This is a genomic window from Martinezella sp. CNPSo 3732 (assembly GCF_057784515.1).
On sequence record NZ_JBXSOO010000001.1, the window covers coordinates 458,898 to 516,568 of the forward strand.

52 protein-coding genes and 1 pseudogene (2 of these 53 cut by a window edge) are annotated in these 57,671 nt (G+C 59.3%); 30 read left to right on the plus strand and 23 right to left on the minus strand.

Features of this window, described 5'->3' with window-relative positions; genetic code table 11:
* A protein-coding gene (locus tag AC13RM_RS02035; RefSeq protein WP_374816605.1) for an NAD(P)/FAD-dependent oxidoreductase crosses the window boundary here: on the plus strand, window positions 1–814 show its 3' portion. The gene continues 461 nt to the left of window position 1, outside the view; only the last 814 of its 1,275 coding nucleotides appear in the window; its start codon lies beyond the left edge, outside the window; the stop codon is at window positions 812–814.
* Between the two features lie 171 nt (window positions 815–985).
* On the opposite strand, the gene AC13RM_RS02040 is transcribed toward AC13RM_RS02035, so the two are convergent.
* The 6 genes from AC13RM_RS02040 to argE form a co-directional block, all read right to left on the minus strand.
* Entirely contained in the window at window positions 986–2,443 is a 1,458-nt protein-coding gene (locus tag AC13RM_RS02040; RefSeq protein ID WP_374816603.1) for an NAD-dependent succinate-semialdehyde dehydrogenase, read from the minus strand.
* A 14-nt stretch (window positions 2,444–2,457) separates the two neighbouring features.
* Window positions 2,458–3,501: a tartrate dehydrogenase gene (locus AC13RM_RS02045; protein WP_374816602.1), complete on the minus strand. Its 1,044-nt coding sequence runs from the start codon at window positions 3,499–3,501 to the stop codon at window positions 2,458–2,460.
* Between the two features lie 12 nt (window positions 3,502–3,513).
* Window positions 3,514–4,977: an aldehyde dehydrogenase family protein gene (locus AC13RM_RS02050; RefSeq protein WP_488554521.1), complete on the minus strand. Its 1,464-nt coding sequence runs from the start codon at window positions 4,975–4,977 to the stop codon at window positions 3,514–3,516.
* Window positions 4,978–5,116: 139 nt separating this feature from the next.
* On the minus strand, window positions 5,117–5,470 hold the full coding sequence (locus tag AC13RM_RS02055; protein WP_488554522.1) for a cupin domain-containing protein: 354 nt from the start codon (window positions 5,468–5,470) through the stop codon (window positions 5,117–5,119).
* A gap of 24 nt (window positions 5,471–5,494) precedes the next feature.
* The gene (locus AC13RM_RS02060; protein ID WP_488554523.1) at window positions 5,495–6,418 is read right to left on the minus strand and encodes a 2-hydroxyacid dehydrogenase; all 924 of its coding nucleotides are present in this window, start codon (window positions 6,416–6,418) and stop codon (window positions 5,495–5,497) included.
* A gap of 13 nt (window positions 6,419–6,431) precedes the next feature.
* Complete coding sequence (gene argE, locus AC13RM_RS02065) at window positions 6,432–7,559, minus strand: acetylornithine deacetylase (RefSeq protein WP_488554524.1); 1,128 nt, start codon at window positions 7,557–7,559, stop codon at window positions 6,432–6,434.
* 256 nt (window positions 7,560–7,815) lie between these two features.
* Here argE and AC13RM_RS02070 point away from each other — a divergent pair, with 256 nt between their 5' ends.
* Window positions 7,816–8,673 carry a GNAT family N-acetyltransferase gene (locus tag AC13RM_RS02070; RefSeq protein ID WP_374816844.1) on the plus strand — a complete coding sequence of 286 codons (858 nt, stop codon included), beginning with the start codon at window positions 7,816–7,818 and terminating at the stop codon, window positions 8,671–8,673.
* Here the strand turns inward: AC13RM_RS02070 and AC13RM_RS02075 are convergent.
* The 7 genes from AC13RM_RS02075 to AC13RM_RS02105 all read right to left on the minus strand — a co-directional run bounded on the left by AC13RM_RS02075 (window position 8,670) and on the right by AC13RM_RS02105 (window position 17,464).
* Window positions 8,670–9,806, minus strand: coding sequence for a M24 family metallopeptidase (locus AC13RM_RS02075; RefSeq protein WP_488554525.1), 1,137 nt, complete (start codon window positions 9,804–9,806; stop codon window positions 8,670–8,672). The genes AC13RM_RS02070 and AC13RM_RS02075 overlap by 4 nt on opposite strands.
* Before the next feature lie 6 nt (window positions 9,807–9,812).
* Complete coding sequence (locus AC13RM_RS02080; RefSeq protein WP_488554526.1) at window positions 9,813–11,033, minus strand: M20 family metallopeptidase; 1,221 nt, start codon at window positions 11,031–11,033, stop codon at window positions 9,813–9,815.
* A gap of 12 nt (window positions 11,034–11,045) precedes the next feature.
* Entirely contained in the window at window positions 11,046–12,698 is a 1,653-nt protein-coding gene (locus AC13RM_RS02085) for a dipeptide ABC transporter ATP-binding protein (RefSeq protein ID WP_488554527.1), read from the minus strand.
* 1 nt (window position 12,699) lies between these two features.
* Window positions 12,700–13,530: an ABC transporter permease gene (locus AC13RM_RS02090; RefSeq protein WP_285172500.1), complete on the minus strand. Its 831-nt coding sequence runs from the start codon at window positions 13,528–13,530 to the stop codon at window positions 12,700–12,702.
* Window positions 13,523–14,470: an ABC transporter permease gene (locus AC13RM_RS02095; protein WP_285172501.1), complete on the minus strand. Its 948-nt coding sequence runs from the start codon at window positions 14,468–14,470 to the stop codon at window positions 13,523–13,525. Before AC13RM_RS02095 ends, AC13RM_RS02090 begins: the two co-directional genes overlap by 8 nt.
* Before the next feature lie 108 nt (window positions 14,471–14,578).
* Complete coding sequence (locus AC13RM_RS02100) at window positions 14,579–16,129, minus strand: ABC transporter substrate-binding protein (RefSeq protein ID WP_488554528.1); 1,551 nt, start codon at window positions 16,127–16,129, stop codon at window positions 14,579–14,581.
* Window positions 16,130–16,141: 12 nt separating this feature from the next.
* Complete coding sequence (locus AC13RM_RS02105; protein ID WP_488554529.1) at window positions 16,142–17,464, minus strand: M20 family metallopeptidase; 1,323 nt, start codon at window positions 17,462–17,464, stop codon at window positions 16,142–16,144.
* Window positions 17,465–17,595: 131 nt separating this feature from the next.
* Here AC13RM_RS02105 and AC13RM_RS02110 point away from each other — a divergent pair, with 131 nt between their 5' ends.
* From AC13RM_RS02110 to AC13RM_RS02155, 10 genes and pseudogenes are all read left to right on the plus strand, one after another.
* Window positions 17,596–18,351 (plus strand): GntR family transcriptional regulator, encoded by a 756-nt coding sequence (locus tag AC13RM_RS02110; protein WP_488554530.1) that lies wholly within the window; start codon window positions 17,596–17,598, stop codon window positions 18,349–18,351.
* 521 nt (window positions 18,352–18,872) lie between these two features.
* Window positions 18,873–19,073 (plus strand): hypothetical protein, encoded by a 201-nt coding sequence (locus AC13RM_RS02115; RefSeq protein WP_488554531.1) that lies wholly within the window; start codon window positions 18,873–18,875, stop codon window positions 19,071–19,073.
* A gap of 311 nt (window positions 19,074–19,384) precedes the next feature.
* Complete coding sequence (locus AC13RM_RS02120) at window positions 19,385–20,269, plus strand: helix-turn-helix domain-containing protein (RefSeq protein WP_113229182.1); 885 nt, start codon at window positions 19,385–19,387, stop codon at window positions 20,267–20,269.
* 342 nt (window positions 20,270–20,611) lie between these two features.
* Entirely contained in the window at window positions 20,612–21,031 is a 420-nt protein-coding gene (locus tag AC13RM_RS02125) for a hypothetical protein (protein WP_113229183.1), read from the plus strand.
* Between the two features lie 137 nt (window positions 21,032–21,168).
* Window positions 21,169–22,317, plus strand: a pseudogene (locus AC13RM_RS02130) (calcium-binding protein); the annotation flags it as partial.
* Between the two features lie 201 nt (window positions 22,318–22,518).
* Complete coding sequence (locus AC13RM_RS02135) at window positions 22,519–27,036, plus strand: YadA-like family protein (protein ID WP_488554654.1); 4,518 nt, start codon at window positions 22,519–22,521, stop codon at window positions 27,034–27,036.
* A gap of 7 nt (window positions 27,037–27,043) precedes the next feature.
* Window positions 27,044–27,619: an invasion associated locus B family protein gene (locus tag AC13RM_RS02140; RefSeq protein WP_113229185.1), complete on the plus strand. Its 576-nt coding sequence runs from the start codon at window positions 27,044–27,046 to the stop codon at window positions 27,617–27,619.
* A 13-nt stretch (window positions 27,620–27,632) separates the two neighbouring features.
* Window positions 27,633–28,322 carry a hypothetical protein gene (locus AC13RM_RS02145; RefSeq protein WP_488554532.1) on the plus strand — a complete coding sequence of 230 codons (690 nt, stop codon included), beginning with the start codon at window positions 27,633–27,635 and terminating at the stop codon, window positions 28,320–28,322.
* A gap of 2 nt (window positions 28,323–28,324) precedes the next feature.
* On the plus strand, window positions 28,325–28,798 hold the full coding sequence (locus tag AC13RM_RS02150) for a DUF4189 domain-containing protein (RefSeq protein WP_488554533.1): 474 nt from the start codon (window positions 28,325–28,327) through the stop codon (window positions 28,796–28,798).
* 164 nt (window positions 28,799–28,962) lie between these two features.
* On the plus strand, window positions 28,963–29,487 hold the full coding sequence (locus AC13RM_RS02155; protein WP_488554655.1) for an invasion associated locus B family protein: 525 nt from the start codon (window positions 28,963–28,965) through the stop codon (window positions 29,485–29,487).
* Between the two features lie 152 nt (window positions 29,488–29,639).
* Here the strand turns inward: AC13RM_RS02155 and AC13RM_RS02160 are convergent, their stop codons facing one another.
* Window positions 29,640–30,269, minus strand: a complete 630-nt coding sequence (locus AC13RM_RS02160; protein ID WP_374816583.1) for a TetR/AcrR family transcriptional regulator — start codon at window positions 30,267–30,269, stop codon at window positions 29,640–29,642.
* A gap of 106 nt (window positions 30,270–30,375) precedes the next feature.
* Here AC13RM_RS02160 and AC13RM_RS02165 point away from each other — a divergent pair, with 106 nt between their 5' ends.
* Genes AC13RM_RS02165 through AC13RM_RS02180 form a run of 4 tightly spaced genes read left to right on the plus strand, consistent with a single transcriptional unit; the run spans window position 30,376 to window position 36,832 of the window.
* Window positions 30,376–31,452, plus strand: coding sequence for an efflux RND transporter periplasmic adaptor subunit (locus tag AC13RM_RS02165; protein ID WP_440478294.1), 1,077 nt, complete (start codon window positions 30,376–30,378; stop codon window positions 31,450–31,452).
* Window positions 31,449–32,519 (plus strand): efflux RND transporter periplasmic adaptor subunit, encoded by a 1,071-nt coding sequence (locus AC13RM_RS02170; RefSeq protein WP_374816581.1) that lies wholly within the window; start codon window positions 31,449–31,451, stop codon window positions 32,517–32,519. The genes AC13RM_RS02165 and AC13RM_RS02170 overlap by 4 nt, the downstream gene beginning before the upstream one ends.
* Before the next feature lie 12 nt (window positions 32,520–32,531).
* Window positions 32,532–35,591 carry an efflux RND transporter permease subunit gene (locus tag AC13RM_RS02175; protein ID WP_440478293.1) on the plus strand — a complete coding sequence of 1,020 codons (3,060 nt, stop codon included), beginning with the start codon at window positions 32,532–32,534 and terminating at the stop codon, window positions 35,589–35,591.
* Window positions 35,591–36,832: an alpha/beta hydrolase gene (locus tag AC13RM_RS02180; protein WP_440478292.1), complete on the plus strand. Its 1,242-nt coding sequence runs from the start codon at window positions 35,591–35,593 to the stop codon at window positions 36,830–36,832. Before AC13RM_RS02175 ends, AC13RM_RS02180 begins: the two co-directional genes overlap by 1 nt.
* Window positions 36,833–36,981: 149 nt before the next feature.
* Here the strand turns inward: AC13RM_RS02180 and AC13RM_RS02185 are convergent, their stop codons facing one another.
* The 3 genes from AC13RM_RS02185 to AC13RM_RS02195 form a co-directional block, all read right to left on the minus strand.
* The gene (locus AC13RM_RS02185; protein ID WP_208409319.1) at window positions 36,982–37,392 is read right to left on the minus strand and encodes a hypothetical protein; all 411 of its coding nucleotides are present in this window, start codon (window positions 37,390–37,392) and stop codon (window positions 36,982–36,984) included.
* A gap of 106 nt (window positions 37,393–37,498) precedes the next feature.
* Entirely contained in the window at window positions 37,499–38,626 is a 1,128-nt protein-coding gene (locus AC13RM_RS02190; protein WP_440478291.1) for a tetratricopeptide repeat protein, read from the minus strand.
* 4 nt (window positions 38,627–38,630) lie between these two features.
* Window positions 38,631–39,023: a hypothetical protein gene (locus AC13RM_RS02195; protein ID WP_488554534.1), complete on the minus strand. Its 393-nt coding sequence runs from the start codon at window positions 39,021–39,023 to the stop codon at window positions 38,631–38,633.
* A gap of 444 nt (window positions 39,024–39,467) precedes the next feature.
* Here AC13RM_RS02195 and AC13RM_RS02200 point away from each other — a divergent pair, with 444 nt between their 5' ends.
* The 6 genes from AC13RM_RS02200 (at window position 39,468) to AC13RM_RS02225 (ending at window position 45,339) form a co-directional block, all read left to right on the plus strand.
* Window positions 39,468–40,343 (plus strand): hypothetical protein, encoded by an 876-nt coding sequence (locus AC13RM_RS02200; RefSeq protein WP_440478289.1) that lies wholly within the window; start codon window positions 39,468–39,470, stop codon window positions 40,341–40,343.
* Window positions 40,344–40,352: 9 nt separating this feature from the next.
* Window positions 40,353–40,490 carry a hypothetical protein gene (locus AC13RM_RS02205; protein WP_440478288.1) on the plus strand — a complete coding sequence of 46 codons (138 nt, stop codon included), beginning with the start codon at window positions 40,353–40,355 and terminating at the stop codon, window positions 40,488–40,490.
* 16 nt (window positions 40,491–40,506) lie between these two features.
* Window positions 40,507–41,340 (plus strand): lysozyme inhibitor LprI family protein, encoded by an 834-nt coding sequence (locus AC13RM_RS02210; protein ID WP_440478287.1) that lies wholly within the window; start codon window positions 40,507–40,509, stop codon window positions 41,338–41,340.
* A gap of 131 nt (window positions 41,341–41,471) precedes the next feature.
* Window positions 41,472–41,930: a hypothetical protein gene (locus tag AC13RM_RS02215; RefSeq protein ID WP_488554535.1), complete on the plus strand. Its 459-nt coding sequence runs from the start codon at window positions 41,472–41,474 to the stop codon at window positions 41,928–41,930.
* A gap of 413 nt (window positions 41,931–42,343) precedes the next feature.
* The gene (locus AC13RM_RS02220; protein ID WP_488554536.1) at window positions 42,344–43,369 is read left to right on the plus strand and encodes a DUF4424 family protein; all 1,026 of its coding nucleotides are present in this window, start codon (window positions 42,344–42,346) and stop codon (window positions 43,367–43,369) included.
* A gap of 80 nt (window positions 43,370–43,449) precedes the next feature.
* Window positions 43,450–45,339 carry a DUF4344 domain-containing metallopeptidase gene (locus AC13RM_RS02225; protein ID WP_488554537.1) on the plus strand — a complete coding sequence of 630 codons (1,890 nt, stop codon included), beginning with the start codon at window positions 43,450–43,452 and terminating at the stop codon, window positions 45,337–45,339.
* A 65-nt stretch (window positions 45,340–45,404) separates the two neighbouring features.
* On the opposite strand, the gene AC13RM_RS02230 is transcribed toward AC13RM_RS02225, so the two are convergent.
* Complete coding sequence (locus AC13RM_RS02230) at window positions 45,405–46,451, minus strand: helix-turn-helix domain-containing protein (RefSeq protein WP_488554656.1); 1,047 nt, start codon at window positions 46,449–46,451, stop codon at window positions 45,405–45,407.
* 313 nt (window positions 46,452–46,764) lie between these two features.
* Here AC13RM_RS02230 and AC13RM_RS02235 point away from each other — a divergent pair, with 313 nt between their 5' ends.
* Together AC13RM_RS02235 and AC13RM_RS02240 are read left to right on the plus strand one after the other, a co-directional pair.
* Window positions 46,765–47,343: a TetR/AcrR family transcriptional regulator gene (locus AC13RM_RS02235; RefSeq protein WP_488554538.1), complete on the plus strand. Its 579-nt coding sequence runs from the start codon at window positions 46,765–46,767 to the stop codon at window positions 47,341–47,343.
* A 217-nt stretch (window positions 47,344–47,560) separates the two neighbouring features.
* A complete protein-coding gene (locus AC13RM_RS02240) occupies window positions 47,561–47,995 on the plus strand; it encodes a hypothetical protein (RefSeq protein WP_488554539.1) in 435 nt (144 codons plus the stop codon).
* A 163-nt stretch (window positions 47,996–48,158) separates the two neighbouring features.
* Here AC13RM_RS02240 and AC13RM_RS02245 read toward each other — a convergent pair whose 3' ends face one another.
* From AC13RM_RS02245 to AC13RM_RS02265, 5 genes are all read right to left on the minus strand, one after another.
* Complete coding sequence (locus tag AC13RM_RS02245) at window positions 48,159–48,602, minus strand: adenylate/guanylate cyclase domain-containing protein (RefSeq protein WP_488554657.1); 444 nt, start codon at window positions 48,600–48,602, stop codon at window positions 48,159–48,161.
* Window positions 48,506–49,582: a DUF5939 domain-containing protein gene (locus AC13RM_RS02250; RefSeq protein ID WP_488554540.1), complete on the minus strand. Its 1,077-nt coding sequence runs from the start codon at window positions 49,580–49,582 to the stop codon at window positions 48,506–48,508. Before AC13RM_RS02250 ends, AC13RM_RS02245 begins: the two co-directional genes overlap by 97 nt.
* Window positions 49,583–49,729: 147 nt before the next feature.
* Window positions 49,730–50,692, minus strand: coding sequence for a class 1 fructose-bisphosphatase (locus tag AC13RM_RS02255; protein WP_488554541.1), 963 nt, complete (start codon window positions 50,690–50,692; stop codon window positions 49,730–49,732).
* A gap of 177 nt (window positions 50,693–50,869) precedes the next feature.
* On the minus strand, window positions 50,870–51,043 hold the full coding sequence (locus AC13RM_RS02260; RefSeq protein WP_167078144.1) for a hypothetical protein: 174 nt from the start codon (window positions 51,041–51,043) through the stop codon (window positions 50,870–50,872).
* Between the two features lie 238 nt (window positions 51,044–51,281).
* Window positions 51,282–52,496 carry a pyridoxal phosphate-dependent aminotransferase gene (locus tag AC13RM_RS02265; protein WP_374817516.1) on the minus strand — a complete coding sequence of 405 codons (1,215 nt, stop codon included), beginning with the start codon at window positions 52,494–52,496 and terminating at the stop codon, window positions 51,282–51,284.
* A gap of 111 nt (window positions 52,497–52,607) precedes the next feature.
* On the opposite strand from AC13RM_RS02265, the gene AC13RM_RS02270 reads away from it, so the two are divergent.
* From AC13RM_RS02270 to AC13RM_RS02295, 6 genes are all read left to right on the plus strand, one after another.
* Window positions 52,608–53,477: a LysR family transcriptional regulator gene (locus tag AC13RM_RS02270; RefSeq protein WP_374817518.1), complete on the plus strand. Its 870-nt coding sequence runs from the start codon at window positions 52,608–52,610 to the stop codon at window positions 53,475–53,477.
* Between the two features lie 55 nt (window positions 53,478–53,532).
* Window positions 53,533–54,300 (plus strand): aspartate dehydrogenase domain-containing protein, encoded by a 768-nt coding sequence (locus AC13RM_RS02275; RefSeq protein WP_374817520.1) that lies wholly within the window; start codon window positions 53,533–53,535, stop codon window positions 54,298–54,300.
* 204 nt (window positions 54,301–54,504) lie between these two features.
* Window positions 54,505–54,888: a helix-turn-helix domain-containing protein gene (locus AC13RM_RS02280; protein WP_374817522.1), complete on the plus strand. Its 384-nt coding sequence runs from the start codon at window positions 54,505–54,507 to the stop codon at window positions 54,886–54,888.
* 69 nt (window positions 54,889–54,957) lie between these two features.
* A complete protein-coding gene (locus AC13RM_RS02285) occupies window positions 54,958–56,703 on the plus strand; it encodes a hypothetical protein (protein ID WP_285172529.1) in 1,746 nt (581 codons plus the stop codon).
* 12 nt (window positions 56,704–56,715) lie between these two features.
* Window positions 56,716–56,934 (plus strand): hypothetical protein, encoded by a 219-nt coding sequence (locus AC13RM_RS02290; protein ID WP_113229206.1) that lies wholly within the window; start codon window positions 56,716–56,718, stop codon window positions 56,932–56,934.
* Window positions 56,935–56,986: 52 nt separating this feature from the next.
* Window positions 56,987–57,671, plus strand: partial view of a YcaO-like family protein gene (locus AC13RM_RS02295; protein ID WP_374817526.1) — the 5' portion only. 449 nt of this gene lie beyond the right edge of the window; only the first 685 of its 1,134 coding nucleotides appear in the window; its start codon is at window positions 56,987–56,989; the stop codon falls past the right edge of the window.

Here is a 57,671-nt window from a genome sequence, read left to right on the forward strand (position 1 = left end):
AACGCCCGACGATCTCAAACAGGAGATCGGCTCGCCCTTCCACGGCGCGATGCTCTTCAAAAAGAGTGCGATGATGCACATGGGCCGCTATGCGGTCGGTCTTGCGAATGCTGCAGTACGCCACGGTGCTGTCATCCATGAGGCCGCGCCGGTGACGAACAGGGTCCAGGACAATGGCCGGCATCGGTTGGTGACACCGCGCGGCGAAATCACGGCCGATAACGTGCTGGTGGCGACCGGCGCCTACACGACCCCGAATTTTGGGTATTTCCGCCGGCGGATCATCTCGGTCGGCAGCTTCCTGATCGCAACCCGACCGCTGACAGCGGATGAGATCGCATCGGTCATGCCGGGAAATCGCACCTGCGTCACCTCGATGAACATCGGCAACTATTTTCGCCTGTCTCCTGACAACCGGCTGCTGTTCGGTGGTCGGGCGCGATTTTCTGCGACTTCTGACCATCGTTCCGACGCCAAGAGCGGCGCAATTCTGAAGGCAGGTCTGGCCGAGATATTCCCCCAGCTTGCCGGAATCGAAGTCGATTATTGCTGGGGTGGTCTCGTCGACATGACGAAGGATCGTTATCCGCGCGCCGGCTATCATGATGGAAGCTGGTATGCGATGGGCTATTCCGGCCATGGTGCACAACTGTCGACGCATCTCGGCATCATCATGGCCGATGCGATGCTCGGCCGCGAGGATCGCAATCCCATGAAGGATGTCGATTGGCCGGCTGTGCCGGGTCATTTCGGTAAACCATGGTTCCTGCCCTTGGTAGGCCTCTATTACAAGACGCTGGACAGGTTCCAGTAACCACAGCGAACAGCTTTGAAGCGGGGCCGGTCACGAATAGATCGGCGCTGCTGCTATTTTAGCGCTCGATTTAGAGCATTTCCGCTTTTCTTCGAATCGCGAAAACGCTCTATCTTCTTATTTCCCCACGCGTTCCGGACGGAAACCGTAACGCACTTTTTTCGAAATGTTTTAGCTCAGCCCGCCCATGTGAAAGCTCTTCATTTCAAGATATTCCTCGATACCGGCCTGTGCTCCCTCGCGGCCGATCCCGGATTGCTTGACGCCGCCGAAGGGGGCGACCTCCATGGAAACCGAGCCGGTATTGAGCCCGACCATGCCGAATTCCAGAGCCTCGCCGACACGCCAGGCGCGCTTCAGATTGTCGGTATAGAAATAGGAGGCCAGGCCAAAAGGTGTGCCGTTGGCGATCGCGATCGCCTCCTCTTCGGTCTCGAAGCGGAAGAGCGGCGCCACCGGTCCGAAGGTCTCTTCGCCGGCGAGCTCCATCTCCGTCGTCGCCCCGGTCAGGACGATCGGCGCCGTATATTGTCCGCCGTCGGGTAGCTGCCGGGCGGCTGTGATGATCGTTGCGCCCTTCGCCAGCGCGTCGCGGACATGCCGGTCGATCTTTTCGATGGCTGCTTGGTTGATCATCGGGCCGATCGACACGCCGGCCTCGGTGCCCGGCCCGACCTTCATGGCATCGACCTTTGCCTTCAGTTTCGCTGCAAAGGCATCATAGACGCCCGATTGCACGAGAAGCCGGTTGGCGCAGACGCAGGTCTGGCCGCCATTGCGGAACTTGGAGGCAAGCGCGCCTTCAACGGCTAGATCCAGATCGGCGTCGTCGAAGACGATGAAGGGCGCGTTGCCGCCGAGTTCGAGGCTGAGCCGCTTGATGCTGTCGGCAGCACCGCGCATCAGGAGTGCCCCCACCCGGGTCGAGCCGGTGAAGGAAATCTTGCGCACGGTTTCGTTGCCCATGATCTCGTTGCCGATCTCGGCCGGCATGCCGGTGACGATATTGATGACGCCGGCCGGAATGCCGGCGCGCTCGGCGAGGACCCCGAGGGCAAGCGCGGAATAGGGGGTGAATTCCGACGGCTTGATGACGACAGCGCAGCCGGCGGCAAGGGCCGGCGCGACCTTGCGGGTAATCATCGCATTGGGGAAATTCCAGGGCGTGATGATGCCGCAAACACCGACCGGCTCCTTGAGCACGATGATGCGGCGATCGGGTGTGGGAGAGGGTATCGTGTGACCGTTGATGCGGCGGGCTTCCTCCGCGAACCACTTCACGAAGGAGGCGCCATAGCGGATTTCGCCACGCGCTTCATCGAGCGGCTTGCCTTGCTCCGTTGTCAGAATGAGGGCGAGATCGTCGACATTCTCAAGCATGAGATCGTGCCAGGCTTCGAGAAGGGCGGCACGCTCGGCATTTGTCTTGCGCTTCCAGCTGCGCTGCGCGCGCTCGGCAGCCGCGATCGCGTCGCGCGTTTCTGCAGAACCCATGTCGGGCACCGTGCCGATGACAGCCTGTCCGGCCGGGTCTTGAACATCCACCGTCGCGCCTGAGGCGGCCGCGACCCAGGCTCCGTCGATCAATCCCTTGTCACGGAAAAGCTGCTTGTTTTTCAAATCCAACATGAGGTCCTCTGCAATCAGGAGAGTGCGGAAATGATGCCGGCGGTGATGGTTTCCGTCCGATCCTTGCCCGGAAGTGTGCCGATGCCGCGCGCGGTTGCGGCCTCCATGGCAGCGATGATGCGGGCGGCAGCATCCCTCTCGCCCAGATGATCGAGCATCATCGCTCCCGACCAGATGGCGGCGATCGGATTGGCGATGCCGCGCCCGGCAATGTCCGGGGCCGAACCATGAACCGGCTCGAACATCGATGGCGCGTTGCGCTGCGGATTGATATTGGCCGAAGCCGCAAATCCAAGGCCGCCCTGAATGGCGGCGCCAAGATCGGTCAGGATATCGCCGAACAGATTGGAGGCGACGACGACATCAAGACTTTCCGGCGCCATCACCATACGGGCTGCCATGGCGTCGATGTGATAGCTCGTGACTTCGACATCGGGATATTCGGCCGAAAGCCTGGCCGTGATTTCGTCCCAGAACACCATGGAATATTTCTGGGCATTGGATTTGGTGACGGAGGCAAGCTTGCCGCGCCGGGCACGCGCCTGCTCGAAGCCGAAGCGCAGGATGCGCTCGACGCCCGTGCGGGTAAAGATCGACGTCTCCACCGCGACTTCATCGCTCGTACCCTGATGGACGCGGCCGCCGGCGCCCGAATATTCGCCCTCGGTGTTTTCGCGGATGCAGAGAATGTCGAATGTCTCCACCCGCAACGGTCCCTGTACCCCCGGCAGCAGCCGGTGCGGCCGGATATTGGCATATTGCACGAAGGCCTTGCGGATCGGCAGCAACAGGCCATGTAGCGAGACCGAATCCGGCACCTCGGCGGGCCAGCCGACGGCACCGAGCAGGATCGCATCGAACGACCTCAGCGTCTCGATCCCGTCTTCAGGCATCATCCGCCCCGTCTGCTTGTAGAATTGGCAGGACCACGGAAATTCGGTGCTATTCAGTGCAAAGCCGCCAGCCTTGGCGGCAACTTGCAGCACCGACCATGCGGCGTCCGTCACATCCTTGCCGATGCCGTCACCGGGGATCAGAGCGATGGAATAGGTCTTCATGGTGTAGCTCCCCTAGAGGTTGATGAGCACGCTCTTCGTTTTGCGATTGGCAAGATAAGCCTCACGTCCCAGGTCCTTGCCGATGCCGGAGCGCTTGTAGCCGCCGGTCGGCAAGATATGATCCCTCGAGCGGCTGTAGCGATTGACCCAGACCGTACCTGCCTGGATCTGCCGGCTGAGGCGGATGGTACGCGACAGGTCGGATGTAAACAGGCCCGCGGCAAGCCCGTAAGAGGGATGATCGGCAAGCACCATCGCTTCGTCTTCGTCCTCGAAAGTTTGCAGCGTCAGGACCGGCCCGAAGATTTCCTCGAGAATGGCGGGAGAAGAGGGATCGAGATCGGTCAAAAGCGTCGGTTCGTAGAAGTAGCCCGGCCTGTCCATCGGCTTGCCGCCGGCGATACAGCGGCCGCCTTCGTTGATCGCGGCAGCGACGATTGCGTCGATCCGGTCGCGCTGGCGCTCGGAGATGATCGGCGAATAGCGTGTCGTCTCATCCCAGGTAGGGCCGGGGTCGATATCCGCCATCCGCGCGATGAGGGCTTCCGTAAATTGGCCGGCAACGCTTGCTTCCACGATCACGCGCGTCGCGGCGACGCAAGCCTGGCCGGCATTGAAGAGAATGCTGCCGACGATCGCATCGGCCGCTTTCGAAAGATCGGCATCTTTGAAAACGATCTGCGGGCTCTTGCCGCCAAGCTCCAGGGTCACCGGCTTGATGCCGGTGCGAGCGATATTCTCCATGATCGCGGATCCCGCTCGGGTGGAGCCAGTGAAGCTGACCTTGGCGATATCGGGATGGCCGGTGAGCGCCGTACCGGTGGCGGGTCCGTCGCCGAGAACGACGTTGAAGAGGCCGGCGGGCAATCCGGCCCTCACGGCGAGCTCGGCCAGGTAGACAGTCGAAAATGGCGTCATTTCCGAGGGTTTGAGGACGACGGCATTGCCGGCAGCGAGCGCCGGACCGAGCTTCCAGCCGGCCATGGAGACCGGAAAGTTCCAAGGCGTGATCGCGCCGACGACGCCATAGGGTTCGCTGAGGATCATGCCGAAGGTCTTGTCATCGGTCGGGACGACATCGTTGCCTTCCTTGTCGGCGAATTCGGCAAAGAAGCGGATCTGCTCCGCGGTGACCGCTATGTCGCCGGCCGGCAATTGACTGATCAACCGGGTGGAGGACAGAGCCTCTATTCGAGCGAGCGTCTCCGTCTCCGCTTCGATCAGGTCCGCCCAGGCATGCATTACGCGGACACGTTCGCGCGGCCGCAGGCCGCTCCAGTTGCTTCTCTTCAGCGCGGCCTTGGCCGATTCGACGGCGCGGTCCACCATTTCGGGGCCTGCAATCGGGCAGCCTGCATAGGGCTTGCCGTCAGAGGGCCTTTTCATGTCGATCTCGCCGGGAACTTCAATGAGCTCTCCGCCGATGAAATGACCGATCGGCAATGGCAATGTATCGGGATCGAAGCTCAAGCTCATGGGAGGCTCTTTCTTAAGGCTTTGCCAAAGCCTAGCGCCGGCTTACGAGCAGCTTGCTTCGTATGCCCGCGGGCATGCCGACGAATCTTGCGTTTTGGCGAGGGCGAACAGTGATTTCTGTTGCGGCCGCGCGCAGCCTTTATCCCACCGTCACGTAGATCTTGCGAACGGTCTCGACCGTCTTCCACCTGCCCGTGAAGCCGGGCTTCATCACAAAACTGTCGCCGGCCCTGTAGACCACGGGATCGCCGCCATCAGGGGTGATCTCGACGACACCCGAGAGGATGTGGCAGAATTCGAAGGTGTCGCCCTTGATCGACCTGACCTCGCCGGGCGTTGCCTCCCAGACACCAGTGCGTATCGCACCGTCTTTCGCCTCATCCTGCGCCCAGGTCTTGAACGAGGGATCGCCGGCAATCAGTCTTTCCGGCAGGGCCTTGGATTCACGCGGTGACGTCTCAGGATTGGTCATAACGGTCTTGAGGAGTGTCATGGCGAGCCTTTCATTGCTATGGGTTCAATATCCGCGCTGCCGGTCGACGAGCCCGATGGGATCCAGGCCTGCGCGATAACGACGGATGTTGTCGATCACGGCGCGTGCGGCAGTATCGGGCTGCGTCACGCTGGCGATATGCGGCGTGAGCATGATTTTCGGATGCCGCCACAAAGGGTGATCCGAGGGCAGAGGTTCTGGGTCGGTCACATCGATCACCGCCGCTGCCAGACGGCCGGTATCGAGCGCTTCGATCAGCGCATGCGCATCGAGCTGTGGGCCGCGACCGGCGTGCACGAGCATCGACCCGGCCGGAAGGCTGCCAAGCAACGTTTCGTTCAGGAAACCCGTGGTTTCCGGTGTCAGCGGCAACAGGCAAATGAGAATGTCCGTCGCCGCCACCATGGTTCTGAGGCCGGTTTCGCCGTGATGGCATTCGACGCCCTCGATCGTCCGGAGCGATCTGCTCCAGCCGGAGAGCGGGAAGCCGAAAGGCTTCAGCCGCTCGAGCACGGCTGTTCCCAGAACCCCCAATCCCAGAACACCGATCCGTCTTTCATGCGCCTGGCGCTGAGGCAGGCCGCGCCATTCTCCGGCGCGCTGTTGGGCAAGATAGGAAAGGAGGTCGCGATGCAGCGCGAGCACCGCAAGCGTTATATATTCCTGCATCATCCTGACGATGCCATTCTCGACCATGCGGACGATCTTCACATGCTCGGGCACGAGATCCGTCTTGAACTGGTCGACGCCGGCGCCGATCGAAAACAGGATTTCCAGATTGCGATAGCGGGCGAGGTCAGCCGGCACTGTCCAGGTGATCAGGAAGCGAACCTCATCCGGATCGACGCTTGCTGCATCCATCGAAAACGCCAGATCAGGGAGTTCCTCGGCAAAGGCCCGAGCGAAGATCGCACCGCGCTTGGCGTCCGAATTGAAGAGAAATGTCATGGCAACCGCTCCCTCAAGACCGTGTGCACCGCGCAGCCAGAGCCAATATCATTTGGCGGCATTCCTCGAGTTCGCCCTCTAGAATGTATTCATCGGGCTTGTGGGCGCGCTCTATGTCGCCGGGTCCGCAGATGATCGCGTCGATCCCGGCTGCCTGATAGAGGCCAGCCTCGGTCCCGTAGCTGACCGCTGCAAGCGACGGCTTGCCGGTTATTTCTTCCAAGAGGGCTGCAAGTGGCGCGTCCCTCGCAAGCGACAGCGCGGGATAGGCGCTGAGCGGGGTCCAATCCACGGAAAAGCCCTGTCCCTTCAGCATCTCCGCGCTATGCCTGATCGGGGCAAGCAGTTCCTCAGGGGCCACGTCGGCGATAGCGCGTGCCTCGAGGTCGAGCCGGCAGTTGTCGGGGACGATGTTCAGCGCCAGTCCACCGGACACAATGCCTGCCTGAAGCGTCGAGTACGGAGGCTCGAATACGGGGTCGAACGGGCCAAGCGTCAGCCTCCGAGCTTCATCGACCACCGAATTGAGCACCCGCGACATGGCATGAATGGCGTTGAGTGCCAGATCTGGACGAGACGAATGGCCCGCCCGTCCGCCGACGGTGACGCGAGCCGCCGCCTTCCCCTTATGAGCGCGCACGGCCTGCATGCGGCTGGGCTCGCCGATGATAGCGCCTTGCGGGGGTGCGCAGAGTTCCTTCATCCGCGCCAGTAGATGCGGCACACCCCGGCATCCCGCTTCTTCGTCATAGGAGAATGCGAGATGAATGGGGCGGGCAAGATTTGCCCTGGCAAGTTCCGGCGCCGCGGCAAGTGCTGCGGCAAGAAATCCTTTCATGTCGGTCGTACCGCGCCCGTAGAGCCGGTCTGCCTCCTTTCTGAGCGCGAAAGGTTCCGAGGTCCAGCCCGGCTCTCCAGCGGGAACGACATCCATATGTCCGGACAGAATATAACCTGCGACATCCCCGGGACCGATCGTGGCAAAGATATTGGACCTGTCGCCTTCAGGCCCAGGAAGCACGGTAACGTGGATTCCGAGGCCTTGCAGATATGTCCGGATCCAGCCGACGATGCCGTCATTCGGCGTGCCGACGACGCTCGGAAAGGCGACAAGACGGGCGAGGATTTCAACCGTGTCCATATGCTCCTCAGCGGCTGCGGCAAATTGTGGATATTTCCCCCATAGCATGGCGGCTGCTTTCATAATTGCATGCCGAATGTCGAGGTGTTTCAGTCGATTGTTGTGCGGGCACAGGCAATTCGAGCTAATTGTATCGACGGGCGTTGCCTATCCTTATCGGCGGGGAGCGCCTCTGTTTTGGCGTATGACTATGGATAGCAAGTTTTGAGGTGGTCCAGTGAAGGTATCAGACAGTTTGCGGGTCGATGCTTTCTCCATGCATATCGGCGACATCAAGGACGTGGAACTCGATCAGTTGCATGCGCTGTCGATCTCGGTCCGGTGGCCGCATCGCGCCGAGGACTGGGAATTTCTGCGGCAGACGGGTAGCGGTATCGTCGCGCTTGACGAGATCGGTCGCGTCATGGGATCTGCCATGTGGTTTCCTCACGGAGACGAGTTTGCCACCGTCGGCATGGTGATTACCTCTCCACGCTTGCAGACCAATGGCACCGGCCAATGGCTGATGAGCCGGATCCTAGACAAAGTAGCCGGGCGCCGCCTCAGTCTCAGCGCGACCCGGGCGGCACGCCGCCTCTATCTTTCGCTGGATTTCAAGCCGGAAAAGACGGTCTACCAATGTCAAGGGGAAGCGCGGATCGCAAAGGATTTTGCGCCGCTGCCGTCGGAGGGCTCGGTACGGCAGCTTGGCACTGAGGATCTTGTCGCGATCCTGCGGCTCGATGCCATCGCCTTCGGTGCCGATCGCTCGGAGCTGCTCAGGCGTCTCAACGAGCAATCGATCGGGTATGGTCTGTTCCGTGGCGCGGATCTGCAGGCTTTCGCATTGTGCCGACCCTTCGGACGCAGCCATGTCGTCGGCCCGGTCGTTGCATCCAATGACGCCGATGCGATTGCCGTGGTCGCGCCGCATGTGCGCAGCCATGCCGGCCAATTTCTCCGTCTCGATACCCATATGGAGACGGGCGACTTTGCATCTTACGTCTCTCAGAGTGGCATGATCGTCCACGATACCGTTCTGACCATGTCGCTTGGCAATCATCCCTCCAATAGAAACAAGGCCGTTACCGATATGATGGTTAAATATGCTCTTGCCAGTCAGGCGCTCGGTTAGGGCCTGTCCCGCTCTTGTGAGAGGAGAAGGCGTCGCGCCGTTGCTGTCAGCCGTCTCCCGCCCTCCGCAGTCACTACCACAGTTTCGCTGAACCCAAGCTTAGCGGCTGTCGCATAGACATGGAAAACCATGCCTTCCTCCAGCGGCCAATTCGCATCCGGCAGAAAGACCCGGGAGAAATCGCTGGTGCGCGGCGTGCGGGTATAGAGACCAAGCGTATAGGCCGTTACGTTGTCGTAACGCTGTCTCAGTCCTGATGACATGAGACCCTGACGGACAATGGCGTCCACCTCGCAAGCGGAGACACCCGGCTTCATGGCTTCGATTTGCCGGTCCTGCAATGCGGTAATGCGCGAGGCAATATCCTGAAGCTTTGCTGACGCGCCGCCGATGACGATCGGCCGCATGAGGCGGGCGCCATAACCGCCCACACGTGGAATAAGCTCCACATGCAGGATATCGCCTGCGTTAAGCAGTTCACTCTTGAAAGAGCCATGCAGGAATTGGTGGTCGCCGCTGGCCTTGACGATCGGACCGGTCTCGCCGCTGTCAGCACCTTCAAGCAGGAAGGTGGCGGCCGCAGTTGCAGCAGCCGTACGGGTCGAAGAGCCGGCCCGCGTACTCTGCGCTATTGCCAGCATGGCCTTGTCGGCGATGCCGGCCGCTTGCGTCAGAACGGCAATCTCGCGGGCCGATTTGACCCAACGCAGGCGATCGCTGATACCGGAAAGAGCAACGAATTGCGCTTCGGGCAGGTACGCCCGAAGCTTGGCCGCCGTATCGGCGCTAAAGCTGTAGGAGGCGAAGTCGGCGCCGATGCGCGCGCTGGCGAAACCTCGGGCATGGATGCTGCCGGCGATTGCCTCGTGCGGATCGGTCGTATCGGCAAAGCCGACAATATCGGAAATCCAGGTCTTTTCCCGGCACGGTGTCTCGTCGAGCTCGCGCAGGACGAACCAGGGCGCACCGTGTCGCGGAAGAAAGGCGGCACGGTACATGGTTTCCGAAACGGTATAGCCGGTAAGCCACGCAAGGAGCTCACCACTGTCGATCAGGAGGAGATCGACGGCGGCGGCGTCCATGGCGGCATGTGCCTTGGCGATACGCCAATCATATTCGTCACGAGGAAACATGTGGTCTCAGGCAACCTTGCAAATGTCGAGAATGGTGAGCATGTAGATGCGGATCATGTCGAGGTAGTCGACGCTGTCGACGCGTTCGTCCGGCATTGTGTTGTACCGGCCGCCCGGCCCGCAGACGATGCCCTCCATGCCGAGTTCGTGGTAGAGATGCCCGGCATCCGTTCCGTAAAAACGCGTGGGCGTAATGGCGCCTGTTGGCTGCTTCTCGCCCCGGACGGCCTCATAGGCGGCGTTGATCGAGGTTACGATGCGTGAGGTCGGCGAGACTTCGAAAGGAGGCATCAGGGGACGACCCTCGATCATCTCCGGAACAAGCTTCGCTTTCAGGCCTGGGAAGCGCGTCTCAAGCTGCGTCAATTCCGCGGCGAGATCGGCAAGGACGCCTTCCTGCGTCTGGCCGGGCGCATAGCGGGCCGAGCCCCGAATGCGGACGAAATCGGCGACCTGCGGCGGGCGCCATTCCTCCAGCTCACGCCCGAGCGCGCCATGGACGACGCCGACATGGCCGCGATTGATCGACCGGTGCACTTCACTTCTCGCGCCGCTGAAGGTCATGGCATTGATACGCGGTATGAGATCGCAGGCAGCGGCGATGGCATCGACCGATTGCTCGCGTTTGGAGAGATGCCGCGTGTCGCCGGTCAGCTCAATCACAAAGCTCAGCGCGGCTGCATGCATGGTCACCGCGACAAGATCGCTCGGCTCGCTGTTGATGAAATAGTCGGCTTTGACGCCGTTGCGGATGGCGGCAAGCGTGCCGACGCCGCCCTGAAGTTCGCCAACGACATAGGTCAGGATGACGTCGCCCTTCAATTTGACGCCGGCGTCGAGCAAGGTCTTGACCGCGCAGAAGTAGGCGGCATCCCCTGCCTTCATATTGGAGACGCCGATACCGTAGATGAATTCGTCGTCGACGAGGCCGCCCCACGGATCGACGGTCCAGCCCTCGGTGACCGGATTGGTGTCGAGATGGCCGTTGAAGAGCAGGCTCTTGCCGCCGCCGGTTCCCTTCAGACGTCCGATGGCATTGAAACGATCGCCATTGTCGAAGGGCTGCAGCTCGGACTGAAGCCCGATCGCCTCCATCTGGCGGGCCATGATGCGCGCAAGCTCGCGCTCGCCCTCGGTCTGGGAATGGCTCTTCTGGCGAACCATCATCGACAGGAAGTCGAGGCAGCTCTTCTCATCGATTGCTCCGATGAGCGATTTCGGGTCCATTTTTGATGCTCCTTACAAGTCTGCTTCTGCAGGTGAGGCGCCGGCCGGCGTCGGGACGGCGGCAAGCAGCCGGCGCGTATAGTCGGCCCGCTCGGGGCTGATGATGTCTTCCGCCGGCACGACTTCGAGGAGATCGCCGCGGTACATCACCGCGATGCGGTGGGCGATCTGACGAATGAGGTTGAGGTCGTGGGTGATGAAGAGAAAGGCGGTGGAATGCTCGCGATGCAGTTCCAGCAGCAGCTCGATGATAGAGGCCTGCACCGAGACGTCGAGCGCGGAGGTGATCTCGTCGCAGATCACCAGCTTCGGTCTGGACGCGAAGGCGCGGGCGATCGCGACGCGCTGCTTTTCGCCGCCGGAGAGCTGATGCGGATAGCGATCGGCATGGGTACGCGGCAGGCGCACCTGCTCGAGCATGTCGCCGATCCGTTGGGCAATAGTGCCGTTCTCGTCTTCGCCATAGAGTTTCAGCGGCCTCGCCAGGATTTCGCGGATCTTCTGGCGCGGGTTGAGCGAGGCATCCGGATGCTGGAAGATCATCTGGACGTTCTTGCGGTAGGCCCTGTCCATGTCGGCAAGGCCCATAATCGTCCGCCCGGCGAACGTCATTTGGCCCTCGAACGGATTGAGCCCGGTCATTGCCTTGGCGAGCGTCGATTTGCCGGAGCCGGATTCCCCGACGATGCCAAGGATTTCTCCCGGCTGGACGCTGAGGCTGACGGCGCGGTTGCCGGCGAAGCGTTCGAAGGACCGGCCGGTCAGTGCCGACAGAAACGGCTTTCGGCCGTAATGCACGCTGACGTTCTCGACCTTCATCAGCGGCTGGTCCTGATAGGACGGACGTGTTTGTGTCAGGCGATCGCTCGGCCGAGGCACCGCTGCGATCAGCTGGCGCGTATAGTCGTGCTGCGGTGCATTGAAGATGGCATCGACCGCTCCCTGTTCGACGATTTCGCCGCGCCGGATGACGGCAACCCGCTTTGCGGTGCGCGACAGCAAGGCAAGGTCATGCGAGATATAGAGCGAGGCAACACCCGTTTCGGCCTGCAGGTCGAGGAAGAGATCAAGAATCTGACGGGACGTGATGACGTCGAGCGCGGTCGTGGGTTCGTCGAAGATGATGCATTCCGGATTGCAGGCGAAGGCGGTGGCGATGACCACGCGCTGCTTCTCGCCGCCCGATGCTTCATGCGGCATCCGCTTCATCATTTCCGCCGGGCTCTTGAGGCCGACGCGATCCAGCATGGCTTCCCCTTCGCTCCAGGCCTGCTTTCCGGTCAGGCCGCGATGGCGCCTCAGGGTTTCCGTGAGCTGTGTGCCGAGCGAAAGCGTGGGGTTGAGCGAAGTGCCGGGATCCTGGAACACCATGCTGATCCGCTTGCCGCGCATGCAATTGACCTCGGTCGGGGACTTCGCCGTCAGATCCTCGCCGCGAAGCCGGATTTCGCCGCCGACCTCGCGGGCGTTTGACGGCAGGTAGCGCATGATCGACCAGGCCATCGAGGTCTTGCCGGAGCCGGACTCGCCGACGAGGCCGAGAATCTCGCCGGCACCGACTTGGAGATCGATATTCTTCAGTGCATGAAACACGCCGCCCGCCGTCAGGTAATCGAGCGAATAGTTGCAGACCTGAAGGACGGTATTGTTTGTCGTTTCTGTCATCTCAGCCTCCGGTGCGCGGGTTCAGCGCGTCGCGCAGGCCGTCGCCAAGAAGATTGAAGCCGATGGCGACGATGGCGATTGCGAGGCTTGGCCAGATCAGAATGCCGGCGCTGATGTGCATATATTGTCTCGCCTCCGAGACCATCAGGCCCCATTCGGTGGCGGGCGGCTGGGCGCCCAGCCCAAGGAAGCTCAGCGTCGCGAACAGCATGACGGCGAAGGAAACACGGATCGTCGTTTCCACAACGATGGGTGCCACGACATTCGGCAGCATTTCGCGCAGGATGATATAGCGAGAGCTTTCACCGCGGGCGATCGCCGCGCTCACGTAGTCCTGCTTGCGCACGGCAAGCGCTACGCTACGAGTGATGCGCGCCATGCCCGGCGCGAAGGCGACGGCAACGGCGACCAGTGCGTTGATGCTGCTGGACCCGAGCAGATTGACGATCAGCAGTGCGAACAGGAGGTTCGGGATCGCCATGATCGCGTCGATGGTGCGCATGATGAATTCGTCGGCGCGGCCGCCCAGGAAAGCGGATACCGTGCCGATGAAGGCTCCGGCAAAGGTGCCGGCAAGCGTGGCGAAGACTGCCATCGTCACGGTCGAGCGCGCACCGATCAGCAGGCGGCTCAGGATGTCGCGGCCGTACTGGTCCGTGCCGAGAAGAAAGCTGGCACTCGGCCCTTTATAACGGGCAAGTATCGACATGGCTTCCGGATCGCGTGGAGCGAGCAAGGGACCGAAGAGGACGACGATGAAGACGAGGACGACCAGGACAAGGCCGACCGCGCCCTGCGGCGTGCGCAGCAGCCGTTTGAGAAGCTCAATCATACTGGATCCTCTTGTCGAGCCATGCGTAGAGAATGTCGGCGACGAAATTGACGATGGAATAGGTTGCCGCCATGAGCAGCACGCCGGCCTGGATCGCTGGCAGGTCGCGCGTCTGGATCGCGACAATCAATTGCCTGCCGATGCCGGGAAGGGCGAAGATTTCTTCGACGACGATGATGCCACCAAGCAGATAGCCGACATCGAGCGCGACGACGGTGATTGTTGGCAGCAGGGCGTTGCGCAACGCATGACCGAACAGCACTCTTGACGTGGAAAGACCCTTGAGCCGCGCCGCACGGATGTAGTCGGTATGCAGCACGTCGACGAGTTCGGAACGCACCATGCGGGAGACATGCGCGATGAGGATGATCGACACCACGCAAACCGGCAGTACCAGATGGGCAAGGCCGTCGAGAAAATTCTCGGTCAGCGGCACATAGCCGGTCGGCGGCAAAAGCTTCGCCCAATCGGCGACGAAGAGCACCGCAAGCGTCGCCGTCACGAATTCCGGCAGCGATACGCCGGCATAGGAGATGAGGCTGACGATCATGTCGGCGAGCTTGCCGCGGCGGATCGCTGCAAGCACACCGAGCGGTATGGCAAGCACGAGCATCAGGGCGATGGATAGGACGGCGAGGAGAAGCGAACGGCCGAGAGCCTGGAGCATGGCCGGTCCGACAGGCTGACCGGTGCGCAGCGACTGGCCGAAATCGCCATGCAGAACACCGCCCAGCCAGTGCAGATATTGCAGCCAGACGGGATCGTTCAATCCCATCTGCTGGCGCAATGCCTCAAGCGCCTGGTCGGTGGCGTTCTCGCCCAGCATCATCACGGCGGCATCCGCCGGCAGGACCTGCGTGATCGCGAAGACGACGAGCGACACGATGAAGAGCGTGTAAACGATCATCAAAAGCCGCTTCAGGAGATAGTTCGGTGACAAGGGCCGTTCCCTGGCTTTGGGCGACCGGTCGCGAAATGACGCGCCGGCCTTCTTGCTACGGAATGCGTCGCGAACGCAGTATCGCACCGCGACGATTATTCAGCACCATCAGCTCCGCTTCGGCGCTTTGTCCGTCAAGGAGACGTAATCAAGGCGGAAAACGGAAGCGCGCGGATGAACCTCGAAGCCGGCGACCCAATCTCGCTTGGCGGCGAGAACATCGAAGAAGACCGGAATGATGGAAGGAACGTCCTCGTTCATCAGCTTCTGCGCCTCCGCATAGAGCTCCTTGCGCTTGGCTTCGTCGGTAATGCCGCGAGCCTCATTGACGACCTTGTCGAAGGCGGCGTTGTTCCAGCGCGTTTCGTTCCAGGCGGCATCGGAGGTATAGAGCAGCTTGAAGATCGCGTCCGCTGTCGGCTGCATATTGTAGAAACCGACATAGAAGCTGCCCTTCTTCCACACCTGCTCCAGATAGGTCGCGTGCGGCATCGTCTGGACGTTGATGGTGATGCCGGCTTCCTTTGCCATCTCGCGCAAGGCGACGGCGAGCTGGGTGCGCTGGCTCGGCTTGTCCGATGCAATCAGCGTCGCCTCGAAGCCGTTCGGATAACCAGCCTCGGCCAGCAGCTTCTTGGCTTCATCGATATTGGCCTGGCGCAGCGGCAGGTCGGCATAGAAGCGATAGGAGGAATTGAGGGCGGTATCGTTGCCTGGCGTGCCGAAACCTTCGGTGACGAAGTCGACCATCGCCTGCCGATCGACGGTGAGCGCCAGCGCGCGGCGCACGCGCGCATCGTTGAAGGGCTTGGTGTCGCAGCCGAAATTGATGTTGCAGAACTGGCCCGAAGGCACGCGCAGCGGATTGACGCCTTGCGCATCCTTCATCCGCAGATATTCGGTCGGCTGCACGGTCGAAATGATGTCGATATCGCCGGCAAGAAGGGCCGAAGTCTGCGCCGAGGTATCCGGAAAGACCTGGATTTCGACGCGATCGAGATAGGGACGCTTCGGATCGTAATAATCGGGATTGCGCTCGACGACGATCAGGCGGTCCGGTTCGTAGGAGACAAGCTTGAACGGGCCGGTGCCGACGGCGGTCGTCGACAGCTTCTTGAAATCGCCGGTCGCGATGGAGGCCGGGATGATGCGCGCCACCGTATAGGCTGTTGCCACGGGAAAGTCGGCGTAAGGGGTCGAAAGCTTGAAGACGGCCGTCAGCGGATCGGCCGCGGTCACATCGGCGATCGGACCGACATTGTTGAGTGCGGGCGAAGCGTTCTTCGGATCGAGGATTGCCTTGAAGCTCTGGACGACGTCATTGGCGGTCAACGGCGATCCATCATGGAACTTGACGCCGCTGCGAAGCTTGAAGGTCCATTCCGTCAGCGCGTCGTTGGCGCTCCAGCTTTCGGCAAGATCGGGCTCGACCGACATGTCGACCTTCAGCCGGGTCAGATTGCTGTAGAGCAGCTCGGTGACCATATATTCCGGGTTGACGCGCGTCAGCAGGGGATGGATCACGCTTGCGGCCTGATCGACGGAAATGCGCAATGTGCCGCCCTTGGCTGGAGCAGCGGCCTGGGCAAAGCCGATGGCAGGCGTTGCCAGGATGGCGGCGGTGCTCGCCAGGAAATGACGTCGGTTCAGCTTCAGCATTACAATGTTCCCTTATTTTGTTGGCGCGTGTTCTGGAATGAGGTCGGTCGCAAAGTCGCGGGCGAGATAGGCAAGGATGCTCTGTGCCAGCGCGACGATATCCGTGGTCGTCGTATGTTCGTCGGGGCTATGGATACAGCTCTCCGGACGTCCGAGGCCGCCGAGCAGGACTTCCTGCATGACGCCCGCCTGCTGCACGTAGCCGAAGTCCGAGCAGCTTGCCGCACCCCATTTGCTGAAATCGGAATCCTGATAGCCGAAGCCGAGGCTGAGAGCCTTCTGCCAGCGCGGCCAATGCGGACCGTCCGGGTCTGAGGTCGGGATGAGATGGCCGACAAGATCGATTTCGACGCGCAGCTCGGGCGATTTCGCCATGACGGTGCGCACGAGCTCTTCGATCTCAGCCCTTGCCGTTTCGTAACTCTCCTCGGGCGCGTAACGGCGGCTGACGAGGATCTTCAGCTCCGCGGGAACCTGCCCTCCCGACGTACCGCCATTGACGGCGGCGATGGAAAGTTGCGGCCGCAGCGGTCCGCTCGCATGCGGCGGCGCCGGCAAGGCGGATGCGAAGGCAGCCACCTGCGGCTTCAAGGCATGAAGGGCATTCAGAAGAGGAAGGGCGCCGTCGATGGCATTGATGCCCGAGCCGGTGCGATTGCCTTCGCCCGCGTGAACGGCGTGACCGCGAATAGTGATCTGAAGATTGAAGACGCCGAAGCAACCCGCCCAGATGCGCGGTGCCGCCGAACCGTTGAAATTGACGATATGTCCCTTGAGCATGCCTTGCTCGGCAAGATATCGGACCCCGGGATAGAGGCCGCCTTCCTCATCGGTGCAAAGGAGCAGCATCGGATCGTAGGCGAGCTCGACACCACAGGCATCGGCGGCACGCAACGCAAGCAGCGTCGCCGCGATGGTGCCTTTCATGTCCGCAGCTCCAAGCCCGAAGAGGCGCTCGCCTTCGCGTCGCAGGCAGAGCGGATCCTGTTGCCAGGCGGGGGCGGCCGGAACCGTGTCGACATGGTAGTACAACCCGCAAACCGGCTTGTTGCCGGATCGCTCGGCAATGAGATTAACCCGCCCCCCTTGGGCCGGGCCATTGCTGACCCGCCACAGCTCTTCCGGCACGGCAACCTGCCGGCAATGAAAGCCCATGGGTTCCAGCAGGCTCGACATCAGCTCCGCAAAAGCCGGATAGCCGTCTCCAGGCGGAAAAGAAGTATCGATCGCGACCATTCGAGCGAGGTCGCCGACAGCGCTTTCGACGTTCTCTTCAATGATTTTCAAGGCGCTTGCAAATGGCTCCTCGAAAGATGACAAGATTTGATCGCGCATGCTCGAATTCCGAAAAAGACGCGCAGGAACACATGGAGGCTCTGCACTCGTATTTATATAAACTATATAGTAATGATGCTGCCGCTCAGGCTCCGAGTCAACTCCAAATAAGAGGCAAATAATTGCGCGAAATGCCCAAATTTTCAGCAGATGTGCCGCGTGCATCCGAGCTCTCCGTGCCGCTCTACGAAGTCGTGAAACGTCAGATCACGGAAGCGATCATGATGGGTAAATGGCCGGCCGGGACCGTGCTGCCGAGCGAGATCGCGCTGTCGCAAAAGTTTGGAGTTGCTGTCGGTACGATCAGGCGTGCCCTGCAGGACCTGACCAATGAAGGCCTGCTCAGCCGCCGGCGCAAGACGGGGACGGTGGTTACCGGCCGCACGCCGCAGCACAGTCTGCGCTTTTTCTTCCAGTATTTTCGTCTGCACGGGCTCGACGGCTCGCTGCAAAACTCGACGTCAGACATTCTTTCGCTGAAACGCCGCGGGGCGAACGAAGAAGAGCGGGCCGGACTGCGGCTTGAGGATGCGGCTGAAATCATCTCGATTCACCGGCTGCGCAGCGTCCGAGGCACGCCGGTCATGCATGAAGTCATGGCGCTTCCGGCAAGCATGCTGCCGGAGTTTCCCGACAAGAAGGAGGAGATTCCCTCCCTTCTTTATCTCTTCCTTCTCGATCGCTATGGGATTCGCATTTCCGCCGTGCGAGAGCAAATTGCCGCCGATATGGCGACAGAGGAGGATTGCCGGCTGCTGCAGTTGAGCATGCCCAGCGCCGTGCTGACGATCGACGAAGTGGCCTATGATCAATCCGCGGTTCCGGTTCTCGTCGCAAAACATCGTGCGACGACCAGAAGCCACCGCTATGTGCACGAAGTTCAATAGCGGACAAAAGGCATAGCTCTCCGGCGCCCGCAATCCGGAGATCGCGCCGTGTTATCTCGCTGTGGGTGCACCTGCGATCTGTGCGAAATCCGGAATGCCTGCCTGCGTTCCTGGCTGGAGAATCACTCAAAGACCGGAGTTGCCGGCCGCATTTTATCGGTCGGTGATAGGGCTGTGCTCGGTCGCGGTTTGAGTGTCGTAATATGCAATTTGCGATTTCAAGGGCACAAGCCTCTTCGCTGGCGTTTCCAGCTGTCGATCAGCTTCGGAGGTTTGCTCGGCATCTTGCCGCTCTTCCGCCAGGGTAGCAGAATAACTTCCGTTCTTCTTGTATCACTTGCGGCTCACTGGGCGAGTTCCCCAATGATATAGAGTTAATGGTTGTAATGAAGTTTGGCTTGATTACAGCATAGCGATAGTGTGACTAGGTGCGGGGCTATGAAAATCTCGGGGCGTCCTTACGGATTTATTTTATGTTGGGAATGTGATAGCTGACATATATTAAGGCTGCGAGAGTGAGAATGGTAGAATTCAAATTTAGTGAACCGCCTGTAGGAAACGGTGCTGACGACATTTCAAGCGAGTGCCAACGCCAATTGCAGCCTATCATTGGTGAAATCGTTCGGGCTGCGGCTGCAGCCGGATGGAATCAAAAAGATGTTCTTCTGGCGATGGTGGACGTCGCCTGGGACCTATATGAAAAGCGCCGAGGCGATCTTTAGCGGTCACGGCGGCCCGACAATCGGTTTTTCTACTTCGCCGCGAATTAAGATTTAGCCCGATAGCAACCATCTATCGAAGTGCGTGGGATATATTTGTCCGTGCTAAGATTGACGGGTTTTTACCGCGTCATTCTTTCTTTACCATATGCATATCTCCCCTTCCAAACTCTGTAATTTATACTATTTAATCGCCCTATTAGCTGGCTGCAGCGTCGAGTTGGCAGTGTTGGGAAACTGGGATCTCAAGCGAATTTGGGGTCAGGTCTGCTTGTTTGCATTTACAGGATTTCGTTCGGGCGGGGCGATGAAGAATGAACTATGCGGGTGAGGCTCGGGAACGGGCCGATCGATATGTATTTGATATAATTCCTGAAAGTTCAGGCCCTAGGAAGGCCACCGCGCGCGGGAGCGTCATAAACTCCGTTCGCAATCCCGGATCGCAGACCTGGATTGCAAAGGAGCATGCGGTGGCAGTCGTATTGGCTCCCTCGCGTGGCTTGCGAGCCTCTCTCGGCAGCGACCGGATCACGCAATACGATGCGCCGCTTGGCGGTCTGGTGGTCAATCCCACCGGTATGGATAGCACCCTTGCTTGGTCGGAAACCAGGACAAATCTTGTTGTCGCCATTCCTCCTGACGTTCTGGCCGAACTGGCGCTGCAGGAGTTCGATCTTGGCAATGTAGAACTTCTGCCGCCGGCTTTCGGCACCGTCGATCCTATCGCCCTCGGCATAGCGCAGAGGATTTCCGTCGAGCTAACCGGGAGGGCAACTCCGAATGAACTCTATCTGGATTCATTGGTTACGTTGTTCAGTACCCATCTTCTCCGTACCTATGCAAACAATATGAAACAGATTCCGTCGCCCAGGGGAGGGCTCTCCGCCAAAAGCGCTCGACGCGTGGAAGAGTATCTTCGCGAACGTTTCACCGAAAAGGTTCACGTCGCCGAGCTTGCGGCGGTCGCTGGCATTTCGCCCAATCATTTCATCGTGAGATTCGCCAAGACCTTTGGCATGCCTCCACACCGGTATCTGATAAATCTGCGCCTGGATCTTGCGGAAAAATTGCTGACCGAGGGCGAAATCGCGATTGCGGAAATCGCCTACATTTCAGGTTTTTCGGATCAAAGCCATCTGGCGACCACCATGAAGAGATACCGGGGACGGACGCCGACAGAGCTTCGATATATGCGATAACGGCACGGGCCTGAGCGCAAGCCCGGGTTCGTCCCAAGCCAATTCCAATATTCCGAGACCCATGATTTTCCGCGCGTCAGCCGAGAGGTGCTGGCGGCGATGGGGTGTTTTCCGCTCATGCGGCAGAAGAGATTTTTCGGAATGGAAAGAACCACTTGCCGCCGATCGTCCAGCGGTCCGCATATTCATGCGCAACAGCCTTAGGTTAAGTGTGGCAAAGTGGCTACACCTGCAACCGGCTAAGCAAAAAACCGTAGTTTTCTAAAAAAAATCCGGAATTTTCTAAAATACGGTTGCACTGAAATAAGGCCATGTTCCCGATTGGTAATCATCCGGTGCTCCATGGACATTCAATTCCCTGAATTTGAAATCTTTGCTCCGAAGATCGAGGTGGCCTGGACTGCCTTGCAAGAACGATATGCCAGCCGTCTGACAGGCGCGGAAGTCGATTATTTATTCGCCTGCCTTGTCTTCGGTCTGACCTCCCCGGCCTACGGGGAAGGAGAGCCATTATTTCACTTTGATGTCTGCCGCACCCTGGTGGCGACAAAGCTTCCGCCCGATCGGGCCGACGCCGCATTGTATTCCGTTCCGATATCGACGCAGACATGGGTCGATACGGTCCGCGAACAGCTCGAAAGCCAGGCCGCCAAAATGGGTCGCGCGCTTCAGCAAGCGCATAATTTCAACGACGACGCAGCCGCAGATGCGGGTTCACGCGTGCTTAGTCGTCCAGATAGCAGCGAGGAGAAAGCAGCATGAGCGAGTGCGTTGGGGACCATCTGCAGACTAAATCTCGTACCGGATTTGCTGGAACCTTTGTTTCAGCCGACCGCACTGATCGGTCGCTCCGGCGCCGCCTGATGGCTGTGCTGCGGATGGCCTCTCGTGTTCTCGGCATGCGCCGTAAGGACATAGGCCCCGGCTCGTTGGGTGCCGGCGGGAGCTTGCGTTCGGCCAGCGTGATCGGCGGCCTTGCAGCGCTCACCGCGCTCGGCCTTTCCGCGCCGGCCCAGGCGCAATATCAGGCCGGCGGCGGAACGGCGTCAGCCGCCAACGCCGTTGCCATCGGTAACGGTGCTAAAGCGAATAACCCGAACAGCGTGGCATTGGGCACCTCTAACAGTGCAACGGGCGACGCTTCGATCGCCATCGGCTATTCGATGAGTGTCAATGGCCTCAACGCCATAGGCATGGGTGTCTTCGCAAACGCCACCGGCGTCAATGCACTTGCCGTAGGCGGGAACGCCCGCGCACTGGCGGATGGGGCTTCGGCCTATGGTGTCAACACCACCGCAAGCGGCGCCAGCGCCACCGCGATGGGCAACGCGGCTAGCGCGAGCGGCGCCGTCGCCACGGCTGTCGGCGTATCGAGCCAGGCAACCAGCAACAATTCTGCAGCTATCGGTAGCTTTAGCCAGGCGACAAACAATGCCGCCACCGCCGTCGGCAACAACAGCCGGGCGACAGGGGACAGCTCGGTCGCGGTAGGTTCGGGAGCCCAAGGTACGGATAGTGCCACCACCGCCGTCGGCAACAATGCCCGGGCGACAGGAAACAGCGCGACCGCAATCGGGACGCAAGCGGTAGCCATCGGCAGCAGCACGGTTGCCGTCGGACAGGGTGCCGGCGCTGGGTCAACCACCGCCAATACAGGTTCCGTAGCGATGGGTATCGCTGCCGGTACGCTTGTCAGCGGCGCGCAAAACACCGCCATCGGCGGCGGCATTCCCAGCGTCATGAGAGGCGCTGGCTCGGGCGTCTCCGGGACGCGCAACCTCGCGTTTGGAAGTGGCGACGGTGCTGTCGCTTACGACGCCACCCTGAAGGCCTCCGCGGGTAGCCTCGTCACCGGCAACGACAATATCGCGCTTGGAACCAACGCCGGTATTGGCGTCAGCACTAATAATACGACGTCGATCGGCTACAACGCCAACGCTTCGAACACCGATTCCATCGCTCTCGGCACGACAGCGGCCGCCTCGGGGATCAACTCGCTTGCCATCGGTCCGACCACCGTTGCCTCGGGAGCTTTCGGCGTTGCCTTGGGTAACCAGGCACAGGCGATCGCTGCCGGCGGCGCTGTTGCAATAGGCTCGGGCGCAATCGTCGCAAATGGCGCCACCTCCGGCGTCGCTGTCGGCAACAATGCGAATTCCGGCTCCAATTTAGCCACCGCGGTCGGCCCAGGCGCGAATGCCTCGGGAAGTGGAGCCGCATCCATGGGATTCAATGCAAAAGCGACTGCCATTAATGCGGCAGCGTTTGGCGCGAACGCCACAGCGAGCCAATCAAACACCCTGGCTTTGGGCGAGTCTTCCACTGCCAGTGGTGTGAACAGCACATCGATCGGCGGTGGGTCGGTCGCCAGCGGGGCTCAGGCGGTCGCTTTGGGCATCAACGCGAACGGGGCAGGCGCCAACGCGATTGCGGTCGGAACAGCAGCCCAGGCCACCTCTGCTGAAGCGGTTGCCGTGGGCAATAATGCAGTTGCGACCGGCGGCAAGGCGGTCTCCATCGGCTCCGGCAATACCGCTTACGGCGACGGCGCGGTCGCGATCGGCGATCCCAGCTATGCGAGCGGCACGGGCGCCTATACCGGCGGTGCCAACAACATCGCCAATAGCGATGGCACGGCAAGCGCCACTGCGGCCAACCAGGCGGCCGGCGCGGTCGCGATCGGCAACAACAACAAGGCGATCGGCCAGGGCTCGGTTGCTTTGGGCAACGGTTCAACGGCGGGTGCGTCCGGCTTCGTCGGCAACGTTGCCCTGGGCAATGGCGCGACGGCGACGGCAAGCTCCGGCGACGTGGCTCTGGGTTCGGGTTCTGTAACCACGGCAGCGGTCGGCACGGCGAGCGGGGTGGTCAACGGCACCACTTATGCCTACCAGGGCACCAACCCGTCTTCGACGGTCAGCATCGGCGCGCCGGGCGCCGAGCGCACCATCACCAACGTCGCGGCGGGCCGGGTCAGCGGATCGTCCACCGACGCCATCAACGGTTCGCAGCTCTTTGCGACCAACCAGGCGGTCGATGCCATCGGCACGACAGTCAACAACATCAACAACGGCGGCGGCATCAAATATTTCCATGCCAATTCGGCGGCGGCGGATTCGTCGGCGACAGGCGCGGAATCAGTTGCGATCGGACCTCTCTCGGTCGCGTCAGGCGCGAATGCCATCGCAGCCGGCAACGGTGCGAGCGCCTCCGGCCTCGACGCAACGGCGTTTGGATACATCTCCAAGGCCACGGGTGACTACGGCACCGCCATCGGCCCCAATGCCAATGCGACGGCGACCTCCAGCACCGCGATCGGCCAGAACGCATTTGCCACTGCCGTTGAAGCAACCGCTCTCGGCAAACAAGCGAATGCCAGCGCCGCGGATGCCCTCGCGCTGGGCGCCAACGCCACCGCCGGCAACGCAGGCGCCGTGGCACTCGGCTCAGGCTCGGTGACGGACGTCGCCGTCGGCACCGCCAGCACGGTGATCGGCACCACCACCTACAACTTCGCGGGCACGACACCGGCTTCGACGGTCAGCGTCGGTGCGCCGGGCGCCGAACGCACCATCACCAATGTTGCGGCGGGCAGGCTCAACAATGGTTCGACGGATGCCGTCAATGGCTCGCAGCTCTTTGCGACCAACCAACAAGTGACACAGAACACGACCGATATCAGCAACATCAACAACGGCGGCGGCATCAAATATTTCCATGCCAACTCGGCGGCGGCGGATTCGTCGGCGACGGGTGCGGAATCGGTTGCGATCGGACCTCTCTCGGTCGCGTCAGGCGCGAATGCCATCGCAGCCGGCAACGGTGCGAGCGCCTCCGGTCTCGACGCAACGGCGTTCGGATACATCTCCAAGGCCACGGGTGACTACGGCACCGCCATCGGCCCCAATGCCAATGCGACGGCGACCTCCAGCACCGCGATCGGTCAGAACGCGTTTGCAACCGGTGTTCAAGCAGCCTCTCTCGGCGCTGGTGCGAATGCCGGCGCTCAGAACGCGCTCGCACTGGGCGCTCTCTCCTCCGCAGTCAATGCCGGCGATGTCGCTCTTGGCTCGGGCTCGGTGACCACCACAGCGGTCGGTACCGCAAGCGCGGTGATCGGCGGCAATACCTATAACTTTGCCGGCACGACACCTGCCTCGACGGTGAGCGTCGGCGCACCAGGCGCCGAGCGCACCATCACCAATGTCGCGGCGGGCCGGCTCAACAACGGTTCGACGGATGCCATCAACGGCTCGCAGCTCTTTGCGACCAACCAGCAGGTCGACCTGAATACGACTGGTATCACCAATCTCAGCAATATCGTCAACAACATCAACACCGGCGGCGGTATCAAGTATTTCCATGCCAATTCCACACTGCCGGATTCCCAGGCCCTCGGGACGGATTCGGTTGCCGTTGGTCCGAATGCGGTCGCCAACAATGCCGGTGACGTGGCCATCGGTCTGAATTCTCAGTCTGGTGCGACGACGGCGGTTTCGGGAGCCACTGTGGGAGGCACAGCCTATACTTTCGCAGGCACCACGCCGGCCGGCGCGTTCTCTGTGGGATCCGCTGGTGCGGAGCGTCAGATCCAGAATGTCGCCGCTGGCCAGCTCAACGGCAGCTCGACGGACGCGGTCAACGGCTCGCAGCTCTTTGCCACCAACCAGGCGGTCGACAGTCTCAACACGACGGTCACCACGATCGGCGGAAACCTGACCAATCTCGGCAATACGATCAACAATCTGGCCGGTGACACGTCGACGACCTATACCGATGCAAACGGTAAGGGTATCCGATATGTGCGCACCAATGACAGCACGCTCGCCGTCAGCGATTCCTCGGCTCAGGGCGTTGGCTCCACAGCGGTCGGCTATAACGCCACCTCTGTCGCCGACAATGCGCTTGCGCTTGGCATGAACAGCCAGTCGACCATCGTCGGCGGTGTGGCCCTCGGCTCCGGATCGGTGGCCGATCGCGCCCTGGCTCCGGCCACCGGCCAGATCGCTGCTGGACCGACGAACTTCATCCAATACAACACGACGGACAAGACACTCTTGGGTGCTGTCTCGGTCGGTTCGAGCACGTCCTATCGCCAGATCACCAATGTGGCTGACGGTAGCAGCGCGCAGGATGCTGTCACCGTTCGCCAGCTTCAGGGCGCCATTGCTTCAGTCGCGACGACACCGAGCAAATACTTCCATGCCAACTCGGCTGCCGGTGACTCTCTTGCTGTCGGTGCCGAGTCGGTTGCGGTCGGCCCGACGACCGTCGTCAACGGCGACAACGGCATCGGCATCGGCAATGGCGCGGTCGTCGACCAGGTTGCTCCGGGCGGCACGGCTATCGGCCAGAATGCCCATGTCATGCTGGCTGATGGCGTTGCCCTTGGCACAAATTCGCTGGCTGCGGGCGTCCAATCGGTGGCTCTCGGCGCCGGCGCGCAGGCCAACAACATCAACAGCGTTGCTCTCGGCGCGCAATCCGTAACCACCGTGGGCGCTCAATCCGGCTACGCCGGCTTTGCGCTTACGAGCCCGCAAACCTCCGTCGGCGAGGTTTCGATCGGTTCGGCCGGTTCGGAACGCAAACTGACCAATCTCGCGGCCGGTTCGGCTGATACGGATGCGGTGAATGTCAGCCAGCTCAAGGGGCTCGGCACCAACGTTACCAACCTAATCGGCGGCAACACGACGGTCAATCCGGATGGGTCGATCACCGGTCCGACCTACAACATCCAGGGCAACAACTACAGCACGGTCTATGATGCCTTCGGTGCAGTCGACAGCACGCTGACCAACATCACCAACGGCGGCGGCATCAAGTATTTCCACGCCAACTCCACGCTAGCGGATTCCAGCGCCAGCGGCACCGATAGCGTTGCGATCGGTCCGCAGAGTGTCGCCAGCGGAACAAGCAGCCTGGCAGCAGGACTTGGATCGACGGCAACAGGGCAGGGCGCGGTTGCCCTCGGCCAGGGGGCGCAGGCCAACAATGCCAATGATGTGGCCTTGGGCTCCGGTTCGTCAACGCAGGCTGCTGTCGGCACGTCCGGCACGGATATCCAGGGTCAGCACTACGACTTCGCCGGTACCACGCCCGTCGGAACGGTGAGTGTGGGTTCTCAAGGGGCTGAGAGAACCATCACGAACGTCGCTGCCGGCCGTATTTCTTCCAGCAGCACCGACGCCATCAACGGATCGCAGCTTTATGCGACCAATCAGGCGATCGACAGCCTGCAGACGGGTGTCGGGACGATCACCAAGAACGCCGTCACCTATGACCTCAATCCCGATGGCAGCAAGAAGAACAGCATCACGCTGCAGGGCGGTGACGTGAATGCGCCGGTGGTCATTTCCAACGTCGGCAAGGGTGTCGCTCCCACGGATGCCGTGAACGTCGCTCAATTGGGTGATAGCATCACTCAGGTCAAATCCTATACGGACACGGCCGCCGCCACTACGCTGGCTTCCGCCAACAACTATACGGACCAGAAGTTCGGCCAGCTGAACCAGGAACTTGGGGACGTACGGTCGGAAGCGAGACAGGCAGCTGCGATCGGGCTTGCCGCGGCATCGCTTCGCTATGACGATCGTCCCGGCAAGGCGAGCGTGGCTCTCGGTGGCGGTGTCTGGCGAGGCGAGGGCGCAGTGGCCTTCGGCGCCGGTTACACCAGCGAGAACGGCCGCGTCCGGGCGAACTTGTCAGGTACGGCCGCCGGCGGACACGTGGGTGTCGGCGCTGGCGTCAGCTTCACCTTGAATTGAGCCTGACATGTTCAAAGGAGCGCTCTTCGGCGTCCCGGCTTTTATGGCTTGCATGCTCCTGTTCGGCTCGATCGCAGCCGGACAGGATGCGGCCTCTCCCACGTATCGCATAAAGCCTTCCGAGGTCGTTGCTCCTCCTGAAGTGAAGCCTGGCGATTATCAGCGGACCATTCGTCCCTTTGAAAACTGGACGCTGATCTGCGACGAAAATCTCAAGATCCGCCAGCGGGTCTGCAATGTTACCCAAATCATCGAGAACGAGGCCGGGCAGGTCGCATTCAGCTGGTCGCTCGCCGCGACGAAGAAAGGCGACCCCTATATGATCTTGCGTGCGGCCCCGGTTGCCAAAAGCGATGGCGGTATCCTGCTGCAATTCGAGGGCCGCAAGGAGCCGATACAGGTCCGGTTCAATGGCTGCAACACCACGGTGTGCGTCGGCATGTTGCCGGTCGGACCCGCACTGCGCGAGCAGATTTCCAAGAATACGGCGCCGACGGTTTCCTATCCGACTGCAGACGGGAGGACGATCAGCGTGACCGCAAATCTCAAAGGCCTTTCCGCAGCGGTTAAGGCGATAAAGTGACGGATGGATTTCAATGACCCAGCAATCAATTCACGATCGCATCATGTCGCGAAACACCAAGGACGCCGCAATTCAGAACTTGGCGGTCGAGCAAATCAAGCCGAAGCGAAGCTGGCGAAAAACCGCCGCCCTTTCGGTGCTGGCCATCGCAATCGCTGGCGCTGGCGGCTATGCCGCCTTCCGATATGATGTCTTGGGCAATCTTCTCCCCCAGCCAGCGGTTGCGGCGGCGAATGACGCCAATCAGGCGCTGCCCGATACGCCGTTCCTGCAGCACGCCAAGCAGGCCGGACTGCACTCCTGTTCGACGATTTTCCCGGTTCTCGGGCAGCTGCTGACCAATGGCACGCAGTATAATGTCCAATCGGTGTGGAACAAAGAAGCAGCCGATAAGCATGCCGTACAGGCACTTGTCGGGATGAACTATGCAACGCAGGGCTATAGCGGTCCGGCTGCCGGCATCGTATTTGCCGCACCCGTCGCGTCCGGCTGCGAAGGATCAATGGTTCGCGTCGCACCGTTCACAATGTCTTGCCCGGAAGTTTCGGCCAAGTTCCCGAACGGAAGCAAGCTCGTCAACAATCTCGACCAGGTCGGTGTCTACCAGCTCGGCAACGATGGTGGCGATGCGATGCTTTTGCCGACAGGAAGCGGCTGTGTCGTCATTTCCGTGGCTTCGGCAGCAGGAAAGCAAGGGAGCTAAAAATGAGACTGAAATCCGCGATTGCCGCGATGGGCATGCTTCTAGTCTCTGCCGCCCATCCATGGGCAGCCGATCTCTTCACGACAGAGCAACCGCCGGCTCCCCCGCCTGAAGAGCGCGGCATATGGGCAGCCATCGCCTATTCCGCGCCGGATGAAAAATACGGCTTCTTCTGGGGAGCCGACAAGCGCCAGGAAGCCATGGATATCGCGCTCAAGCACTGCGAGCGGGACAAGGGCAAGAGCTGTGTCGTGGTCAGCGTCTTTCGCAATCATCGGCACTGGGATGACGACGATAAGACCGGCTTTCCCTATAATCATTGCGGCGCTCTTGCCATCGGCAAGGAACAGCGTGACCGTGCCACACCTTGGAGCGCGAATTCGGCGCCGACACGCCGCGAGGCCGAAGACCTCGCACTCAAGGCATGCGAGGGCTCCGGCTCCCACTGCAAAGTGCGGGAGTGGGTATGCACCTGACCAACCCCGGTCACGGCAATCATAAACAACGAACTTCGTCCCGACGGCGATCATCATTGCTCTTATTTCGTTGCCTTCGCTCCCAGTGGAACCGACCGCGGAAGGTCGCACTTCAAGTCGAGAGATCTTATTCCTTGTCAAATTTCACATCTACTTCATTCCAGATAATTGGCCGCATATCTTATGCGGCACTCGCCTTTGTCTGTGCTGGCTTTGCGTCCTCAGCCTTTGCGCAATCGGCTCTGCCAAATGGCGCTTCGAGCTTGCAGGAGACTTACCAGGACTGGCGCGTTGCCTGCAGCCAACGCGACAAGACGTCGGTATGCACGATTTCGCAAGATCAAACCCAGCAAAACGGCCAAAGGCTGCTTGCCGTTGAAATGCAGATACGTCCCGACGGCGGCGCGCTGGCGACACTGCTGCTGCCCTTCGGAATTGTCCTCGACTCGGGCGTGACGCCGAATATCGATGATCAGCCACCTTTGAAGCCGGTGCGTTTTCGCACCTGTCTGCCCAACGGCTGCATCGCCTTGCTTCCGGTCGACGCTGCAACACTTGGCAAATTGCGAACCGGGTCGCGCCTGAACCTCAAGGTCGTTGCCGATGGCGGCAACCCGCTCGGCTTCCAGATATCCTTGCAAGGTTTTTCGGCGGCTGCCGATCGCGTGGCCTCCTTGGGCGCACGATAGAAGCCGCATCTTCTCACTGCGCGGATGCGCGTCACGTTGATTCGCTGTAAATCCGGAAGTCCGGCCCGGTAGGGCTGCGATTTCCAGCATCTTCGGGAGCAGCAATTTGCCGCTCTCGCGACAAGGCTGCCCGTTCGATAGTGGGTGTCTCGCTAGCGAGGCTCCTTCAGTAGCAGCCCGTGCAAAATAAGATCGATGTGCGCCTCCAGATAGCTTGCTTTGTCCAGAGTTCGCCGCTCGTCGAAAAGCAGCTTGAAGAACAGAAAGGCGATTGCGGGCGCAACGACGGCATCGGCGAAAGCGGCTGGCGCCGCTCGAAACTCTCCGAGTTTTACTCCTTCATCAATCAGCGACTGCATTTGACGCTCGAGAGGATCGATGAATATGTCGTGGTGCCTGTCGACGATATGTGGAAACCGCGAACCTTCGGCAATGACGAACCTCATCAATTCGCGCAATTTGCGATCATTGATTATGAGATCGTAGATCAGCTCGATATTTTTCCGAAGCCGCTCCGCAGCGGTTCCCTTCAGCTCATTTCCGCTTATCAATAGATCTTCGAGAGGCGTCGAAATGTGCCGGATCATCGCTTCGAAAAGCTGCTCCTTGGTCTCGAAGTAAACGTAGACTGTTCCCTTGGTAACTCCGATCCTGGTGGCTATATCTTCGACGCGCGTCGCGACATAACCGCGTTCGACGAACTCCTCAAACGCAGCATCCAGGATCTGAACGGGGCGGCGGGCTTTCTGCTCCGCGCGCGTCAGCTTTTTCGTATCAGGCATATCCCACCTTGAGCGTTATTCGCGGTTATGGGTCAAGACAATTTCCATTGACTTTCTAGTCAGTCAATAATATTCGTCTGCCGAACGGATGCAAGAGGTCAAATTCATGAAAACTGTCCTTGTCGTCACCTGGCTCAGTGTCAGTGCCGTCGCGCTTGCCTCGTGCGAAGAGCAAAGCGCGAGCGAGGCCAAGCCGAAGAATGTGGAGACCGTCATCGCCAAGGTGACGCCGGTCGTCGAAAACAACAGCATAACCGGCGAAGTCAGTGCCCGGGTCGAGAGCGATCTTTCCTTCAGGGTCAGTGGGCGGATTGTCGAACGCCTCGTCGATGTCGGCTCGTCGGTGAAGGCAGGGCAGGTGCTTGCGCGCATGGATGCCGAAGAACAGAAGGCCGATCTGGGCGTAGCCACGGCGAACCTGCAGTCGGCGCTCGCCCAGCAGACACAGGCCCAGCTGGCCTTCGATCGGCAGCAGAATCTCTTCAAGACGCAGGTTACGACCCGCGCCGCGCTTGACCAGGCTCAGGAAACCCTCCTGACGGCCCAGGGGAGCGTGAAATCGGCGCAAGCGCAACTCGACACCGCCCAGGACGCGCTTTCCTATACGGAACTGCGTGCCGATGCCGACGGTGTGATCACCGCCAGAAATGCCGAAGTGGGCCAGGTCGCGCAAGCGGCGCAGCTGGTCTTTACCCTTGCGCATGACGGCCCGCGGGATGCGGTCTTCAACGTCTTTGAATCCCTTTATCTGGGCCGCAATCTTGAAAACAAGGTCGCCGTCAGCCTCCTTTCGGCGCCGTCTCACAGGATAGAGGCCTCCGTCCGTGAAATCTCGCCCACGATCGACTCGTCGACCGGGACAATCAGGGTCAAGGTGGCGCTCGAAGGGGCACCGGACATGCCGCTCGGCGCTCCGGTCGTCGGTCTGTTTCGATCCGCCGCACGGGACGCAATCGAACTGCCGTGGTCGGCGATGGCGTCAAAGGGCGGTAGGCCGGCGGTCTGGATCGTCGATCCCGCCTCGTCGAGCGTCTCTCTTCGCCAGGTCGATGTCTCCGGCTATGAAACCGGCCGTTTTGCCGTGCGTGCGGGCGTATCGCCGGGCGAGATCGTCGTCGCCGACGGCGCGAAATTCCTGCGATCGGGCCAGGCCGTCACATACGACAATGGAGCTGCAAAATGAATATCCGCATCACAGCCGGCCTGGCGATCCTCGGGTCATTGCTGCTGACTTCTTGCGAAAAACAGGACGAAGCCCATTACGAGCCGCCGCGTCCCGTACTTTCCGTCGTCGCCACGTCCACCGCGGCTTCCGCGCTGACACTGCCGGGAACGGTCGAGGCCAAGATCGAGACCCAGCTTGCATTTCGGGTCCTGGGACGGGTCATCGCCCGTAAGGTCAGCGTCGGCGATATCGTCAGGAAAGGCGATGTCGTTGCCGCCATCGATCCACTTTCGCTCGAACTTGCGGTCAAGAGTTCACAGTCCGAGCTTTCGAATGCCCAGGCGCAGTTGGCAAATGCCGCATCCACGGAAGAACGCCAACGGTCCTTGCTCGAGAGCCGATCGGGAAGCGAGGCGGCTTACGAAGAAGCCGAACTTGGCCGCAAGAGCGCGAGTGCTGCGGTTGCCAAGGCACAGGCTAACCTGGACAAGGCCGAGGAGCAGCTGGGCTATGCGCAGCTGCGCGCGGAATTCGATGGTGTCGTGACCGCAACTTCCGCCGAAGTGGGTCAGGTCGTCTCCGCCGGCCAGAGCATTGCTACCGTCGCACGCCCCGACCAGCGCGATGCCATCATCGACATACCGGTGGCAAGCTTCGACGGTCTCAAGGTGGGCTCGCCCTTTGAAGTGGCGCTCCAGCTCGATCCGAGCATCCGTGCGAGCGGTGTCGTCCGAGAGATTGCTCCGGAAGCCGAAGCCACTACCCGCACGCGGCGCACGAAAATCACACTCATCAATCCGCCGGCGGCATTTCGCCTTGGCTCCGTCGTTACCGCGACCGCGACTGTCATTGCGGATCCGATGATCCTCCTGCCGTCCTCGTCCGTGCTGGTGAAAGACGGGAAGCCGAACGTCTGGGTGGTCGATACCGCGGCTCGCAAAGTCTCCATTCGTGCGATCAAGATCGACGGGGACCTCGTCGAAGGCGGTTCGGTAAGGATCGCGGACGGCATCAGCCCCGGCGAACGCATCGTCGTTGCCGGAGTTCACAAGCTTGCAGACGGCCAGGCCGTCAGGGTAGATTAAGGAAAGATCCCCGTGAAAAAATTCAATCTGTCCGACTGGGCGCTCGAACATCGTTCGCTCGTCTGGTACTTCATGATCGTCTTCATTCTGGCCGGTGCGTTTTCCTATATCGGTCTCGGTCGCGAAGAAGATCCCGCCTTCACCATCAAGACCATGATCATTCAGGCCCAATGGCCTGGCGCATCGGCCGAGGAGGTGACCAAACAGGTCACCGACCGCATAGAAAAGAAGCTGGAGGAGCTGGATTCTCTCGACTATACGAAGAGCGAGACGGTTGCCGGCCAGACCACCATTTTCGTCGAGCTTCTGCCGACGACCAAGGCCAAGGATGTCAATGCCATCTGGATGCGTGTCCGCAATATGGTCGCCGACATCAAGGGAGATTTTCCAAGCGGCGTCGTCGGACCGTTCTTCAATGATAACTTCGGTGATGTCTATGGCAATATCTATGCCTTTACCGGTGACGGGCTGACACAGCGCCAGCTTCGGGATCTGGTCGAGGATGCGCGCGCGAAAGTGCTGACGGTCCCCAATGTCGGCAAGGTCGATATCATCGGCGCGCAGGACGAGGCTGTCTATCTCGAATTTTCCACGCGGAAGATCGCCGCGCTCGGCCTTAATCAGCAGTCGGTCATCGACACGCTTCAGGCGCAGAACGCCGTGACGCAGTCCGGTTTCGTCGATGCCGGCCCCGAGCGCATCGCCTTGCGGGTCAGCGGCCAGTTCACATCCGAGGACAGCCTCAGATCGATCAATCTTCGCGTCAACGATCGTTTCTTTCCGCTGACCGACGTTGCGACGATCAAACGCGGCTATGTCGATCCTCCTTCATCGCTGTTCAGATTTAACGGGCAGCCGGCCATCGGCCTTGCCATAGGTATGAAGACCGGGGCAAATCTGCTTGAGTTCGGCAAGGCGCTCGACAAGGAAATCGAGCAGGTCACGGCCGATCTTCCCATCGGCGTCGACGTTCAGCGCGTCTCCGATCAGCCCGCCGTCGTCGATGAAGCCGTGTCGGGCTTCACGCGCGCCCTGTTCGAAGCGATCGTCATCGTGCTGGCGATCAGCTTCATCAGCCTTGGCGTCCGGGCAGGGCTCGTCGTCGCCATCTCGATTCCGCTCGTGCTGGCGATCACCTTTCTCGTCATGGCATATACCGGCATTTCCATGCAGCGTATTTCGCTTGGAGCGCTGATCATCGCCCTTGGCCTTCTCGTTGACGATGCCATGATCGCGGTTGAGATGATGGTAGCTCGGCTGGAAGTGGGTGACGACCTGAGAAAGGCAGCGACCTACGTCTACACCTCGACGGCCTTCCCGATGTTGACGGGCACGCTCGTGACGGTCGCGGGCTTTATCCCCGTCGGCCTCAACACCAGTGCGGCCGGCGAATTCACCTTCACTCTCTTCGTGGTCATTGCCGTTTCGCTCCTGGTCTCATGGATCGTCGCGGTGTTGTTCACGCCGCTTCTCGGCGTGACGATCCTTCCGAAGACCATGAAATCCCACCATGATCAGAAAGGCCGCTTTGCGCGCGTCTTCGCCTGGCTTCTAGGCCTCGCCTTGCGTTGGCGCTGGATAACCATCGGCGCGACCGTGGGCGCGTTTGCCCTCTCCATCGGCGGGATGGGCCTGGTGCAGCAACAGTTCTTCCCTTCCTCCGACAGACCCGAACTGATCGTCGACTGGAACTTGCCGCAGAACAGCTCGATTTCCGAGACGAACAAGCAGATGGCCAGGTTCGAACACGAGATGCTGGCGAACAACAAGGATATCGATCATTGGACGAGCTATGTCGGACAAGGCGCTCCTCGCTTCATCCTGTCCTTCGACGTGCAAACACCCGACGTCTCGTTCGGCCAGACAGTGATCGTCACCAAGGGTCTTGACGTTCGCGACAAGGTTAAAGCCGAATTGCAGGATTATCTGACGAAAACCTTCCCCGGAACCGACGCTTTCGTGAAGCTGCTCGACATCGGTCCGCCGGTCGGCAAGCCGGTGCAGTACCGCATCAGCGGACCCGATGTCCAGAAGGTCCGGGACATCGCCCAGCAATTTGCAGGCATCGTCGGTCAGCATCCCCTGCTGTCCAACATGACCTTCGACTGGAACGAACCTTCGCGCGTCGTCAAAGTCGACGTTCTGCAGGACAAGGCACGGCAATTGGGCGTCTCGTCTCAAGATATCGCAACGGCTCTCAACGGCATCGTCGAGGGAACGGCCGCAACGAATATTCGGGACGACATCTATCTGATCGATGTGATCGGCAGGGCACAGACCGCCGAGCGCGGCTCGATCGAGACGCTGCAGAACCTTCTGCTGGCCGGCTCGAACGGCAAATCCGTGCCCCTCTCGGCGGTTGCGAATTTCCATTATGAACTGGAGCAGCCGACGATCTGGCGGCGGACGCGCATACCGACCATCACCCTCAAGGCCGCAGTTGCCGGATCGACGCAGCCGGCGACGATCGTCAGCGAACTGCAGCCGAAAGTCGACGAATTCCGCAAGACGCTTCCAAGCGGCTATCACATCGTAGATGGCGGCTCGGTCGAGGAAAGTGCCAAGGCGCAGGGGCCGATCGTGGCGGTAGCGCCGCTGATGCTGTTCATCATGGCGACGATCCTGATGATCCAGCTGCAAAGTTTCAGCAGGCTCTTTCTGGTGTTCGCCGTCGCTCCCACAGCGCTTATCGGTGTGGTTGCCGCACTTCTCTTCAGCAACGCGCCTATGGGGTTCGTCGCAATCCTTGGCATACTTGCCCTCATAGGTATCCTGATCCGCAACTCGGTGATCCTTGTCGTGCAGATCGAGCACCTTCGAAGCGAAGGCGTGCCAGCCTGGCAAGCCGTCATCGAGGCGACGGAGCATCGAATGCGGCCCATCATGCTGACGGCCGCGGCGGCAACGCTTGCGCTGATCCCGATCTCCCGGGAGATATTCTGGGGTCCGATGGCCTATGCGATGATGGGCGGCATCGTCGTCGGTACGGTTCTGACGCTGCTCTTCCTTCCCGCCCTGTATGTTGCCTGGTTTCGCATTCCCCGCGACGACGCGCAGCATGAGGCGATCTGATGTTTGACGTTCAAAGGGTGACCTTTGTTCCTAGGCGATCATGTCTTTCTGTTCTGATGGCCCTATCGATGTTGGCCGGATGCGCCGGACGGCTGGAGAATGTTCTCCAGCCGGTCGCAACCGCGGGGCCGGGCACGAGCACTGTGGACATGATGGTGGCGACGACCCGCCAACCGACCGACAAACCCGGCGAGCTTTATTCCGGCGAACGTGGAACGGCGATTTCTCTCAACGATATCGTCGTTTCCCTTCCTCCCGATCGAAATCGCAAGATCGGCGAAGTGCAATGGCCATCGCATGTGCCGGCCAATCCCGAAAAGGAGTTTGCTGTTCTCAAGGTCGGAAGGGTGGCGTCCGAGCGCAATATTTTCGAATGGTTCGCCAAGAACCGCAATGCCAAGCGCCAGGTCGTCATCTTCGTGCACGGCTTCAACAATACCTATTCAGACGCGGTCTTTCGCTTCGCGCAGATCATTCATGATTCCGGAACCGACGCCGCGCCGATCCTCTTCACCTGGCCCTCGCGCGGCAATGTCTTCGACTATCTCTATGACAAGGAGAGCACGAATTTCTCACGGCGGGCGCTGGAGGATATGATCCTGCAATCTGCCAAAAGCCCTGACGTCGGGGAAGTGACCATTCTTGCCCATTCCATGGGGTCCTGGCTGACCGCGGAGGCGCTGCGCGGCGTCGCGATGCGCAACAAGACAATTCCGTCGAAGGTGAAGAATGTCATCCTGGCATCGCCCGACATCGATATCGACGTATTTCGTCGGCAGTTGATCGAAATGGGGCCGCAACGCCCGCATTTCACGATCTTTTCATCGACAAAGGATAAGGCTCTGCAGGTCTCGCGATGGCTCTCCGGCGGCGTCAACCGTGTCGGCGGCTTCGATGCAAGCCCCTACGCTGCGGATCTGGCCAAGCTCGGGATCACGGTCGTCGATACCAGCTCAGTCAAGCCGGACGATGCGCTGGGTCACAATACGTTTGCGGACAATCGGGATATGGTTCAGTTACTTGGACGGCGGCTGGCAGGACAGTCGTTGGACACCGGACAAACCTCGCTTGCGGATCGGGTCGGTATGGCGGCGGTGCGAACCGCGGACCTGGCGGGCTCCGCGGCAAAGGTCGCTGTCGCAGCGCCCATGTCGATCATCAGCGATGATGCGAGACAGGTGTTGAAACAGCAACTTTCCCCCGGCTCGCCACCCATCGTCAATGGGCGCATTTCCTACTGAGCAACGGTCGTGGAAGTCCGTTGTTCACGAGTGGATCAAGTCAAACCTATCGATGTTGAAGAGCGCGGCCGCATATCGCGGCCGGCCCAAATAGCAGCTAAAAGGTGGTGAGATTACACACTCGCACCCCCGGTGGGTTTGCGAGAGACTTAATCGGCTACAGAGTTGACGACACGGCAGAGATTGTCGCTCATGCTCGGAGCAACTTGGCCCTGCGGCACCATGAAAAGCGCATCGACCCGGCTGCCCTTGCCGCTCTTTCTGACGACGACGCGCAGCGTCTGAGGCCGGCCCGAACCGGTCGTTTCCTGTTGCGCCGTTAGCGTGCCGAGCTGTTTCTCGGCATTCACATCCACAAAACCTTCGGCCAGGACTGCCCGCGATACCTTATCAAAGGCGACGGCTGGGCTGACTGATGGGAATTCCATCCAGGTCTTATAGGTCACGCCGGTTACAAGCGGAACACCAGTGCTTTGATAGTGCTGCGAGCACGTGCTGGCAGCGGCCGAGCTGAGAGAAATGGTGGCGAGCGCGAAAGCGTAAAGAGCTGTCTTATACAAAGCGAAAACGTCCTCTGTTGATGTACGACAATAGTCTATGGGGCAGCGTGGGAGAGCCGCGATGGTCAATCCCAGGTAGGATGCGTGGCGGAGCCGATGATTGTGTTCATCTTTTCACCGATTCAATTGCCGACAGCATATTGGTGCGGCCGGGATCATCGGCCGGCGTCAATTCGAGCGCCTTCTGAAAATCGGCCAATGCGGACTTAAAATCCGATTTGCTTCGATAGACCTCGCCTCGCACAAAATAGGTCGAACTCGATTGATCGTTGAGTTCGATAGCCTTGTCGAGGTCACGTAGCGCCTGATCGTTCCTGCCGATCTTGAAATAGGAAAGGCCGCGATTGCTGTAGGCATAGGGATAGGACGGATCGCTTTCTATGGCCTTCGTGAAATCCGCAATGGCCCTGCCGAAATCGCCGATCATATTATAGGCGTCACCCCGATCGTTGAGCGCTCTTGTATTGGAGGGGTTCAGCTGCAATGCACAAGTATAGTCGTCGATTGCCGCACGGTAATCGCCGTCTTTTACATACAAGCCGCCCCGCTCGACATAGGTAACCTCGAACGTCTGCTGCAGCATGGCTGACAGCTCAGGCTTGAGGGCGATGGCTTTATTGAAGTCGGCCAGGGCCAGATCGTATTTGCTTTCGGCGAGATAGCCGTTGCCCCGTCCGGCATAGGCTTCCGCAAAGTCGGGCGCAAGTGCAATAGCCTTGTTCATATAGCCGATCCTTGCTTCATAGTCGCCATTGCGATCGGCTAGGGTGCCGAGGATGAGATAGACCTCCGGATGAGCATCCGGCTTCAATTCTGCCGTCTTTTTGGCGTCGGAGATGGCCTTCTCGTAATCCCCTTTCGCAAACGCGGCATCGCTTCGCCCCGCATAGGCGAGATCCGATTTTGCATCGAACTCGAGTGCCCTGCTGAAATACTCCTCAGCCAGATCCAGTTCGTTGCCGTCAATCTTGATATAGCCGGCGCTGCTATAGGCAAGCGAACGATCTGCGTTTGTTTGAGTGCCGTCCTCGGCAATGATGAGGCAGGTCGATAAGGACTTACATATGGATGCATCGTCGTTCCGCGCCGTCGCAGAGCCGGCGGACGCTGATTGTTGTATCCCGATGTGCTCGGCTGTTTGCACATCGCTTGCATATGCGCGCACCGTCGCCGCCAGCTGCACTCCAAGAAGAGCACAACACAGAAAGCCCGGCAACTGCATCGCAACGCGCACGGGACTACTCCGCCAGAGCCTTGTCCAGCGCGGTCTTCTGCGCTGCGGAAGGGTTTCCCAAATAGAGCTTTGGACTCTTCCCGTCCTGGATCTCCGCCCATGCCTGCGTGCCATCCGCGTTAAAGAGGATTGCTGCCTGGCCATCGTTTGTCGCATGCTGCTTGGCAAGGATGCTGATCGAGTAGTCCACCGAGTCGATGGAGACGGTCTTGACCGGTTCTGCGATGAACCTGTTCTGGTCGCGCACCCAGGCAGGCGTTCCCTTGGCGGATGACAGCATGGCCTTCCATGACCGGGCATGAACCGGGTCCTTCAGAAGATCGTAAAAGTTGACGTCCTCGGCGTGGGCGATGCCCGTCATGCCAGCAATCGCAAGAATGAATAGGAGCTTACGCATGAATCCGTGTTTGTCCTCTCACGACAGCGGATCACAAAGGGGAGGCTCGTCGCCTCGAACGGAACCTCTATCGCAGTCGCGGTATCCGCATAGCCCGACAGCGTGACCGATGACAGCCGATTTCGGCAATCTGAACGCAAGTGCACTTGTTATGGATGATCGTGCACTGCGCGAGGGCCGAATGGGAGGACGCTCGGCAGATTTGCGACGCGGCCCGTAATTTCCAGCTACCGCCTGGAAAAAGCGATTGCCGCGAAAGGAATCGGTGTGAGCTCGCAGCCTCCCTTTTCGAGGCGAAATATTGCGGACGTGCAATTCTGGACGGATGTGCACTCGAGATGGAGGGGAGTAGACCTCGTTCAAGTCGGTACGTCTTGAACGGTGCACAGCCGTTGAATAGACATCCCTGTATTTTTCGCTGATGTCCACGTCTTCGAGGCTCTCTTGATCATTCACAAGCGTATTCTCCAACGCTCCGCTGGTCGCACTTTGCTCGTATTGGCCGTTCTTTTGGGTGGCGGTCCGATCGCGCTGGGCCAGGGTGCAGAGGTTGCGCTGAGCATACGGTCGCGGCTTCCGGGGCTCGAAATCGCGTTTCTATCGCAATTGCCCAAAGCGCCTGCCTCGGCCCAATCCCGGGAGGAATGCGACGCACTGGTGGTTCCGAAGAGCGCGGGCGGAAAGGCGGCCGATGCGCTCGGCTGGGGAGTGACGGGGGAAGCAAAGCTCGGATCCTATGACGCGGTGAGCTTCGCCGGCGAATTCGAGCCTTCGACCGCCGGTGCCTGCGAGATCAGTCAGGGCAATATCGCGCTCTTTAGCGGCACGCAGCTTTTCGTCATCATCTACGCAAGTAAGAGCAGCAAGCTAGCGATCGGCAGGATTATCGCGGCCAAGGATAGCCTGCGCATTGTCGATGGCGACCTCGTTCAAACGCCCATTGGCGACGTTCGGCTCGTTGACGGTCGCGCAATCGAAGTCGAGCCTCTGGCGAAAGAACAATCTGTCTGTGGCGGACAGGCCGTGGTGCCGAATGTTTACGGCAAGCCCGTCGCCGAGGCTCGTGCGGCGATCATTGCCGAAGGGTGGGAGCCGTTTCGCAGTCCCGCTCCTACCTATCAGGATTTCGTCGGCGACAATATTCGCAAGAGCGGGATCATCGAGGCGACCGATTGCTCGGGCACGGATCTCGCATCCTGCAGCTACTATTATCACAAGGGCGATATGGAACTGAGCCTCACCAGCTTTGGCGACGGCAAGCCATCGGTTTCGGACTTTCAAGCCACCTGCGAGCGCTCCAAATGGCATAAGGCGAATTGACAACCCCACATGGAAGCTCGCCGCCTTCTATCCGCCGCCGGTCTGATCGAACTCATCGCTTTATCGTGGAAGGGTGCGAAGCTTTCGATGACGGTATCGATCGGCGAGATTGCGATATCACCCAACTACATCCGGCAGAAGAAATAAAGGAACGGAAGCCACCGTGTGTCGTCATCAATCCATAGCAGGAGTTCGGCTGACGATCGCCACCTTTCTGGCGATCATTGGAGTGAGTGCTGCAACTCCTTCCTGGGCAATTGATTGTACCAAGGCGAGCGATCCGATCGATAAGAGGATCTGCGGCAACGCCGGCCTCAAGGCAGCCGACGCCGCCATGGGGCAAGCCTATGCCGCACTCCTCAAATCAGCGCCAGATCCGGAAATCCGCTCGATGCTGGTGAATAGCCAGCGTCGCTGGATCGCTGCGCGCAATGAGGGGCTGAAGACCGGCTTGGACGGCTCGGCCATGCCCGCCGGAAAGCTGCGCCAGGTGATTGCAGAACGCACCGCACAGCTCGGTGATCAATCGGAGAAAGGGTTGGTCATGCAGGCTCAGGCGCAGCGCCGCTTTCTCGCGAAATACAGCGGAGGCGCCTTTGCCGGCTTCGATACGAGTTGCGAGTTCATTCCTAACGACAGGGATGGGTCGAGCTATTCCTATCAATGCAGCGGCGCCATGCATGTCCAGAACAAGACCCGCCTTTGCAGCGCCAGCACGGAATGGGCCAGCTGGTCACTCTATGAATATCACGCCGTCAGCACCATCGAAGGCGACAATGCGAAGCCCGCCGCTCTGTGCAGCGATCAATCGGGCGATATTTGCGGCGGCGGCAAGGATATGACCTGGACGCTGAATCCCGATGCGGATCAACATTTTCCGTCACCGAAGAGGGGCCTTGCCAAACTCGATGTGGAAGGCATCTGGCCGCTCGAAACGACGGATACGGACTGGTTCGGCCAGTGCCTGACAAGCCCGACCTATCCGCCGGGGCAGTGAGGGCAGCTTGAGAAGCGACCTAGGACAAGGCGGATCGAACATTCAGCGCCTGCATCTCAAGTAGGCGACATAGTGAAACTCCGTTTCGACGGCAGAGAGAACCAATGGATATTGTTTTACCAGATGGATCCATGACTAAGACGACGAGGCTCCGGCGAGCGCTCCATGTCGGTCCATGGCTCGCCGCCGCTTGCCTATTTCTTATCGCTCGCACAGCGCTTGCCAGCGGATCCCTGCCGTCCGAACCTCTCGTGGCCGGCCCTTTTTCGAGCTTTGCCGCATGCCTGACCTACCTGACGGAGAAACATCGGGAACAGATGGCCTTGGTCATGCCAGAGCCCGTCGCAATGCAGAAGGGCGGCACACATCAAACCCTGGTCTCGACCAAGGGTGTCTCGCAAGGGCCTGGTGAACAGGCCATCTATGAGGCCGAGGTCAATTATCAGAACCGGACCGTAGATGCGCCAACGCGATCGATCGTCACCAACAACTCCTGGGAGCGCTATTCTCTAAGCTGTCACGGCGCTGCCTTTAGCGGGACAGTTCAACGCGGCTATGCGCTTTCGGCGGTTGAGCAGATGCCGCGGTAGATCCGCTTCTTTCGAGCGGGGTCGAACTTTGAGTGTCCTAGCGCAGGTTGCCTTCAAAATTCTGAGGACCTGCTCGTCAGCTATCACGATGGATTCTCGGAAATATGGACGGATGTACACCTACGAAAGACGCGCGGAGATCGGTGCGGGCAACGCGCTCTGATAAAGGCCTTCGAGCTCTGCGCTCCGATGCCCGCAATACCTTTGCAGGGTAGATCAGATATCGTCCTGAATCACGGCGGATCATGCAAAATTCAAGCTCGAAGCCTGACATCTCCAGTAATCGAAATCCGTCGCAATCCCGTGGGCGCAACGATCTGCGGAAAGATGACTGCCGCCCGGTCACCAGCATGGCTCGTGACGGACTCTACACGTCACCCCTGCCATTCCTGTCAATTTAGAAAGACCCGGTCATGCGCTTTAGCCCGCTCGCCTGTATCGCCATGGTACTGCTATCCACTCCAGCCCTTGGCGACGACAGCTCGGCCACGCTGGGGACTGGCGGCTTGATCCTTCAGAAAACCGACAAGATCGCGCTCATCTCCGAGGATCTCTACCTTTCTGCCGCCGGCATTCGCATTTCCTACCGCTTCCGCAATCTGACCAACGCGGACTATACGACCACCATCGCCTTTCCAATGCCCGCGTTTCCGGGCGGCGGATCCAACTCGACGACGGTCGTTTCCGATCCGGCGAGCGATAATTTCATGAAATTTCAAACCGTGGTCGATGGGCAGCCCGTTGCCTCGCAGCTTGAACAGCGCGCTTTCCTCGTCGCGGACGGTCAGCCAGACGAGGAGATTACGGATAAACTCAAGGCGCTGCACATATCCCTGGTGCCGACAGCAGAAGCCACCGAGGCGGCAATCGGCCGCCTGACGAACGCGCAGCGCAAGGAGTTGGTGGATGCCGGTATTTTCGATACCGGCGAGGGCGATTATAACGGACAGCCAGCCACTCTCTATCCGCTATGGACACTGCGATCCAAATATTGGCGGAATCAGACCTTTCCGAAAGGGAGTGAGATTGTCGTACAGCAGACCTATGTGCCCGTCGTCGGCAGTCAGTCGACGCTCTCGCTCGGTGCGCCGGACATGGACGCGGATCAGCTCAAATCCTATCGCGAGAAGTTCTGTACCGATGAAACCTTCATGAAGTCGGCCCGCTCTCTCTACAAGCGGATATCTGATGAAAATGCCAAAGACGTTCAGGCGTTCGAGCAATATCTTTCCTATGTCATCACTTCGGGCGGCAATTGGGCCGGGCCGATCAGCAATTTCAAGCTGATCGTCGACAAGGGCGATCCCAAAACGCTGATCTCCTTTTGCGGCAACGGCGTGAAGAAGATCTCTCCGACGCAATTCGAGATGGATATCAAGAATTATGCGCCGGAACGCGACATCGATGTGTTGCTGCTGCGAACCGTCTCCGGACAATGATTTTCCAGCATGTACAAGCGCCTCCTCATGTCAAACACGCTCCATTTTATGACATCCATCTACAGAGCCGGAGCTCGCCCATGATGAATTTCGCCTTGAGGTTTTGCTGCTCCAGGAAAATCTTCTTCGCCCTGGCTCTTCTCCTGACCTTTCCGTTCTCCGCATCGATCCAGCCTGCCTTGGCGCAATCTTCAAACCAGGATGCCTCCCGGCCGGATCTCGAAAGCACCGATTCGATCGAAGATGCTTTGAACATTTGGGAGAGGCGGCTCACGCAGGAAGGGCTCATTCTGCTCGGCTACTATAACGGCTTTGCCGACGGCTCCTATGGGCCGAGTGGCCGCAACGCGATTGCAAGCTATCAACGTGATCATAACCGTCCAGCCACGGGCAAGCTTTCCGCCCCGGACGCGCTTGAACTGGGCAGAACGGCGCTCGATCTGCGCAAGCAATTGCAATGGCGCGCACTGGACAATTCTCTGACGGGCATGACGCTCTCCTATCCTGCGGACCTGTTGACCCAAAGGCAGGGCAACAAAATCGGCGGTGAGACCTTGCAGACGGAAGATGGCGCCGTCGCGCTGAAGACGGCGCGTTTTGTCAATAGTGGCCCGGGCGATATCGATGCAGTCTATCAAAACCTTGCCAGCGAGCAGGGCAGCACGATCACCTACCAGCTCAAACGGCGAAATTGGTTCATCATCTCGGGCACGACCGGCGATCGAAAATTCTATTCGCGCTTCGAACAGAGAGGCAATGAGATCCGCGGCTATGATCTCAGCTGGAACGCTGATAAGAACAGCAAGATCGTCGAAAACATCTCCGTGTTGATCTCGAACGGCTTTTATCCGTTCGGAGAAAATCCGGCCGACGGCGATCCGAGCTACCCGACAATGGCGAAACTTGCGGACCTCGCAAGCGCCAGCAGCCGTGGATCTGCGACAAATGGCAATGGCTCGCCGGACAGTTCGACCAGCGGTCAGACGCAATCGGAGCAGAGCAATGGTTCCGCCGACAGCCAGACAGCGCAGGCTGGCGGCGATGACGGGCTCACGGAACAGAAGGACGGCGCACTACCACCACCTTCAGACGGCTCGTTGGTGACATCGGACGGCAAGGGATTGCGCTTCGTCTATCACTATTTTCCGCCGGAAGATCCAAAGCTGAATTACGCTTACAAATGGGCAGTAGATACCCACCTCTTTTTGAATATTCCCGAAATCGACGGGCTCGACGGGCTTTTCGTGACGCCGCGTCCGTTACACTACGTCACGCGGCAATGCGATACGATCAATGCATTCTACAACAAGAAGAACGGCGCGGTTTTTCTCTGCTATGAGATGATCGACAGCCTCTTACAGATGGGCAAGGCGCTCTCAAAGGGCGCATCGGATCCAGAAGCGTTGACGATCGAGTTCGTCAAGGACAATCTCCGCTTTATCCTGCTGCACGAATCCGGCCACGCATTGATTGATCTGCTGGATATTCCCGCCGTCGGCCGCGAAGAGGATTCCGTCGACCAGCTCGCGGCGGTCCTCTTGCTTTCGCATGTCGACGACAATGAAACCAAGAATGATATTGCGCGCGTTCTCCAGCTCGCATCCATCTGGTTCAAGGTCAACAGCCAGTCGTCGGGCACGCCGGATACGGCCTCATTTGCCGACGAGCATTCGCTCGATGCGCAGCGCTACTTCAACCTGCTCTGTATGGTCTATGGCCTTGATCCGGCAAACAACAGTCCCATCGTCGACAATGGCATGCTGCCGAAAGAACGGGCGGCCCGCTGCCCCGATGAGGCCTCCAAGATCAATCGATCCTGGGCGCGGTTGATGCTCCCGCATTTCTCGCCGAGATTCCAACCGAAGTCCGATGATAGCAGTGGCAGCCAGCAGAACGCGACTGCCTCACAGCAGCCGACAGGCGGCAATCCGCTCGAATGGGACGGAAAGGCCAATCCGTTCGGCAAATAAGTATTGGTGATGTCGATGCCACAGCAAACGAGGGGATGGTGTCGGCTGTCGCCTGGCAGATATTTTCAATTGCCGGGTACGCCGAAAGGCAACGTCCAGCCCGAAGGCTGGCTATCGTGCTCTCGACGGCGATGAGAAGCGGCGTGTTTCAGCGCGGAGCCGGCGCGAATATTTTCCAAAGTGTCACCGGGAGTATGGCCGAATTCGGCTTTGAACAGGCGGTAGAAGTATTTCTCGTTGGAGAAACCATGCCGCCAGGCGATCTCGGCGATATGGGGCTGCGGCCGATTGGGATCTGCCAGCATCTGGTAGGCGCGGTGCAGTCTCCTGCGCTGTATTTGCCGCATGACGCCGCCGCTGCCTTCGAACAGTTGATAGAGTTTTGCGCGTGACAGACCGACGTCCCGGCAAATGCGATCGGGCGTAAGATTGGCGTCCAGCAAATGCGCATCGATGTAGCGCAGGATCCGATTGAAGAGCGCATCTCTTATCGGGCTGACCGCTTCAACGACCGTATCCGGTGTTAGCGAAACCGCGGCGGTCAAAAGCTGGAAGGTCGATTGAACGACATAGGGGACTTCGTGCTCGCCCAGGCTTTCGAGGTTCCGCGACAATGAAAGGAGATGGTCTCCAAGGAGGCGGCCGACGCCACCTCCGAGAGTCATCCCGTGCAAAAGCTGGGTGCGGCTCGGCAGGAGATCTCTCGGCACCACCAAGGAGATCACTTCACCGGCTGCAACCATGCCTTGGTTCACTTGAGCAGCATCAAGAACGAAAAGATCACCAGCTGATTTTACGGGTTGATCCGTGGTCCATCGGCACAGGAATTGGCCGCTCACCATCAATGTGAAACGAAAGAAATCCTGGCCGTCGCTCCGTATATGTCGATCTGTTCGATTGACCTCATAGGCAGAAGGTCGGACCTGATTGAGCCACCGCCTCGTGGATAGGATAAGAGGACCGAGCGCCGCGCCGCTTGCCTCAGCGTCGAACGCGATGGGAGCATCGTCACGCAATGTGCAATCGCAGTGATTGTCGCTGACCCAAGCATGAAACCGATCTTTTTCGGGAAAGTCGAGCGTCGAGAAATTGAACATGAAGGTCGAATGCATCTGGGCCACGGGAACTGTCTACTTCCAGGCCTTCGGCCTTTGAGCAATAGGTAGAGCAACCGGAGAATGCGACAATGGGCGCCCGGTCAAACGTTTTGCGTGTTCGCGCAGAATCTCGTCCGGCAGCCTTGCGGCAGGGAAATGCGACGAGATGGCTCCTCATTACATTCATGGAATACCGCGAACTTAGGAGGCGCCGCCAGCGCCGATTGACTATTTAGATAGAACGGTCAGTATAGAAAGTCCATATGGGAATTGCTGGACAACGAGGCATAATCTGTCCATTGCAGGGTGAACTTCGCTTGAGGCATCGATGAGCCCGAAAAAAGAGCAACTTATCCTCATTGCGACCGACTTGTTTTCAAGGCACGGCTTTCATCCGGTCGGCATAGACCGCATTCTGGCCGAAGCCGGCGTCGCCCGCATGACGCTCTACAATCATTTCCCCGGCAAGGATGATCTGATTACCGCCGTGCTCGATCGTCGCTATCACGACATCATGGCCAGTCTTCGGGCATGTGTTGAGCCGATGGCCTCGGCGAAAGAGCAATTGAGGGCTATTTTTGCCTGGCACGAGGCATGGTTCGGTACGCCGCAATTTTCCGGCTGCCTTTTCGAGCGTGCACTTGCCGAATTCGGCACCAACTATCCAAACATCTCTGCCGTCGCCATTCGATACAAGAAGACCATGACGGCATGGATGACCGACATGCTGAAGGCGCTTTTGCCGGAACCTGCCGCCGCGCGCATCGCTTCGATCCTCATGATACTTCTGGACGGTGCAACGATCGACGCGCGCGCTTTTCATGACCCGACCATCGCGACAAAGGCATGGAATGCCGCCGAGGCCGTTATCGAGCAGGAAATACTAGCTTCGAAGAAGCCGATGTGAGGTCGAGATATCGAATTTAGCCGGGTGATGTTTCTCGTCAGGCAGCTTGTAGAGACCAAAAATTGCTTCCCGGCTGCTAGGGACGTTTGCTCCACCGAACGCTGAGCCACTGTGAGGATCCGTGCATTGCGCTTGCCAACGGCCGGAGATCAACGTGCGAATGGAGTTCGAAATGATGAGACTGGACGAACACCTGAGAATAAGGAAATCTTGTGATATGAGCGCATTCTTGTTCGATCTACCAATTTTGCCGAAAGATTTCCGATTCCCTGACAGCTATACGGGCCTCGTACGAAATGGAGAGTTGCCCGACATCACGCCATGGGAATTTCTGGCCGGAGATATGGGGCGGTCACTGAGCTATTATGGTTCGATGCTGCAGCGATATAAGCAGCTCCCCTTGATCCCATTTGCCATCATCGCCGACGGGACCGGTTTCCATAACGATGGCTATGTCACATTGGCCCTATTTGATGGCAGCGATGTTCACGGCGAGCCGCGAGTGCGAATCTTTGATTACGCCACTCCCAAGAAGTCCCCGTGGGACAATATCGCCTATCAAAATTTTGAGGCATGGCTTGAGGCCGCCAAGGCGGAATCCGCAGATCACAAGTTGGAATGCGCCGATGTAGATGCAACTGATCAAACTTGATCTTTGATTCCTCCTCGGTGCAAGGCATCGCACCAATCACAGTATTCATGGTCGCCCATTGTTGAGGCCATTGAGTGATCCTTAGCCTGCCGCCTAGAGAACGAAAGAGCACGAGGAACGCCGCTGCAATCACTCTTTGCATGGCTCCCTGTCGATTGACAGGCTAGGATTCGATCCTGGCTAAATGATAGATCGACATGGCCTTGCTGACGCCCTTGAGTTCCGCCTCGTTTTTTGCGAGCGGGTAGGGCGCAATGATTTCCGCGACAGCCGGCGCACGATACACGTCTTCCGTGATGCAAATCTCGTCGCCATCGGCAAGATTCTGCACCCGCGCCGCTATATTCACCGTCTGACCGAAATAATCGAGCCGCTCGTTGAGCGTGACCGCGATTGCGGCCCCCCGATGCACGCCGATCTTGAGGATAAAATCACGTTGCAGCCGGTCCCGGTTGAGCTGATCGACCGCCTCGCGCATATCGAGGGCTGCCTGCACCGCATCGGCCGAAGTCAAGAATGCCGCCATGACCGCGTCGCCGATCGTCTTGGTGACGGCTCCGTTGTGCCGAACGGTGGCGTCGAGAAGATGCTGGAAGTGCGAATATATGCATTAAGGTCGCCTATCCGCTCGTAGAGCGCCGTGGAGCCCTTGAGATCGGTGAATACGAGGGTAACGTCGAGGACCGCAATGCCCTCAGTCGCGCTGATCACCTCCGAGCGAAAGAAGTCGCGAAAGGTTTGCGTCGTCAGCAACCGCTTACCGGATAAGGACGGCTCGAACTGAAGCCTCTCGCGCTGAAACGTCACCGACGGAAGCTGCAGTATGCCGAATACTACAGGGAGGTTGCCGGTGTTGCGGACTTCGAACACGACCTTGCCGGGCGCGATATTTGCCGCGGCGGCCACGCATTTGCCGTGGTGAAGCGTGACCGGCACATGGGGTTGCGTCGAACCCGCTCCCTTTTCGACGGGGAAGAAAAATTGAGCGTCGCTTTCGAAATCTTGCCCCAGGAGTGCACCTTCGGTGGCATCAACTTCAAAATTGACCGTAGTATCAGGCTCTATTCGGGTGAGCACCCGCACCAGCTGTTTGGCAGCCTCGCTCCATGGCACGCCGTCCGGCAGGATGCCGCCCGACGTCAGCTTATAATGGAAGACGTAGTCCCAGGCCGAAAGTGCATCCGGTTGATGGAAGCGGATGCTGCGCACGGCGGGGGAAACCGTAAATGTCACCGTGATGTAATCGTCCAGCGCAGCGTCGTAATCGCTTTGACAGAGGTGGCAATGAAAATGCGTGTGCAGTTTGCGCAGGCTTCGGAAGCTCTCGACAACGTCCGAGCACACCGGACACACAAGCAGCCAATCCATATCGAATAGTCCGGCCATGCATGCATGGAGAAAAAGATCGATCCCTTCAGCCTCGGCGATCGACTTTTCCTTGGCGAACTCAATAGGATTAATGCGATAAAGCGCCTCGTCCGTGCCCGAGCGCAGCAGTGTCTCCAGCCGCGCGACGACGCGCGGACTCCAGGATTTGGCCGTTTCGACTACGACCAAGCGCTCTTCTAGTTTCTTTTCGTCGATCATCGCATTGCACCGCGAGAAAGCCTCGACCGCCCTCGGCGTTCCGTCAGACGTCAATACACAATTCACGAGGCCGAGGCGAGCCCGTCATGGCTTCTTGCGGAAGGCCGAAGCGATCTTTGCCCATTCAAACGAAATTCCGTTTGGTTGCTATGCCATTTCGATCGTCCGCTCGACACAATACGCCCGGCTGATTTTTTCGACCTCCTGGCGCGATCCAAAAATCACCGGAACCCGCTGGTGCAAAGAGGTTGGTTCAATGTCTAGGATCGCGGTCTTCCCGGCAATGGCGGAACCGCCTGCCGCCTCGACCAGAAAGCCGATCGGATTCGCCTCATAAAGTAGACGCAGGCGGCCGCCGGAAGCAGGCTTGCTTCGATCGGCGGGATACAGAAAGATTCCGCCGCGGTTGAAGATACGATGTGTGTCGGCAACCATCGAACCGACCCAGCGCATATTGTACCCCGGAGTTCTGATGGACTTGTCGACATATTCGGTAATGATGTCGTCCCATGACGGACGACGTGCCGCGTTGATCGCAAACTCCTTGGTTTCCGGAGCGATCTTGGCATCCGCAGTCGTCATTACGTAGACGCCGTGTTGGTCGAGCGTGAAAATCTGTACGCCATCTCCGATCGCAAGCACCAGATTGGTTTGCGGTCCGTAAGCTGCGTATCCCGCAACCAGCTGACTGCGGCCGCTTTTCAGGATCTCAGCCGCGGAGCTAGCCTCGACGATGGAAAAGATCGTTCCGACCGTTACGTTGACATCGAGATTGGACGATCCATCGAGCGGATCGAAGATCATCGCATATCGGCCAGCGGGATGAATGAGCACTTCGGCGTCGAGTTCTTCCGATACAGCAAAAGCAATCGCCGGCGATTTACGGCATGCCTCGAGCATGATCTCGTTGGAAAGTATATCGAGCGGCTTCTGCGTCTCGCCCTGGACGTTGATAGCATCGGTTGCGCCTGTCAGGCCTGACAATGACGAGCTTCTGAGCTTCTCCGAAATCTGCCGGGTAGCCTCGGCAATATTGCGGAGGATGGCGGCCATGTCCTCATTCAACAATGTTCCCTTATGAGCATCGAGATAGGCTTCGAATGTCGTCATTATTGATGTCTTTCTCCTGCGGGAGTGTATCGTTACGGAATCAAACAATGCCCGGCGGTTACCGAGGCTGTTGGGCGCAAAATCAGGCCTGCGCCAAGGTCAAAGCCTTCGCCGGCGTCCGAACGCAAGCTTCGGATGCCCAAACTCGAAACAGGCTCAACGGAAGAACGATCAGCTCTACCACGCGGTCCGAGCGGTGCTGAGCGCATAGGAAAGGCACGACGAAACGTGCACGGCGAGGGGGTTGACGGTGATGGCGCAGTTTCCGGGACAGAAGAGCTTATGCGCGTTCAGATGCTTCAGCAGCTCATCGACAGTACGCTTGTCTGTAAGCGGAAATGAAATCGTCATTGCGCGTTTCCTCCAACGGACAGAATGGCGTGGAGCAGTTAGGAGCGATTTTCTTCGCACCGCAACAAGAATTTTTTAATGCACAAATTAAAATCGATTAGCTTGGCATCTCGATTTTTTAAGATCGATTTAAAAACAGGGCGGCCGAATTTCGACCTCCGGCACGGAGCTCATGATGCGTGCTGTCGAAGCGATATCCGCAAGCATGGAGTCCTCGTGCTATATTGCGGAGGTTTTTTCATGCGCGATAACGATCGACAAGCGAAATGAGCCGCTCTACGGCGGCTACCGCGGCAGCATGGTCCTGCGAGAAGTTCAGGCGCACACTGCTGTCGCAGAAGGGACTGAATTCGGTGCCGGGCGTTACGATGACGCCCGCCTGCAGCCGGAGGATCCGCACGAAATCCTTGCCGCCGACGGCAAGAGGAGGCAATTGCGGGAAGATATAGCTTCCTGCCTCGGTGGTGCGAACCTTGATGTCCTTGCCTGCACGGAATAGCCCGAGGAGATCGTCCCGAATGGCCTCATGTTCGCGCACGCGTCGATCCATCCAGCCTTCTGGTTCGTTGAACCAAGTCCGGAGCACTGCCTGACTATAGCCGCCGGCGCGCAAGGATACGATCGCCTGCAGCTTTTCCATCCGGTTAATGATCGCTTTCGAGCCGAAGGCGACGCCCAAGCGGTAACCGCTCAGCGACTCGGTCTTCGACGGACCCATGATGGTGATCACGTTTTCCGCATCGATGGCCTCCGCGCGCAGATGCGCATAGTCGACGCCGGAATAGAGCAGCCGTGAATAAAGCTGGTCGACGATGACCGTCGCACCATAGCGGCTGGCCAGCGACGCGATCGTTTTGATCTCCTCACGCGAATAAACAACACCGGCCGGGTTGTTCGGATTGGAAAACAGGAAAACTTTCGCACCAGCGGCAAAAGCATCTTCCAGTTGGCCGAGATCGAGACCTGCGCGCCCCTCGGCATCCAGGTAGTCCATCCGAATGGGCATCATATGGCCCTCGCAGAATTCCACCAGTTTACGGTTGGCAAAATAATCGGGCTGCACCACCGCAACCTTGTCGCCATGCGCGACGGTGGAGGCGACGGCGAGGAATAGGGCGCCCTGCGTGCCGGGCGTCAGAATCATGCCGTCGGCGGCGTCGATCGGGGCGCCGGTAAAGCTTGCAAGACTAGGCGCAAGCTGCTCTCGGATCGAGAGATCACCGCGGTATTCGGTATAGGCCTGCTTGCCGCCAGCCTCGACCCCAGCCGTGAAGACTTCGAAAGCGCCCGGCGTCGGCGTAAACGCATCGACGTCACCATGGGAAAAATCGACCTGACGTCCCGCGATTGGTTCGCCGCGCAGCAGCGCTTCGATACCTTCGGCCTGCTGCCGCACTTCCTGGCCTGGCGCGGCGTCGGTGCCCATGCGCTCGAATTTGGCTTGAATGGTCATTGAAACTCCTTTTATCGGCGGGGAGGCCGCAAGACTGGAAGCTAGGATAGCTTGGATTTAAAGCAATAAAATATGCTTGCCAGTTTCTTCAAAAGATAGAAAATATATCTTATGGACACGAAATTCCTCGAAAGCTTCCTCATCGTCGCCGAATGCGGATCGGTCGCCGAAGCCGCACGGCGCTTGAATATGACGCCGGCGGCAGTCGCTCAGCGCATAAGAGCGCTGGAGACGGAGCTCGGGCAGGCATTGGTTTCTCGTGTCGGACGCACGGTCCGGCCCACTGCTGCGGGTCTTGCCGTGCAGCGCCACGGACCGGCGCTTGTGCGAACGGCGAGAGACCTGCGAGCAATAGCTGCGGGCGATCTCCCGAGCGGACAACTTCGCCTCGGTGCGACGGCGACGGCCATGACGGGCCTCATCCCTCAGATTATCGCGACACTCAGCGAGCGATTTCGGCAGATCGACTATTTCCTGCAGCCGGGTTCGTCAGTGAACCTCTACCACGCAGTTTTGTCAGGTGAGCTGGATGCCGCTCTCATCATCGAGCCGCAATTCCCGATTCCGAAAGCATTCGGCTGGTCGACCATCCGGCGCGAACCCTTGGTCTTGCTGGCGCCCGTGGAGCTGCAAATTCACGATTTTCATCTGGCGCTTACGCAGCAGCCCTTCATTCGTTATGACCGCAATCAGTGGGGTGGCCAGATCGTAGACCGTTATCTCCGCCGTCATACCATCAGCGTGCGCGAATGGGCGGAACTGGATGCGCTGGATGCCATTGCCGCACTGGTCGATCGCGGACTGGGCGTCGCGCTTGTTCCCGACTGGGCCCCGCCGTGGCCGGAGGGACTGCGGCTGCAAAAACATCGAATGGAAGAGGGAGAGCTTCGCAATATGGGTGTGCTGTGGGCGAATTCCGGCCCACGGATTGCCGCCATTCGCGCTTTTGTCGAGGCCTGTGAAGAGGTATCCAAAACTTGACAAGGGTTGCGACGAAGGTCGAGACCGGTGGCTCAGAAATCTACTTGGGGGGATGATGAAATACAGAACTATAGGAATTATCGGCGCAGGCGTGATCGGCAGAAGCCTGTTCGACTATGTCGGCAGTCTCGATGGGGTCGAGGTCGCTTATATTCTCGTATCCGACAAGAACAAATATGCGCAGAATGCCGCCATGGCTGCGCTCGTCACGGATGACGCCGAGCATGCGCTCGACCGGAAGGCGGACCTTGTGCTCGAATCCGCGACGCCGGCTCTTCTGAGTAGGCTGGGGCCGGATATCCTTGCCCATTCGGACCTCTGCGGATTCAGTTGCTCCGCGCTGGCGGATCGCACCGTGGAGGCGGCGATGCATGCGGCGGCCAGCAGGAGCGGACGACGCCTCTTCGTTCCACACGGCGCCGTTCTCGGTCTCGATGGTCTGCGCGATGGCCGTGAGCAAATCGAAAAAGTAGTGATAACCACAACGAAGAGCGGCGCGAGTCTCGGCCAGCCGGCCGACGCCAAGGGAACGCTCTTCGATGGCTCGACCCGCGAGGCCTGCATGCGGTTTCCGCGCAACGTCAATGTGCATGCCGCCGTTGCCTTTGCGGGCATCGGTTTTGACCGTACCCGCAGCATCGTCGTTGCCGATCCCGATACGAAAACGATGCGGCACCATATAGCGGTTTCCGGCAGGGGTCTCGAATGGGATATTTCGGTGAGTTCGCGGTCGCTCGGCGGTGTAACCGGCTCTTATACCCCGGCCTCGGCCATCGGATCGCTGAAGAGAATTCTTGGCGCCGATGTTTTCGCCAACGCCTGACATCGCGCGGCAGCCAGGAGCCGCTGTAGTGAAATATCGCCGATGCGGCTGCAGCTGCAAAGGACGATTTTGCTACGGCCTTGATATGGTGATCGGAAACTTCCCGCCGCTGTGTAAAATTGACTTTGAGCACCTTGCTGGAAGATTGTGAATTCAAGGGAAACCTGCGAACATGAAAGCAGTTTCTCTTCTGGCGGTTCCTTCATGGACAAAAAAACCGATGCGATCGATGTCGAGGTTGGATTGCGCATTCGATTGCGTCGGGAGGAATTGTCAATTGCGCAGGATGTATTGGCCGAGAAGCTTCGCATAAGCCCTCAACAGCTCGATAGATGCGAACGCGGCATCGAAAAAATCAGCGCTGGCCGCCTTCTGCGCATTTCAGAAATCCTCGCTGTACCGGTCATGTTTTTCTTCGAAAGTGCATCGGACGACGCCTTTCCCTCCAAGGAAGCGCTGGCTGATTTTCGACTTGCGAAGCATCACAAGGCCGTTCTGCGTACGGCCTTGTCCGGGATCGAGGACAAGCGGTTGCGGGCGAAGATCCTCGCTTTCGTGCAATCATCCAAACCTGACAACGAGCGCTGACCTGGCAAGATGACATTTCATTTAACGACACTCGGTAGTTGTGCCCTTTATGATGAGAAAGGTGATCGCGTGAACGTGCCGAGGCAGGCGCTGCTCATGCTGGCCTATCTCTACGATTGCCGGCAGCCGATACCACGGAAAGATCTGGCCGCTTTTCTTTGGTCCAGCAATCTTCAGGCCGCCGGCGCCAATTTGAGGTCGACCCTGCTACGGTTGGCGACTGTAACGTCCAAATCCCCCGAACCATTGATCGGCGGTGCCATGACGGACATCACCTTGAACTTCAACGCGTTGCGGTGCGACCTGGATAGCATCGAAAATGCGTCCGGCGTTACCAAGCTCGGCGCGCTCGCCGATGCCGTCGCCAAGACGTTTCTACCGGCTCACGGCAATGGCTCCGGAGCTGTGGCTGTCTGGGTACGCGATGTTCGGGCACGGTTTGCACGGGAGCTACGAGCAGAATTCTTCAAGACGATGAGCCAACCTTCCTGGTCTCAAAACCGCGGCGAATTGAAACGTGCAGCCATGCTTCTGCTGGACTGGGACCAGACCGATGATGAAGTCAGGGTCGCGCTCGGCGAGAAAATCACGTCTTACAGTCAGCTGATTGGCGTCACGAGAGATCCGAATTCAGACCCGCCGGCTCAGGATATGATTGCGATCGCCGACAACGGAGTGCCACGTATCGCTCTGCTTCCTCCCGAGACCCTGGAGGATTCAGAGCGTGCCGGGTCGGTCGCCAATGCAGTCATCGAAGACCTGACGATCAGTCTTTGTGTCGATCGAAGCGTATCCGTCGTCGCGCCCTATACCGCTGAACAGATTCGCTCCTCAAACGACAAGGCTGGCCTTCTCAAGCAACATAATGTCGTCTACGCGCTCGATACGAAGAGGACGGGCGACAGTCTTTTTGCGCAGCTGATTTTCATGCCGCGCGATGAAATTGTCTGGGCAACGCGCGTTCAATTGGATAGCGCGGCCATAACGGAGCATCGCAACGAGATCGCCACTGCGATCCAGCACTCCATAATCGAGCGTGTGGGCGCCTTCCACCACATAGTTTCTGACTTTAGCTGCAAGCCTGAAGCCTATTTTGCCTATCTCAAGGGCGTCCAATGCCTGTCCCGCCTGAGCCTTCAGAATGTCCGCCGCGCACGCAAGCATTTTAAGGAGGCTCTCGAGCACGAGCGGGGTTTTGCCGCGGCACTTGCGGGCATTGCCAGAACCTTGACGATGGAATGGGTTCTGACGGCTCGCGGCGATGGCGATCTGTTGCATCAAGCGGAAAAAATGGCGGCCGATGCAATCCACGATGACAGCCAATTCGCCGGGGGCTTTAAGGAAATCGGCGTCGCCCGGCTCTACCGCGGCAATATCGACGGCAGCCTCGAGGCTCTATCGAACGCCGAGGACCTAAGCCCGTATTATGCGGATGTGATTTGCAGCCACGCCGACAGCCTTACCCATGGCGCCAATCCGAAAGCGGCATTGGAGAAGGTCGCGACGGCTCTTGATCTCAATCCGCTTGCTCCGGACTACTATTATTGGACCGCGGCAGGAGCCAGCTATTTCACTGGAGAATATATGGAAACACTGGCCTATCTGGACAGGATGAGAGACGCGGGACCAGCAAGCAGGCTTGCGGCGGCAAGCTGGGCAATGCTGGGGGATCTCGCGAAGGCCAAGATGTATCGACAGCGCGCCCTGCGCGACAATCCGAATTTCGATCTTGAGGCATGGCTTGCCATGATTCCAATCAAGGAAAAGTGGCAGATTGAGCATTACAGGGAAGGCCTGTTGAAGGCCGGTTTTTGAGAGGAAGAGATTATGGCAAAGGCAGTTCTGATTGGAATTAAGGGTGAAAAGGGGCTTTGGTTGGCTGACCTCGAAAAGGGGACCATCGTTCGATACACGCGGAGGCTGACGGGCGATCTGGGGAAGGCTGAATCCTGGCGGGCCAAAGGGATCAGAGTGGAGAAAGATGTCGATTTCGCTGTGGCGTTGACGTCGGCAGGCGACGTGGCGTCGGGCCTCTTTGAAGGCTAGGCACTCGTGATCGGTGTCAAACAACTTTAGAGCATCCCCTCCTGGCGAAACCTTGTCGAGGGTTTGGCCCTATCTGGGACGACTTGGCATAACCCGTGTTGGCCGCCAGACCGAGCTCGATCGCATAGGCATTCCCGTTTGGTGCGCCTACGCCCCGAATTCGAGGGCAATCGTCATCGCTCAGGGAAAAGGTCTGGACGATGTCTCCGCGAAGACATCCGCGGTGATGGAAGCAATCGAGCGATCTGTCGCGACCCAACCTTCCTGTTCAGCGTTGATGGCAAGCCAGGATGATCTTGCCGCAAGCGGCCATGCCACGGATTGCCTGGAGGATCTGCTGGCGATCGGCGCACAACCGGTAGAGACGACGGAACAGATCGGATGGTCTCAAGCCCACGATCTGGCTAAGAACGCCTCGATATTCGTACCTTTCGAGGCCATTCATCTTGATCGGACGCATGTCCGCCCACGCTTTTGGATATCATCGGACGGATTGGCGTCGGGGAATACTTGGCATGAGGCAGTCCTGCACGGGCTGCTGGAGCGGGTAGAGCGCGATGCTTGCGTCCTTTGGAACGTCGACGAGCCGGAGTCTCGGCATGCACGCCGGATAGATCCGCAAAGCATCGAAGATGAGGGTGTTTGCGAGATGTTGGAGAAGATTTTCTCGGCAGGCTTCGATCTCGCTCTTTTCGATGTGACGAGCGATCTGGCCGTTGCCTCCATCGTCGCAATGC

Bases quoted from the DNA above. Each gene is read 5' to 3' on its own strand.
- AC13RM_RS02165 (WP_440478294.1), top strand. From the start codon at position 30,376: ATGAAAACTGTCCTTGTCGTCACCTGGCTCAGTGTCAGTGCCGTCGCG.
- AC13RM_RS02260 (WP_167078144.1), bottom strand. From the start codon at position 51,043: ATGACGATTTCATTTCCGCTTACAGACAAGCGTACTGTCGATGAGCTG.
- AC13RM_RS02050 (WP_488554521.1), bottom strand. From the start codon at position 4,977: ATGAGCTTGAGCTTCGATCCCGATACATTGCCATTGCCGATCGGTCAT.
- AC13RM_RS02070 (WP_374816844.1), top strand. From the start codon at position 7,816: ATGCATATCGGCGACATCAAGGACGTGGAACTCGATCAGTTGCATGCG.
- AC13RM_RS02160 (WP_374816583.1), bottom strand. From the start codon at position 30,269: ATGCCTGATACGAAAAAGCTGACGCGCGCGGAGCAGAAAGCCCGCCGC.
- AC13RM_RS02255 (WP_488554541.1), bottom strand. From the start codon at position 50,692: ATGACGACATTCGAAGCCTATCTCGATGCTCATAAGGGAACATTGTTG.
- AC13RM_RS02240 (WP_488554539.1), top strand. From the start codon at position 47,561: ATGAGCGCATTCTTGTTCGATCTACCAATTTTGCCGAAAGATTTCCGA.
- AC13RM_RS02180 (WP_440478292.1), top strand. From the start codon at position 35,591: ATGTTTGACGTTCAAAGGGTGACCTTTGTTCCTAGGCGATCATGTCTT.
- AC13RM_RS02275 (WP_374817520.1), top strand. From the start codon at position 53,533: ATGAAATACAGAACTATAGGAATTATCGGCGCAGGCGTGATCGGCAGA.
- AC13RM_RS02115 (WP_488554531.1), top strand. From the start codon at position 18,873: ATGGTAGAATTCAAATTTAGTGAACCGCCTGTAGGAAACGGTGCTGAC.
- AC13RM_RS02205 (WP_440478288.1), top strand. From the start codon at position 40,353: ATGGAAGCTCGCCGCCTTCTATCCGCCGCCGGTCTGATCGAACTCATC.
- AC13RM_RS02085 (WP_488554527.1), bottom strand. From the start codon at position 12,698: ATGACAGAAACGACAAACAATACCGTCCTTCAGGTCTGCAACTATTCG.
- AC13RM_RS02110 (WP_488554530.1), top strand. From the start codon at position 17,596: ATGCCCAAATTTTCAGCAGATGTGCCGCGTGCATCCGAGCTCTCCGTG.
- AC13RM_RS02140 (WP_113229185.1), top strand. From the start codon at position 27,044: ATGTTCAAAGGAGCGCTCTTCGGCGTCCCGGCTTTTATGGCTTGCATG.
- AC13RM_RS02045 (WP_374816602.1), bottom strand. From the start codon at position 3,501: ATGAAGACCTATTCCATCGCTCTGATCCCCGGTGACGGCATCGGCAAG.
- AC13RM_RS02280 (WP_374817522.1), top strand. From the start codon at position 54,505: ATGGACAAAAAAACCGATGCGATCGATGTCGAGGTTGGATTGCGCATT.
- AC13RM_RS02235 (WP_488554538.1), top strand. From the start codon at position 46,765: ATGAGCCCGAAAAAAGAGCAACTTATCCTCATTGCGACCGACTTGTTT.
- AC13RM_RS02040 (WP_374816603.1), bottom strand. From the start codon at position 2,443: ATGTTGGATTTGAAAAACAAGCAGCTTTTCCGTGACAAGGGATTGATC.
- AC13RM_RS02105 (WP_488554529.1), bottom strand. From the start codon at position 17,464: ATGCGCGATCAAATCTTGTCATCTTTCGAGGAGCCATTTGCAAGCGCC.
- argE (WP_488554524.1), bottom strand. From the start codon at position 7,559: ATGGACACGGTTGAAATCCTCGCCCGTCTTGTCGCCTTTCCGAGCGTC.
- AC13RM_RS02225 (WP_488554537.1), top strand. From the start codon at position 43,450: ATGATGAATTTCGCCTTGAGGTTTTGCTGCTCCAGGAAAATCTTCTTC.
- AC13RM_RS02150 (WP_488554533.1), top strand. From the start codon at position 28,325: ATGAGACTGAAATCCGCGATTGCCGCGATGGGCATGCTTCTAGTCTCT.
- AC13RM_RS02145 (WP_488554532.1), top strand. From the start codon at position 27,633: ATGACCCAGCAATCAATTCACGATCGCATCATGTCGCGAAACACCAAG.
- AC13RM_RS02195 (WP_488554534.1), bottom strand. From the start codon at position 39,023: ATGCGTAAGCTCCTATTCATTCTTGCGATTGCTGGCATGACGGGCATC.
- AC13RM_RS02090 (WP_285172500.1), bottom strand. From the start codon at position 13,530: ATGATTGAGCTTCTCAAACGGCTGCTGCGCACGCCGCAGGGCGCGGTC.
- AC13RM_RS02125 (WP_113229183.1), top strand. From the start codon at position 20,612: ATGGACATTCAATTCCCTGAATTTGAAATCTTTGCTCCGAAGATCGAG.
- AC13RM_RS02215 (WP_488554535.1), top strand. From the start codon at position 41,472: ATGACTAAGACGACGAGGCTCCGGCGAGCGCTCCATGTCGGTCCATGG.
- AC13RM_RS02100 (WP_488554528.1), bottom strand. From the start codon at position 16,129: ATGCTGAAGCTGAACCGACGTCATTTCCTGGCGAGCACCGCCGCCATC.
- AC13RM_RS02220 (WP_488554536.1), top strand. From the start codon at position 42,344: ATGCGCTTTAGCCCGCTCGCCTGTATCGCCATGGTACTGCTATCCACT.
- AC13RM_RS02055 (WP_488554522.1), bottom strand. From the start codon at position 5,470: ATGACACTCCTCAAGACCGTTATGACCAATCCTGAGACGTCACCGCGT.
- AC13RM_RS02120 (WP_113229182.1), top strand. From the start codon at position 19,385: ATGAACTATGCGGGTGAGGCTCGGGAACGGGCCGATCGATATGTATTT.
- AC13RM_RS02270 (WP_374817518.1), top strand. From the start codon at position 52,608: ATGGACACGAAATTCCTCGAAAGCTTCCTCATCGTCGCCGAATGCGGA.
- AC13RM_RS02170 (WP_374816581.1), top strand. From the start codon at position 31,449: ATGAATATCCGCATCACAGCCGGCCTGGCGATCCTCGGGTCATTGCTG.
- AC13RM_RS02060 (WP_488554523.1), bottom strand. From the start codon at position 6,418: ATGACATTTCTCTTCAATTCGGACGCCAAGCGCGGTGCGATCTTCGCT.
- AC13RM_RS02250 (WP_488554540.1), bottom strand. From the start codon at position 49,582: ATGATCGACGAAAAGAAACTAGAAGAGCGCTTGGTCGTAGTCGAAACG.
- AC13RM_RS02230 (WP_488554656.1), bottom strand. From the start codon at position 46,451: ATGCATTCGACCTTCATGTTCAATTTCTCGACGCTCGACTTTCCCGAA.
- AC13RM_RS02290 (WP_113229206.1), top strand. From the start codon at position 56,716: ATGGCAAAGGCAGTTCTGATTGGAATTAAGGGTGAAAAGGGGCTTTGG.
- AC13RM_RS02080 (WP_488554526.1), bottom strand. From the start codon at position 11,033: ATGGACCCGAAATCGCTCATCGGAGCAATCGATGAGAAGAGCTGCCTC.
- AC13RM_RS02075 (WP_488554525.1), bottom strand. From the start codon at position 9,806: ATGTTTCCTCGTGACGAATATGATTGGCGTATCGCCAAGGCACATGCC.
- AC13RM_RS02265 (WP_374817516.1), bottom strand. From the start codon at position 52,496: ATGACCATTCAAGCCAAATTCGAGCGCATGGGCACCGACGCCGCGCCA.